General features: G+C 75.5%; 45 protein-coding genes (2 of these 45 running past the window's edge). 20 read left to right on the top strand and 25 right to left on the bottom strand.

All coding sequences use genetic code 11. The features are described from left to right. From HNR12_RS11335 to HNR12_RS11320, 4 genes are all read left to right on the top strand, one after another. Window positions 1–917: the 3' portion of a DUF3068 domain-containing protein gene (locus HNR12_RS11335; RefSeq protein ID WP_179767458.1), read on the top strand. 7 nt of this gene lie to the left of the window's left edge; the window shows 917 of its 924 coding nt (coding positions 8–924); its start codon lies beyond the left edge, outside the window; its stop codon occupies window positions 915–917. A gap of 22 nt (window positions 918–939) precedes the next feature. After that, on the top strand, window positions 940–1,902 hold the full coding sequence (locus HNR12_RS11330) for a decaprenyl-phosphate phosphoribosyltransferase (RefSeq protein WP_179770550.1): 963 nt from the start codon (window positions 940–942) through the stop codon (window positions 1,900–1,902). A gap of 47 nt (window positions 1,903–1,949) precedes the next feature. Then, window positions 1,950–3,347, top strand: a complete 1,398-nt coding sequence (locus HNR12_RS11325; protein ID WP_179767457.1) for an FAD-binding oxidoreductase — start codon at window positions 1,950–1,952, stop codon at window positions 3,345–3,347. A 124-nt stretch (window positions 3,348–3,471) separates the two neighbouring features. After that, on the top strand, window positions 3,472–4,242 hold the full coding sequence (locus HNR12_RS11320; protein ID WP_179767456.1) for a decaprenylphospho-beta-D-erythro-pentofuranosid-2-ulose 2-reductase: 771 nt from the start codon (window positions 3,472–3,474) through the stop codon (window positions 4,240–4,242). Window positions 4,243–4,273: 31 nt separating this feature from the next. Here HNR12_RS11320 and HNR12_RS11315 read toward each other — a convergent pair whose 3' ends face one another. The 4 genes from HNR12_RS11315 to HNR12_RS11300 are packed head-to-tail and all read right to left on the bottom strand — an operon-like array spanning window position 4,274 to window position 8,323. Then, window positions 4,274–4,861 carry a GTP-binding protein gene (locus HNR12_RS11315; protein WP_179767455.1) on the bottom strand — a complete coding sequence of 196 codons (588 nt, stop codon included), beginning with the start codon at window positions 4,859–4,861 and terminating at the stop codon, window positions 4,274–4,276. Next, on the bottom strand, window positions 4,842–5,213 hold the full coding sequence (locus tag HNR12_RS11310) for a DUF742 domain-containing protein (protein ID WP_179767454.1): 372 nt from the start codon (window positions 5,211–5,213) through the stop codon (window positions 4,842–4,844). The genes HNR12_RS11315 and HNR12_RS11310 overlap by 20 nt, the downstream gene beginning before the upstream one ends. Window positions 5,214–5,225: 12 nt before the next feature. After that, window positions 5,226–5,669 carry a roadblock/LC7 domain-containing protein gene (locus HNR12_RS11305; RefSeq protein ID WP_308118804.1) on the bottom strand — a complete coding sequence of 148 codons (444 nt, stop codon included), beginning with the start codon at window positions 5,667–5,669 and terminating at the stop codon, window positions 5,226–5,228. Then, window positions 5,666–8,323 carry a sensor histidine kinase gene (locus HNR12_RS11300; protein WP_179767453.1) on the bottom strand — a complete coding sequence of 886 codons (2,658 nt, stop codon included), beginning with the start codon at window positions 8,321–8,323 and terminating at the stop codon, window positions 5,666–5,668. Before HNR12_RS11300 ends, HNR12_RS11305 begins: the two co-directional genes overlap by 4 nt. Before the next feature lie 528 nt (window positions 8,324–8,851). Between HNR12_RS11300 and HNR12_RS11295 the strand changes: the two genes are divergently transcribed. Both HNR12_RS11295 and HNR12_RS11290 read left to right on the top strand, forming a co-directional pair. After that, window positions 8,852–10,411 (top strand): GMC family oxidoreductase, encoded by a 1,560-nt coding sequence (locus tag HNR12_RS11295; RefSeq protein WP_246425058.1) that lies wholly within the window; start codon window positions 8,852–8,854, stop codon window positions 10,409–10,411. Window positions 10,412–10,586: 175 nt separating this feature from the next. Next, window positions 10,587–11,684 carry a VanZ family protein gene (locus tag HNR12_RS11290; protein WP_179767451.1) on the top strand — a complete coding sequence of 366 codons (1,098 nt, stop codon included), beginning with the start codon at window positions 10,587–10,589 and terminating at the stop codon, window positions 11,682–11,684. A 19-nt stretch (window positions 11,685–11,703) separates the two neighbouring features. Here the strand turns inward: HNR12_RS11290 and HNR12_RS11285 are convergent, their stop codons facing one another. After that, window positions 11,704–12,096, bottom strand: coding sequence for a DUF3592 domain-containing protein (locus HNR12_RS11285; RefSeq protein WP_179767450.1), 393 nt, complete (start codon window positions 12,094–12,096; stop codon window positions 11,704–11,706). A 376-nt stretch (window positions 12,097–12,472) separates the two neighbouring features. After that, complete coding sequence (locus tag HNR12_RS11280; RefSeq protein WP_179767449.1) at window positions 12,473–13,912, bottom strand: GuaB1 family IMP dehydrogenase-related protein; 1,440 nt, start codon at window positions 13,910–13,912, stop codon at window positions 12,473–12,475. A 248-nt stretch (window positions 13,913–14,160) separates the two neighbouring features. Between HNR12_RS11280 and HNR12_RS11275 the strand changes: the two genes are divergently transcribed. Further along, window positions 14,161–15,162: a CDP-alcohol phosphatidyltransferase family protein gene (locus HNR12_RS11275; RefSeq protein ID WP_179767448.1), complete on the top strand. Its 1,002-nt coding sequence runs from the start codon at window positions 14,161–14,163 to the stop codon at window positions 15,160–15,162. 80 nt (window positions 15,163–15,242) lie between these two features. Here the strand turns inward: HNR12_RS11275 and HNR12_RS11270 are convergent, their stop codons facing one another. Beyond that, entirely contained in the window at window positions 15,243–16,397 is a 1,155-nt protein-coding gene (locus HNR12_RS11270) for an acyltransferase family protein (RefSeq protein ID WP_222601125.1), read from the bottom strand. 640 nt (window positions 16,398–17,037) lie between these two features. On the opposite strand from HNR12_RS11270, the gene HNR12_RS11265 reads away from it, so the two are divergent. The 3 genes from HNR12_RS11265 (at window position 17,038) to HNR12_RS11255 (ending at window position 21,052) form a co-directional block, all read left to right on the top strand. Next, window positions 17,038–19,032: an amidohydrolase gene (locus HNR12_RS11265; RefSeq protein WP_179767447.1), complete on the top strand. Its 1,995-nt coding sequence runs from the start codon at window positions 17,038–17,040 to the stop codon at window positions 19,030–19,032. A 48-nt stretch (window positions 19,033–19,080) separates the two neighbouring features. Further along, the gene (locus HNR12_RS11260) at window positions 19,081–19,926 is read left to right on the top strand and encodes a M48 family metallopeptidase (RefSeq protein ID WP_179767446.1); all 846 of its coding nucleotides are present in this window, start codon (window positions 19,081–19,083) and stop codon (window positions 19,924–19,926) included. 187 nt (window positions 19,927–20,113) lie between these two features. Next, window positions 20,114–21,052 carry a threonine ammonia-lyase gene (locus HNR12_RS11255; RefSeq protein ID WP_179767445.1) on the top strand — a complete coding sequence of 313 codons (939 nt, stop codon included), beginning with the start codon at window positions 20,114–20,116 and terminating at the stop codon, window positions 21,050–21,052. Window positions 21,053–21,197: 145 nt separating this feature from the next. Here the strand turns inward: HNR12_RS11255 and HNR12_RS11250 are convergent, their stop codons facing one another. Beyond that, on the bottom strand, window positions 21,198–23,357 hold the full coding sequence (locus HNR12_RS11250; RefSeq protein ID WP_179767444.1) for an elongation factor G-like protein EF-G2: 2,160 nt from the start codon (window positions 23,355–23,357) through the stop codon (window positions 21,198–21,200). Between the two features lie 338 nt (window positions 23,358–23,695). Between HNR12_RS11250 and HNR12_RS11245 the strand changes: the two genes are divergently transcribed. After that, window positions 23,696–24,472 carry a CPBP family intramembrane glutamic endopeptidase gene (locus tag HNR12_RS11245; RefSeq protein WP_308118956.1) on the top strand — a complete coding sequence of 259 codons (777 nt, stop codon included), beginning with the start codon at window positions 23,696–23,698 and terminating at the stop codon, window positions 24,470–24,472. 52 nt (window positions 24,473–24,524) lie between these two features. Here HNR12_RS11245 and HNR12_RS11240 read toward each other — a convergent pair whose 3' ends face one another. The 5 genes from HNR12_RS11240 to HNR12_RS11220 form a co-directional block, all read right to left on the bottom strand. Beyond that, entirely contained in the window at window positions 24,525–25,760 is a 1,236-nt protein-coding gene (locus HNR12_RS11240; RefSeq protein ID WP_246425057.1) for an MFS transporter, read from the bottom strand. A 58-nt stretch (window positions 25,761–25,818) separates the two neighbouring features. After that, the gene (locus HNR12_RS11235; RefSeq protein WP_179767441.1) at window positions 25,819–26,613 is read right to left on the bottom strand and encodes an alpha/beta hydrolase family protein; all 795 of its coding nucleotides are present in this window, start codon (window positions 26,611–26,613) and stop codon (window positions 25,819–25,821) included. Between the two features lie 133 nt (window positions 26,614–26,746). Continuing rightward, window positions 26,747–27,715: a coiled-coil domain-containing protein gene (locus tag HNR12_RS11230; RefSeq protein WP_179767440.1), complete on the bottom strand. Its 969-nt coding sequence runs from the start codon at window positions 27,713–27,715 to the stop codon at window positions 26,747–26,749. Window positions 27,716–27,920: 205 nt separating this feature from the next. After that, on the bottom strand, window positions 27,921–28,475 hold the full coding sequence (locus HNR12_RS11225) for a peptide deformylase (protein ID WP_179767439.1): 555 nt from the start codon (window positions 28,473–28,475) through the stop codon (window positions 27,921–27,923). A gap of 67 nt (window positions 28,476–28,542) precedes the next feature. Then, window positions 28,543–29,352 (bottom strand): nucleotidyltransferase domain-containing protein, encoded by an 810-nt coding sequence (locus HNR12_RS11220; protein WP_179767438.1) that lies wholly within the window; start codon window positions 29,350–29,352, stop codon window positions 28,543–28,545. 915 nt (window positions 29,353–30,267) lie between these two features. Between HNR12_RS11220 and HNR12_RS11215 the strand changes: the two genes are divergently transcribed. The 3 genes from HNR12_RS11215 to HNR12_RS11205 all read left to right on the top strand — a co-directional run bounded on the left by HNR12_RS11215 (window position 30,268) and on the right by HNR12_RS11205 (window position 33,854). Continuing rightward, window positions 30,268–30,948 (top strand): sirohydrochlorin chelatase, encoded by a 681-nt coding sequence (locus tag HNR12_RS11215; protein ID WP_179767437.1) that lies wholly within the window; start codon window positions 30,268–30,270, stop codon window positions 30,946–30,948. Window positions 30,949–31,549: 601 nt separating this feature from the next. After that, entirely contained in the window at window positions 31,550–32,470 is a 921-nt protein-coding gene (locus tag HNR12_RS11210) for an aminoglycoside phosphotransferase family protein (RefSeq protein ID WP_179767436.1), read from the top strand. A 277-nt stretch (window positions 32,471–32,747) separates the two neighbouring features. Then, window positions 32,748–33,854, top strand: coding sequence for a glycerophosphodiester phosphodiesterase family protein (locus HNR12_RS11205; RefSeq protein ID WP_179767435.1), 1,107 nt, complete (start codon window positions 32,748–32,750; stop codon window positions 33,852–33,854). Between the two features lie 89 nt (window positions 33,855–33,943). Here HNR12_RS11205 and HNR12_RS11200 read toward each other — a convergent pair whose 3' ends face one another. Both HNR12_RS11200 and HNR12_RS11195 read right to left on the bottom strand, forming a co-directional pair. Then, on the bottom strand, window positions 33,944–34,621 hold the full coding sequence (locus HNR12_RS11200) for a response regulator (protein ID WP_179767434.1): 678 nt from the start codon (window positions 34,619–34,621) through the stop codon (window positions 33,944–33,946). A 1-nt stretch (window position 34,622) separates the two neighbouring features. Continuing rightward, window positions 34,623–37,238, bottom strand: coding sequence for an ATP-binding protein (locus HNR12_RS11195; protein ID WP_179767433.1), 2,616 nt, complete (start codon window positions 37,236–37,238; stop codon window positions 34,623–34,625). Window positions 37,239–37,816: 578 nt separating this feature from the next. Here HNR12_RS11195 and HNR12_RS11190 point away from each other — a divergent pair. Further along, on the top strand, window positions 37,817–38,482 hold the full coding sequence (locus HNR12_RS11190; RefSeq protein ID WP_179767432.1) for a hypothetical protein: 666 nt from the start codon (window positions 37,817–37,819) through the stop codon (window positions 38,480–38,482). A 51-nt stretch (window positions 38,483–38,533) separates the two neighbouring features. Here HNR12_RS11190 and HNR12_RS11185 read toward each other — a convergent pair whose 3' ends face one another. Then, window positions 38,534–39,490 (bottom strand): quinone oxidoreductase family protein, encoded by a 957-nt coding sequence (locus HNR12_RS11185; RefSeq protein WP_179767431.1) that lies wholly within the window; start codon window positions 39,488–39,490, stop codon window positions 38,534–38,536. 94 nt (window positions 39,491–39,584) lie between these two features. Further along, the gene (locus tag HNR12_RS11180; protein ID WP_179767430.1) at window positions 39,585–40,460 is read right to left on the bottom strand and encodes an enoyl-CoA hydratase-related protein; all 876 of its coding nucleotides are present in this window, start codon (window positions 40,458–40,460) and stop codon (window positions 39,585–39,587) included. 178 nt (window positions 40,461–40,638) lie between these two features. On the opposite strand from HNR12_RS11180, the gene HNR12_RS11175 reads away from it, so the two are divergent. Further along, window positions 40,639–41,220 (top strand): hypothetical protein, encoded by a 582-nt coding sequence (locus tag HNR12_RS11175; RefSeq protein ID WP_179767429.1) that lies wholly within the window; start codon window positions 40,639–40,641, stop codon window positions 41,218–41,220. Here HNR12_RS11175 and HNR12_RS11170 read toward each other — a convergent pair. Both HNR12_RS11170 and HNR12_RS27820 read right to left on the bottom strand, forming a co-directional pair. Continuing rightward, complete coding sequence (locus HNR12_RS11170; RefSeq protein ID WP_179770548.1) at window positions 41,217–41,993, bottom strand: protein phosphatase 2C domain-containing protein; 777 nt, start codon at window positions 41,991–41,993, stop codon at window positions 41,217–41,219. The genes HNR12_RS11175 and HNR12_RS11170 overlap by 4 nt on opposite strands. A 151-nt stretch (window positions 41,994–42,144) precedes the next feature. Then, a complete protein-coding gene (locus tag HNR12_RS27820; RefSeq protein ID WP_308118643.1) occupies window positions 42,145–43,458 on the bottom strand; it encodes a peroxidase family protein in 1,314 nt (437 codons plus the stop codon). On the opposite strand from HNR12_RS27820, the gene HNR12_RS28425 reads away from it, so the two are divergent. Continuing rightward, a complete protein-coding gene (locus tag HNR12_RS28425; protein ID WP_246425056.1) occupies window positions 43,426–43,683 on the top strand; it encodes an acyl-CoA-like ligand-binding transcription factor in 258 nt (85 codons plus the stop codon). The two genes, HNR12_RS27820 and HNR12_RS28425, sit on opposite strands and share 33 nt — an antisense overlap. Before the next feature lie 1,584 nt (window positions 43,684–45,267). On the opposite strand, the gene HNR12_RS11155 is transcribed toward HNR12_RS28425, so the two are convergent. Then, window positions 45,268–46,155 (bottom strand): SCO6745 family protein, encoded by an 888-nt coding sequence (locus HNR12_RS11155; RefSeq protein WP_179767426.1) that lies wholly within the window; start codon window positions 46,153–46,155, stop codon window positions 45,268–45,270. 935 nt (window positions 46,156–47,090) lie between these two features. Between HNR12_RS11155 and HNR12_RS11150 the strand changes: the two genes are divergently transcribed. Further along, a complete protein-coding gene (locus HNR12_RS11150) occupies window positions 47,091–48,578 on the top strand; it encodes a carboxylesterase/lipase family protein (protein WP_179767425.1) in 1,488 nt (495 codons plus the stop codon). Window positions 48,579–48,634: 56 nt separating this feature from the next. Here the strand turns inward: HNR12_RS11150 and HNR12_RS11145 are convergent, their stop codons facing one another. Next, entirely contained in the window at window positions 48,635–49,180 is a 546-nt protein-coding gene (locus tag HNR12_RS11145) for an inorganic diphosphatase (protein ID WP_179767424.1), read from the bottom strand. 353 nt (window positions 49,181–49,533) lie between these two features. On the opposite strand from HNR12_RS11145, the gene HNR12_RS11140 reads away from it, so the two are divergent. Both HNR12_RS11140 and HNR12_RS11135 read left to right on the top strand, forming a co-directional pair. Next, window positions 49,534–49,830 carry a hypothetical protein gene (locus tag HNR12_RS11140; protein WP_179767423.1) on the top strand — a complete coding sequence of 99 codons (297 nt, stop codon included), beginning with the start codon at window positions 49,534–49,536 and terminating at the stop codon, window positions 49,828–49,830. Beyond that, window positions 49,827–51,341 carry a sodium:solute symporter family protein gene (locus HNR12_RS11135; protein WP_179767422.1) on the top strand — a complete coding sequence of 505 codons (1,515 nt, stop codon included), beginning with the start codon at window positions 49,827–49,829 and terminating at the stop codon, window positions 51,339–51,341. The genes HNR12_RS11140 and HNR12_RS11135 overlap by 4 nt, the downstream gene beginning before the upstream one ends. 58 nt (window positions 51,342–51,399) lie before the next feature. On the opposite strand, the gene HNR12_RS11130 is transcribed toward HNR12_RS11135, so the two are convergent. From HNR12_RS11130 to HNR12_RS11115, 4 genes are all read right to left on the bottom strand, one after another. Next, complete coding sequence (locus HNR12_RS11130) at window positions 51,400–53,196, bottom strand: gamma-glutamyltransferase family protein (protein ID WP_179767421.1); 1,797 nt, start codon at window positions 53,194–53,196, stop codon at window positions 51,400–51,402. A 357-nt stretch (window positions 53,197–53,553) separates the two neighbouring features. Then, window positions 53,554–54,477: a nitroreductase/quinone reductase family protein gene (locus HNR12_RS11125; RefSeq protein WP_179767420.1), complete on the bottom strand. Its 924-nt coding sequence runs from the start codon at window positions 54,475–54,477 to the stop codon at window positions 53,554–53,556. A 99-nt stretch (window positions 54,478–54,576) separates the two neighbouring features. Beyond that, complete coding sequence (locus HNR12_RS11120; RefSeq protein WP_179767419.1) at window positions 54,577–55,890, bottom strand: cryptochrome/photolyase family protein; 1,314 nt, start codon at window positions 55,888–55,890, stop codon at window positions 54,577–54,579. 155 nt (window positions 55,891–56,045) lie between these two features. After that, window positions 56,046–57,466, bottom strand: the 3' portion of a protein-coding gene (locus HNR12_RS11115) for a sulfatase-like hydrolase/transferase (protein ID WP_179767418.1). Its footprint extends 13 nt past the window's final position; only the last 1,421 of its 1,434 coding nucleotides appear in the window; its start codon lies beyond the right edge, outside the window; its stop codon occupies window positions 56,046–56,048.

Raw genomic sequence — 57,466 nt, 5'->3', positions numbered from 1 at the left:
GTACCGTAGCGGTCGTCTGCATCGCACTGGGGGTCTTCTGCCTGGCCCTGGCCCCCATGCTGCGGTACTGGATGGCCGAATCCCTCATGCGGGCACCGCTCGACCAGTACAGCCGGACCGTGAACCACGGCGAGGGCGTCACCTATTTCAACGCCGAGGAGATGGAGTCCATCGAGAACGCCACCGTGGAGGCCTATACCACGGTGCGCGGCGACGTGGCGGCCAGCTCCGACGACATCGCGGTGTGGGACCAGTTCACCTGGGTCGAGGACATCGAGCGCGACTTCGCTTTCCAGTCCACCTACCGCCGCGCCGGCCACGACCGGGTCACCGGCGAGGGCGTGGACTGCTGCGACGCCTCGGTCAACGACGACGCGGTCGAGCAGAGCGGCCAGATCTACAAGTTCCCCTTCCTCACCGAGCAGCGCGACTACGAGTTCTTCGACACCACCAGCCGGCTGACCCGCCCCATCACCTTCGAGGGGGTCGAGGAGGTCAACGGGGTCGAGACCTACCGGTTCGAGCAGGTCATCGAGGACGTCAAGATCGGCGAGCGCACCCTGCCGGCCGACCTGCTCGGCATGGACCAGGAGGGCGACGTCACCGGCGACGAGATGTACAGCATCACCCGCACCTACTGGATCGAGCCCACCACCGGCGCCCCCATCGGACTCAGCGAGGACCAGCACCGCGCGGTCGTGGTCGACGGCGAGGAGCGGCTGGTGCTCTTCGACGGCGAGATGGTCTGGGATGAGCAGACCATCGAGAACAACATCGAGAACGCCCGCCAGGGCATGACCGTCCTGCCGCTGCTGCGCACCACCCTGCCCATCGTGCTGCTCGTCGCCGGTGTGGCCCTGGTCGCGCTGGGCGGCGTGCTGATGATCGGCACCGGCGACCGGCGCGAGCGGTACTGACCGGGTGACCGACCCCGGCCGCATGGGCGAGGCGGAGCGCACCGCGCCGCAGGACCCGGCCGCCGCGGCGGCCGGGCCGGCGCCCGCTTTGGCCCCGGCCCCGCGGCCCCGCTCGGGGCGCCGCGCCCCCGCGCTGCTGCGCGCGGCCCGGCCCCGCCAGTGGCTGAAGAACCTGCTGGTCTTCGCGGCGCCGGGCACCGCGGGACTGCTCACCGACCCCGGCGCGCTGGCCTGGAGCGGTGCGGCGTTCGTCCTGTTCTGCGCGGCCTCCAGCGGCACCTACCTGCTCAACGACGCCCGCGACGCCGAGCGCGACCGGCTGCACGAGCACAAGCGCCGCCGCCCCGTGGCCGCCGGCGAGGTCTCGGTGCGCACCGCCGTCGCCGCGGGCGCGGTGCTGGTGGCGGCGGTCCCGGCGGCGGTCCTGGCCACCGGCAACTGGCCGCTGCTGGCCGTGCTCACCGGCTACCTGCTGCTGACCGGCGCCTACACGCTGGGGCTGAAGAACGTCACCGTGGTGGACCTGGTCGCGGTGGCCGGCTGCCACGTGCTGCGCGCCGTCGCCGGCGGCGCCGCCATCGGCGCGCCGCTGACGAGCTGGTTCCTCATCGTGGTGTCCCTGGGCGCGCTGCTGGTGGTCACCGGCAAGCGCGAGGCCGAGCTGCGCACCCCCGGCGGGGCCCGCACGCGCGACACCCTGGCCCGCTACAGTCTGAGCTACCTGGCGCAGGTGCGCACCATGGCCTCGGCCGCCATGATCGTCACCTACTGCCTGTGGGCGCTGGAGACCCCCACCGAGACCGCGCACCGCGTGGTCCACGGCCTGAGCATCGTGCCGTTCATCGCGGTGGTGCTGCGCTACCACCTGCTGGTGGACCGCGGGGTCGGCGAGGAGCCCGAGGAGATCGCGCTGCGCGACCGCCCGCTCCAGCTCTGCGCGGCGGCGCTGCTGGCGCTGATCGCGCTCGGCGTCTACTGGGGCTGACACCGCGCCGCCACCGCACCCCCACCGAGCCGCCCGAGGAGGACCGCATGGCCCAGCCGCCGCCCGCCGCGCGCGCGGGCACGCCCGCGCTGCTCACCGGATGGGGGCGCACCGCGCCCAGCGCGGCCACCGTGGTGCGCCCGCGCACGGCCGCCGAGGTCGCCGCGGCGCTGGAGGCGGCCGCGGCCCGGCCGGCCGAGCGCCGCCGCGGCGTCGTGGCGCGCGGCCTGGGCCGCTCCTACGGCGACGCCGCCCAGTGCGCCGGGGGAGTGGTGCTGGACTGCGCCCACCTGGCGCCCGGCCACCGGCTCGACCCCGCCGCCGGCACCGTCACCGCCTCGGCCGGCACCAGCCTCGCCGACCTCATCGCCGCCCTGCTGCCGCACGGGTACTTCCCGCCGGTGGTGCCCGGCACCCGGAACGTCACCGTGGGCGGCGCGATCGCCGCCGACATCCACGGCAAGAACCACCACGCCGACTCCTCCTTCGGCGCCCACGTGCGCTCCCTGCGCCTCGTCACCCCCGACGGCGCCGAGCGCGCCGTCTCGCCCGCCGAGGACCCCGACCTGTTCTGGGCCACGGTCGGCGGCATGGGCCTGACCGGGGTCGTCACCGAGGCCACCTTCGGCGTCCTGCCGGTGGAGACCTCGGCCATGCGGGTCGACACCGACCGCGTGCCCGACCTGGACTCCGCGCTGGCCGCCATGAGCGCCACCGACGACCGCTACCGCTACACCGTGTGCTGGATCGACCTGCTGGCGCGCGGCGCGGCCCTGGGCCGGGGCGTGCTCACCCGCGCCCACCACGCCCGCGCCGACGAGCTGCCGCCCGCCCGGCGGCGCGCGCCCCTGGCCTACGCGCCGCACGCGCTGGCCGCCGCGCCGCCCCTGGTGCCGCCCGGACTGCTCAACCCGCTGAGCGTGCGCGCCTTCAACACCGCCTACTACGCCCGCGCGCCCCGGCGCGAGCGCGGCCGCGTGCGGCCCCTGACCGGGTTCTTCCACCCGCTGGACGCCGTGCGCGGCTGGAACCGGCTCTACGGCCCGCGCGGGCTGGTGCAGTACCAGTTCGCCGTGCCCTTCGGCGCCGAGGACGAGCTGCGCCGGGTCGTGGCCGCCCTCGCGGCGGCGGGCGCGCCCTCGTTCCTCACCGTGCTCAAGCGGTTCGGCCCGGGCACCCCGGCGCCGCTGTCCTTCCCCGTGCCCGGGTGGACGCTGGCGCTGGACCTGCCCGCCGAGTTCCCCGGCCTGGCCCGGCTGCTGCGGCGGCTCGACGAGCGGGTGCTGGCCGCCGGAGGGCGGATCTACCTGGCCAAGGACAGCCGGGCCGACCCCGAGACGGTGCACGCCATGTACCCCGGGCTGGCCGCGTGGCGCGCGGTGCGCGCGCGGGTCGACCCCCGGGGCGTGCTCACCTCCGACCTCGCCCGCCGCCTGGAGCTGTGAGCGCTGCGATGAGGGCGGCGCGCGTGCGGGGGCGGTGAGAGGGCGCCGAGCGGGGCGGCCGCCCCGACACCAGGCCCGGACCGGCGGCGCGCCGGCCGGGCACCCGAGCGACACAGGAGGATTCATGCGCAACGCCGTCGGCGCGGTCGGCACCGTGCTGCTGCTGGGCGGACGCAGCGAGATCGGCGCGGCGGTGGCCGAGCGGCTGGTGCGCGACGGCGCCCGCCGGGTCGTGCTGGCCGCCCGCGAGGCCGCCGACTCCACCGAGGTGGCCGCCGTCGCCGAGCGGCTGCGCGCGGCCGGTGCCCGCGAGGTCCACCCCGTCGACTTCGACGCCGCCCGGCCCGACACCCACGCCGGAGTGGTGGCGGCGGCCGTGGCGCTGGCCGGCGACCTCGACGTCGTGGTCGACGCCTTCGGCGTGCTCGGCGAGCAGGCGGAGTTCGACGCCGACCCGGCCGCCGCCGCCGAGGCCGCCACCGCCACCTACACCGGCCACGTGTCGGCGGGCCTGGCCGTGGCCGCCCGGCTGCGCGAGCAGGGCCACGGCACCCTCGTGGTGGTGTCCTCGGTGGCGGGCGTGCGGGTGCGCCGCGCCAACTTCGTCTACGGGTCGGCCAAGGCCGGGCTCGACGGCTTCGCCCAGGGCCTGGCCGACTCCCTGCACGGCAGCGGCGCCCGCGTCATGATCGTGCGCCCTGGCTACGTGGCCACCCGGATGTCGGCCCACGTTTCGGCCGCGCCGTTCCCGGCGACGCCCGGCCAGGTCGCCGACGCGGTCGCCGACGGCCTGCGCACCGGCGCCCACGTGGTGTGGGTGCCCCGGGTGCTGCGCCTGGTGTTCGCCGGGATGCGGCTGCTGCCCCGCCCGCTGTGGCGCCGGCTGCCCCGCTGAGGGGCCGGCCCGCGGCCGCCGGGACCGCGGGCTAGACCGGGGTGGCCATGCGGTCGGCGACGTGCCGGACCAGGGCCTCCAGCACGGTCTTGCCCGACTGGCGCACGCGTGCGTCGCACAGCAGCACCGGCACGTCGGCGCCCAGGCTCAGGGCCTGCTGGACCTCGTCCTCGGTGTAGCGGTCGGCGCCGTCGAAGCAGTTGACCGCCACCACGAACGGCAGCTGGTGCCGCTCGAAGAAGTCCACCGCCGGGAAGCAGGTGTCCAGGCGGCGGGTGTCGGCCAGCACCACCGCGCCCAGGGCGCCCAGGGCCAGCTCCTCCCACATGAACCAGAACCGCTTCTGGCCCGGGGTGCCGAACAGGTACAGCACCAGGTCGTCGTTGATCGTGATGCGGCCGAAGTCCAGCGCCACCGTGGTGGTGGTCTTCGCCTCGACCCCGTCGAGGTCGTCGACGCCCATGCTGGCCTCGGTCATGACCTCCTCGGTGCTCAGCGGCGCGATCTCGCTGACCGAGCCGACGAGGGTGGTCTTGCCGGCCCCGAACCCGCCGGCGATGAGGATCTTGATCGCCGAGGGGATGCGCTGCCCGCCGTGCTCAGAGACGTTGGATTCCATCGAGTACCGCCTGGAGTATGTCCCGGCTCACCGGGCTCTGCTGGGTGTAGGGGGCGCGGGCCAGGGCGTAGCCCCGGCTGATGAGGTCGCCGAGCAGGACCTTGACGACCGCGACGGGGATGTCCAGGTGGGCCGAGATCTCCGCCACCGACTGGGGGCGGCGGCACAGTTCCAGGATCCGCACCTGCTCGGGCTCCAGCGCCATCTCGTCCACGTCGGCGCGCGCCGCGATGACCACGCTGATCATGTCGAGTTGGACGGCGTTGCCCCGTTCGCGCCCCTGGGCGATGACGTAGGGCCGGACCAGGGGGTCGTTGGCCTCCTCCAGCCCTGGTTCGTGCTGGTCAGCCATGCTCGCGTCTCCTTATCGGGAGGAGCTTCCGGGCACGGGCCCAGTGGAGGTGGCGGCGGCTCCCGGGTGGCGGGGCGACGCGTCGAGGAAGCGGCCGACCTGCTCCACGAGGACGTTCATCTCGTAGGCGATGAGGCCGACGTCGGAGGTCTCCTCGGCGATCACCGCCAGGCAGGCGCCGCTGCCCGATCCGGTGACGAAGAGGTAGGCGTGCTCCATCTCCACCACGGTCTGCAGCACCTTGCCGCCGTTGAACTGGCGGCCGGTGCCGCGCGCCAGGCTCTGGAAGGCCGAGGCCACGGCCGACAGGTGCTCGGCCTCGTCGGTGTCCAGGGAGTTGCAGCGGCCGATCAGCAGGCCGTCGGCGGAGAGGACGATGGCGTACCTGGCGCCGACGGCCCGTTCCACAAGCTCGTCCAGCAGCCAGTTCAGGTCCTTGGCGGCGTTGTTCGTCACGGTCGGGAGTCCTTATCCGAATCGTTCTGGCGCTGTTGCCCCTCAAGACGGCCGCGGCGCGTTCCCTGCTGGAACGCCGCCATGTTGCGGCGCAGCCGCTCGGAGCGGTCCTCCTCCTCCATCGCCGGGGCTGCGGGGGTGGAGTACGCCGACGGCGGTGTCTGGTGCAGTTGCGGGGCCAGGTGCGTCTGCGGATTGCGCTTGGGCAGCGGCGGGCGGGAGTCGCCGCGGGGGGCGCCGCCGCCCGATCCGTTCCCGCCGGCGGCCGGTCCGGCGGTGCCGGTCCCGGTACCGGTGCCGGTGTGCGCGCCGTTGGCGGCGGGAGCCGGCGCGGTGCGCCGCGCGTGGGCGCCGCGCCCGCCCGGGGCCGGCCCGCTCAGGACGTCGGCGCGGGCCCCGCCGCCGGCCTCGCCGCCCGGCGCCGCGCGGCGCGGCAGGCCGGTGGCGGTGTGGCCGGCCTCGGCGGGGGTCAGGCCGTCGCCCCGGCGCAGGGCACCGGTGGTCGGCGGGTCGGCGGCCTCGGCGGCGCCCGACGGCGCGGCGCCGCGGCCGGCGAGCATGTCGCCCGCGGGCGCGTCCTCGCGGGGGGCGGCGCCGGCGCGCGCGGCGCCCGACTCGGCGGTGCCCTCAGCGTGCTCAGCACCCTCGGCGCGCTCCCCGGCGCCGGGCAGGGCCCGCTCGCCGGTGTCGGAGGAGGCCGCGGCGGCGATCTCGTGCTCGGTCGCGATCAGCTCGGCGGGCAGCAGCACGATGGCCTGCACGCCGCCGTAGGGCGAGGAGCGCAGCCGCACCTTGATGTCGTGCCGCTTGGCCAGCCGCGAGACCACGAACAGGCCCAGCCGCATCTTCTCGTTGAGCCGCATGACGTCGAACTCGGGCGGGTTGGCCAGGATGTCGTTGGCCGCCTCGAACTCGTCCTCCTGCATGCCCAGGCCGCGGTCCTCGATCTCCACGACCACGCCGTTGGGCACCTGCTCGCTGCTGAGCCGGACCTGGCTGTGCGGCGGGGAGAACGTGGTGGCGTTGTCGACCAGCTCGGCCACCAGGTGGATGACGTCGGCGACCGCCGGGCCCTTCAGGGACACGCGGGCGATCTGCTGGCGGTCGACCCGGGTGTAGTCGCCCGACTCGGAGATGGCGCCGCGCAGCACGTCCACCAGCGGCATGGGCCGGTGCCAGGTGCGGCCCGGGTTCTCGCCGCCGAGGATGAGCAGGTTCTCGGCGTTGCGTCGGGAGCGGGTGGCCAGGTGGTCCAGCTTGAACAGCTCGGTGAGCTGCTCGGGGTCCTCCTGCTCGCGCTCCATGCGGTCCAGCAGGCGGAGCTGGCGGTGGATCAGCGTCTGGCTGCGGTGGGCGATGTTGAGGAACACCCGGTTGATGCCGTGCAGCAGTTCGGCCTGGCGCACGGCGGCGTCCACGGCGAAGCGCTGGGCCTTGTCGAACGCGGTGGCGACCTCGCCGATCTCGTCGTCGCTGGCGGTCAGCGGCGGGATCGCGGTGGAGTCGACCGGCTCGTTGCGGCGCAGCCGCTCGGCCAGCTCGGGCAGGAACTCGTTGGCGCGCTGGTCGGTCTCGTCGCGCAGCCGGCCCAGGCGGGTGACCACGCTGTTGGTGGTGCGCACGGCGATGGAGATGGCCGCGAAGCCCAGGAGCGCCACGCCCAGGGTGCCGCCCAGCGCCAGGGACAGCGCGAGCGTGGCCGCCCGGGTCTGCAGGTCGGCGGCGTGGTAGGACTCGCTGGCGCCGATGTCGGTCAGGGCGTCCTTGACCGGGACGTAGACCTCGCGCCACTCCCGCTCGCTGACGGGCACCGTGGTGTCGCGGGTCTCCTCGCCGGTGACCGGGTCGATGGAGACCGCGATCTCGCGGTCGACGATGCGCTGCTCGTACTCCACCAGCCGCTGGTAGTCCTCGCTCTCCATCAGCGTCTCCAGCTTGGCCGTCTGGGCGTCGCTCATGAACGGCCGGATGGAGTCGAGGATGGCGTGGTAGGAGCTGCTCAGCCGGGTGAACTCGTGCTGGTCCTCGTGGGTGAGGCTGCCGTTGGCGAAGCTGCGGGTGAGCTGGGCGTCGCTCTGGGCGAGCAGGTCGACCACGCGGAAGGTGTTGGTGGCGCTCAGGCCCGGGCCGATCGCGGTGGGCTCGGGGTGGCCGCGCGACTGCTCGTCGAACAGGTTGGCCGCCACCGTCATGACGCGGTTGTAGTCGCGCAGGACCTCCTCGCGGGAGGCGGTGCCCTCGTCCACCTCGGCGCGGATGTCGTCGATGCCGCGGTACTGGCTCTCGAAGTCGGCGATGCGCTGCCGGATCGCGTCGGAGGCGAGGTCGCGGAACGGCTCGAACCGGTCGAAGACCTCCTGGGTGAGCTTGTCGGACTCCCGCCGGGTCTCCTCCAGTTGGGCGCGGAACTCCTCGGGGTTCTCCAGGTAGGCGACCGTCTGCGAGCGCTCGTCCATGACCGACACCAGCGACACCGCGGCCGGGGTGGACAGCTCGTCCAGGGCCCGGGCGGCGCCCACCATCTGGAAGGCGTTGAGGACCAGGTAGCTGCTGACGGTGAGCCAGAGGGCGACGAACGCCGCCGCGGGCAGCAGGACCGCCCTGCGCGAGCGGCGGCGGATACTCGCCCTCCGCTTTCTCTTCGCTGACTCCACGGAACTCCTCGGGCGCATCAGGGGGCGGGCAGCGGAAACGGACGTCACGGATGCCGGGTGTGCGGGGGTGCGGCGCAATCCCACGGCGTCCGCGCTCCGCCGGGAGCGGGGCGGCACGGCCGTGGGGGGCAGGCACGGGCCGGCGGGTTCGCTCACGTGAGGCCGGACCGCGCCCCCGTAGGTCACAGCACGCGGTCACTGTACTGCTATGCGCACTCACTGGCGAAAAGCGGTAATTGCCCGCACACGATAGCGTGTCGGACGATCATAGGGCGATCCCCGGCACCGGTGTTCCGCTGCGCGGGACCCGGCCCGGCGCCGCCGGGCCGCGGGCGGGACGCCCGCGGTTTTCCGGCATTCGGATCCCGCTTTCACCTGCGAAGGAAGGCCCGTGTGCCCTATTGTGCGTTTTCCGGCCGTTTGTAGGGTTGCTCCGCTAATTTGGCGGTGCTCACACGCCCGCGGGCCCTCATTGCCCCCAGGGCCGCGGGCTCCTGTACTCGCCTCAACGCCACAATGGAGAATCGCTTGTACGACTTCGTGATCGTCGGAGCGGGCTCGGCGGGCTGCGTGCTCGCCTCCCGGCTCTCGGCGGATCCCGGCACCCGGGTGCTGCTCATCGAGGCCGGACCGGCCGACACCGCGCCCGAGCTGCGGGTGCCCATGGCCTGGCCCACCCTGTTCAAGACCCCGCTGGACTGGGACTACGCCACCGAGCCCGAGCCCGGGCTGGACGGCCGGCGGCGCAACCTGCCCCTCGGCCGGGTCCTCGGCGGGTCGTCGTCCATCAACGCCATGATCTACATGCGCGGCAACCCCGCCGACTACCGCGACTGGGAGAAGGCCGGGGCCGAGGGCTGGGACTGGGACGGCGTCCTGCCCTACTTCAAGCGCGCCGAGGACAACGAGCGCGGAGCCGACGACCACCACGGCGCGGGCGGCCCGCTCAAGGTCGGCGACCTGCGCACCCGCCACCCCCTCATGGAGGCGTTCATCGAGGCCGGCGAGCAGGCCGGCCACGTCCGCAACCCCGACTTCAACGGGGCCTCCCAGGACGGCTTCGGCTGGCTTCAGGTCACCCAGAGCAACGGCCTGCGCTTCAGCGCCGCCGACGCCTACCTGCGCGCCGCCGAGGAGCGCCCCAACCTCACTGTGATGACCGACACCCAGGTCAACCGCGTGGTGGTCGAGAACGGGCGCGCGGTCGGCGTCGAACTCGTCCAGGGCGCCGAGGTCCGCACGGTCCGCGCCGAGCGCGAGGTCATCGTCTCGGCCGGCGCCTACAACAGCCCCAAGCTGCTCCAGCTCTCGGGCATCGGGCGCGCCGCCGAGCTGGCGGCCTTCGGCATCGAGCCGGTGGCCGACCTCCCGGTGGGCGAGAACCTCCAGGACCACGTGTTCTTCGGGCTGGTCTACCGCACCGACGTGGAGAGCCTGTCCACCGCGGCCACGCCGGAGAACCAGGCGCTGCTGATGACCGAGGGGCGCGGCCCCCTCACCTCCAACATCGCCGAGGCCGCCGGCCTGGTGCGCACCCGGCCCGACCTGGAGGCGCCCGACATCCAAATCCACGCCGGCCCGATCATGCTGGTCGAGGAGGGCCTGGGCATCCCGGTGCACCACGCGTTCACCGTGGCGCCGACCCTGCTGCGGCCCACCAGCCGGGGCCGGGTGTTCCTGCGCTCGCCCAACCCGGCCGCCAAGCCGCGGATCCTGCACAACTACCTCACCACCGCCGAGGACCGCGAGACCGTCGTGCGGGCGGTGCGCGCCTCGCTGGAGGTCGCCGCCCAGCCCGCGCTGGCCGCTCACCGCGGCGAGCCGATCAGCGCGCCCGAGGGCGACGACGACGCCTCCATCCTGCGCTTCGCCCGCCACGTGCTGTCGAGCATCTTCCACCCGGTGGGCACCTGCGCCATCGGCTCGGTGGTGGACTCCCACCTGCGGGTCCAGGGGGTCGAGGGCCTGCGGGTCGTGGACGCCTCGGTGATGCCCAACACCGTGCGCGGCAACACCAACGCGCCGACGATCATGATCGCCGAGCGCGCGGCCGACCTGATCGCCGGCCGCACGCCCGAGCGCGCCTAGCGGCCCGCTGAAGGGCCCCGCCGCCGGGTGCGGCGGGGCCCCGCACGCGGGCCCCCGCCCGCCCCCCGTGCCCGGGGTGCCCCTCCTGCCGGGTGTCTTCACCTTTCGGCCGCCTGCCGCGAATCTCCCCGTTCGCCTGCGCTGAGCGTGGGCGTGTCGTTACCCTCTGGGACCTATGGGAGGGGATCTCACGGGGGGCTCCGCCGCCGCGCAGCTCGCGTTCGGGGGTGCGGCGCTCGCCGTCGCACTGTGCTCGGCCGGCTTCCTGCGCCGCCAGCACCGCCGCTACGGGCGGCTCGCCGGCTGGCCCGGGCAGGTGACCGCGGCCGTGCTGGCCACCGGGATCGGCCTGGCCGCCTTCGCGGTGTGGCCCCTGCCCACGGGCCTCGACGGCCTGTGCGCGCCCCACGGCGGCGCGCCCGCCCACCCGGACCCGCTGTCCCTGGCCGCGTCGGCCCCGCCGGAGCGCACCGCGCTGGCCGCCGGGGCGTTCGTGCCGCTCGGCCTGCTGCTGCGCTACCGCTACCGGCGCGGGGCCCCCACCGCCGTCCTGCTGTGCGCGGCCGCGGCCGCCGCGATCGAGGGGTTGCAGTACACCGCCCTGCTGGGCGCCTACCCCTGCGCCTACCGCACGGCCGCCGCCGACGACGTCCTGCTGGGCGCGGCCGGCGGCCTGGCCGGCTGGCTGCTGGGCCTGGCCGCCACCCGGCTGCTGCCGCGCGCGTGGCCGGGCGCGCTCGCCGACGTCCTGCCGCCCGCCCTGGGCCGCCGCCTGCTGGGCCACCTGCTGGACCTCGCGGTGTGCTGGTGCGGCGCCACCACCGCCGCCGCGCTGCCGGTCGCGCTGGGCCGCGTCGCCCCCGCCGCCGCCGACCCGCTGCGCGACGCGCTGTTCGCCGCGCTGGCGGCGGTGTTCGCGCTGGCGGTGCCGCTGCTGCGGCGCGACCGCGCCACTCCGGGCCGGGCCGCCCTCCACCTCGCGCTCGCCGAGGCGGCGGGGCCGCCGCTCGCGGCCCGGCGCCCGCGCGTGCTGGCGCGCGCCGCACTGCTGTGGGTCCCGGTGGCCGGACTGCTGGTGGCCGGCCAGCCCTGGTGGATCCTCGCGGTGGCGGCGCTGCACGGCAGCACGGCGGTGGTCCGCCGCGACGCAGCGGGCCTGTTCGACCTGGTGACCGGCACCCGCACGGTCACCCGCGCCACCGTGCTGGGCGGCCTGCCCGACCGGCTCATGCGCTACACCCGGCGCGCCCAGCCCGCGGCCGCCGCCACCTGAGCCCGCTCGGCCCGGGCCCCTACCAGGCGAAGTAGCCCAGCACCAGGCCGATGGCCACGAGCAGGACGCCCAGCACCCCCACCAGGCCGGGCACGAAACCGCTCAGCCACGGCGCCTTGACGATCCGGGCGCGCTCGGGGTTGGCGGGGTCGTAGCTGACCGTCACGGTGTCGCCGCTGCGCGAGGCGGTCCAGCCGGTGCTGTCGTGGCTGGCGTGCACCTCGCGGCCGTCGGGCGTGGTGAACCTTACGACCATCGCCGCGCTGGAGCGGGTCTCGGTGTAGCCCACGATCTCGCCCTCGACCCGCGCGCCGTGGCGCTGGAAGAACGCCGTGCGGCGCAGGTGCGCCAGCAGGTAGCCGACCATCGCCAGCCCGGCGGCGATCGGGATCAGGGGGTAGATCAACGCCACGGTCCGCTCCACCTCACGACGGGGCCCGGCCGCGCCGCGCGCGGCCTCGGCGCCACGCTATCCGACACCCGCCGGGGCCGACGCCCGCGCCGTCCGGCGTGTTCGGACCGGGCCCGCCGGGCGACGCGGGCTACGACCACAGGAGGACCCTGCGACCGCCCTTCGACGGATGCCGGAATACGTCAGCGGGCCGATGATGGCCGGGCGGCCGCGCGCCTAGGGTGGTGCCCATGGCCGGTGCGGCGCATTACGGGGACCGCGCCGGCCGGGCAGTGAGGTCGAGGGATCGGGCAGGGCGCGCTCCGGTCCCTCGGGCGGCCGGCGGATCCGGGCGGCGGGCACGCCCCCCGGCGGACCCGCCGGCCGCCCCTCGCCGCTACCAGCTGGTCGGGACCGGCTGGCCCTCGCTGTAGCCGGCGGCGCTCTGCACGCCCACGGTGGCGCGCTCGTGGAACTCCTCCAGCGAGGTCGCCCCGGCATACGTCATGGAGCTGCGCACGCCCGCCACGATCTCGTCCACCAGGTCCTCGACCCCGGGCCGCTCCTCGTCCAGGTACATCCGCGCGGTCGAGATGCCCTCCTCGAACAGCGCCTTGCGCGCGCGGTCGTAGGGGGAGTCCTCGGAGGTCCGCAGCCGCACCGCGCGGGCCGAGGCCATGCCGAAGCTCTCCTTGTACAGCCGGCCCTGCGCGTCGCGCAGCACGTCGCCGGGCGACTCGAAGGTGCCGGCGAACCACGACCCGATCATGACGTTGGACGCGCCGGCGGCCAGGGCCAGCGCGACGTCGCGGGGGTGGCGCACGCCGCCGTCGGCCCACACCGAGCGGCCCAGCTCGCGGGCCACGGCGGCGCACTCCAGCACGGCGGAGAACTGGGGGCGGCCCACGGCGGTCATCATGCGCGTGGTGCACATGGCGCCCGGGCCCACGCCCACCTTCACGATGTCGGCGCCGGCCTCGATCAGCTCGCGGGTGCCCTCGGCGGTGACGATGTTGCCCGCCACCACGGGCACGGCCGGGTCGAGCGCCCGCACCGTGCGCAGCGCGGCGAGCATCTTCTCCTGGTGGCCGTGGGCGGTGTCGATGACCAGCACGTCGGCGCCGGCCTCCAGCAGGCCCGCGGCCTTGCCCGCGACGTCGCCGTTGATGCCCACCGCGGCGCCCACGCGCAGCCGCCCCGAGGAGTCGACGGCGGGGTCGTAGAGGGTGGCGCGCAGCGCGCCGGTGCGGGTGAGCACGCCCACCAGCGCGCCGTCGGGACCCACCACCGGGGCCAGCCGGTGCCGGAAGTCGTGCAGTTGCCCGAACGCCTCCTTGGGGTCGGTGCCGGCCGCGACGGTCAGCAGGTCGCGCGACATCACGTCGCGCAGCTGGGCGAACCGGTCGACCCCGGTGCAGTCGGCCTCGGTGACCACGCCCACGGGCCGGCGCTTGGCGTCGACCACGATGACCGCGTTGTGCGCCCGCTTGGGCAGCAGGTTCAGCGCCTCGCCGACCGTGCTCTCGGGGGTCAGCGTGATGGCGGTGTCGTGCACGAGGTCGCGCTGCTTCACCCAGCCGATGACCTCGGAGACCACGTCGAGGGGGATGTCCTGGGGCAGGACCGCGATCCCGCCGCGCCGCGCGATGGTCTCGGCCATGCGGCGCCCGGCGACCGCGGTCATGTTCGCGACTACGATGGGGATGGTCGTCCCCGTGCCGTCGTGCGACCGCAGGTCCACGTCCAGCCGCGACTCCACGGCCGACCGCCGGGGAACCATGAACACGTCGCTGTAGGTCAGGTCGTGGGCCGGGACCTGGTCGTTCAGAAAGCGCACGCCTCTACCTCGCGGTCGGAGCCTGGCGGGGCGCCGGACGACACGGTGAAAACCGCCCGCAACCCCCCTTACTCGACAATTATGACCGCTGAGACCGCGCCGAGTCGCCGGGACACCTTCCGTTCTGGGAGGATCTGCTGTCCGGACCGGCCTCCCCTCCCGTCTGAGCGCGTGCGAACCACCCGCGCCGGCCGCGTCCCCCGCACGCGGGCCCGCGGCGCCGGCGGGAGCCCTGCAGGAGTTAAGAGATGACGAGCTTCACCCTCGCGGACGTCCGCGAGCGCACCTACAAGAGCCGCGACGCCTGGTGGACGGTGTTCCTGGTCGACCCCCTCGCCGCGCGGCTGGTGGTGTGGACCGCCAACCGCACCAGCATCACGCCCAACCAGATCACCTTCGGCGCCGGCGTGCTCGGCGCCGGCTCGGCGGTCTGCTTCGCGCTGGGCTCCTGGCCCTGGCTGGTCGCCGGTGCGCTGCTGTTCCACCTCAGCTTCGTCCTCGACTGCATGGACGGCAAGATCGCCCGGCTCAAGGGCACCGGCTCGGTGTTCGGCGCCTGGGTCGACTTCGTGTTCGACCGCATCCGCTTCTTCGGCTGCATGCTGGCGCTGCTCATCGGCCAGTGGGCGGCCACCGGCGAGGTCGTCTACCTCGTCCTGGCGCCGGTGGTGACCTTCCTGGACCTGCTGCGCTACCTCAACGGCGCCCAGGTTGCCAAGACCCGCCAGACCATGCGCCAGCAGCTGCGCGCCGCCGCCGAGGGCGGCGCCCCGGCGCCGGCCGCGGCCGACCCCGAGTCCACCGAGACCGAGCCCGGTGCGGCCGGCGAGCCCGAGGCGGGCGGCGAGGGCGGCGGCGTGGTCTTCGTCGAGGAGGTGCTGCGCGAGAACCCCGAACTGGACGCCGAGCAGGTGCACGCCCGCTCCGCCGAGACCGGCGCCCGGGTCATCGACGTCCACCAGGGCTTCACCCGCCGCTTCGGCTGGTACAGCGGGCTGCGCGCGGCGCTGCTGCGCAGCCGGGTGCGCCCCCACCTGTTCAGCGGCATCGAGTTCGAGATGTTCGTGTGCGTCGTCGCGCCGCTGACCGCGCTGCTGTCGCCGGCCGTGCCCGGCGCCACCCTGATCGTCCCGGTGGCGGTCCTGTCGTGTGCGGCCCTGGCCGCGTTCGAGGTGCTGATCGTCTACAAGCTCTGGCTGGCCACCCGCGACTTCGCGGTGGAGCTGCGGCGGCTCCAGCAGGCCGACTGAGCCCGGTTGGGCGAGCAGACGGCGACGGCCACGAGGCATGCCTCGTGGCCGTCGCCGTGAGCGGGGGAGGGCGGGTGCGCCTACCGGGCGGCGCGCTCGCCCGGGGCCGCCGCCGGGGTGCCGGCCCCGTCCCGCCGGGCCGAGCCGCGGTCGCGGCGCAGCAGCCAGTCCACGCGGGGCTCCACCGCCCAGGAGGTGGCGCGGCGCACCCACGGCGTGCACAGCAGGTAGGCCAGGCCCACGGACAGGACACCGGTCAGCGCCAGCGCGCCGTGGTCGCCGAGCAGGCCGGCGACGGCGTCGTAGTAGCCCAGCGCGTCGGCGCCGCGCACGAACAGGCCGTGCAGCAGGTAGACGTACATGGTCAGCGCGCCCAGCCGGGTGAAGTGGGTGGTGCGGCCCGGGGTGAGCGACAGCACGGCGGCGGTCAGCGCGAAGGCCAGCACCAGGAACAGCAGCCGCCCGGGGATCCCGACCGGCAGGAGGTCCATGTCGCGGTCGGCCAGGCTCTCGCGCCAGTACACCCACTCGCGGCTGAGCTGCTCCAGGTAGACGTAGCAGACCACGGCGGTGGCGGCCATGGTGATCGCCGCCCACACCCGCACCCAGGTCTGGCGCAGGAACGCGAAGTGGTGCGGCTCCAGGAGCAGGCCCGCCACGAAGAACGGCAGCAGGCTCATGATCCGCGACACGCTCAGCACCTCGCCGGTGCCGACCAGGCCGCCCAGCAGGGAGACGCCCACGGCCACGGCGAACGGCCAGCGCAGCCGCTGCCACACCGGGACCGTCAGCCGCCACACGAACAGGGCGGCCAGGAACCAGGTCAGCCACAGCGGGTCGAGCGGCCCGCCGGGCAGGTCGCGCCCCACCGCCAGGGACACCAGCGCGTAGACGCCCCAGAAGATGACGTAGGGCGCGGCGATCGTGGTCAGCAGCTTGTCGATGCGCCGCGGCGAGCCGTCGAAGGACTTCGACAGGTACCCGCTGATCAGCACGAACGCGGGCATGTGGAACAGGTAGATCCAGTAGTAGACCGCGTTGCCCAGCCGGGTGTCGGTGAGCGGCTCGATGGTGTGGCCGACGACGACCAGCACGATCAGCAGGAACTTCGCGTTGTCCAGCAGCGCGTCGCGGCGTTTGCCGGTCGGGCCGCCGGGCCGGGAGCGGTCGGTCCGCGCCGCTCCGGGCGGGGCGCGGTCAGGTCGGTCGTGGGGCAGTGTGGTGGTTGAGGCCACGTGGACTCCGAGTCGCCGGTTGCGCGCGTGTCGCGCTCGTGTGCGCTTGCCAGCAGGACGCGCGGGCGGGCTCCGCCGGGGCACGGCGGTCGGGGCCGGGCGGTCACGGGCCGCGGGCCCGCGCGTCGTGCTCGATCCTGTGAATTCGCTGAGAATCCTGAGAGCGCACACCCTACCCTCTGCGGTGCGCTCCAGTCATCCTGGTGGGTGGCGGAGCGGTCGTGCAGGGTGATGCGCGCCAGGTGGGCGCCCCGTTCCGCTGGGGTGCGGCGCGGGCGCCGGGCACCCTTCTGTCTCGAAACGGTAACACGCGCGGGGGGCGAACCTGGGAACCGGGGGTGCCTCCGGCGGCCGGAGGCGGCCGGGCGGGGGCGCGCGCCCGGGGGTGCCCAGAGCCCGCCCCGCACGGCTTCGCGGCCCCGGCCCGCGGCGCCGCCACCAGGGGCGCGGCCCTTTGCGCGGCACCGGCCGGGCCGCGCGGCGGCGCCCCGGCGCGCGTCCGGCACCCGGGTCGGGCGCGGGGGGAAGTTTGAGATTCGCCACCGCGAGCGGGACAATCGGCGCTGCGGTCGCCCGCCGGTAGCCAGACCGGGTGGTTGGCACTGCTCCCCGATCCAGGACACAAAGGCGGTGGAATCGCATGCCGCACGCGCTCGATCCCCAGCGTGCCGCTCAGCACGGCGGTGCCGTCATGCGGCTGGTCGACGAGATCTTCCCTCTGGTCGAGGGCTTCTACGTCGACCTGCACAAGAACCCCGAACTCTCCCACCAGGAGCACCGCACCGCGCGCGCCGTGGCCGAGTGGCTGTCCCGCGCCGGCTTCGAGGTCGCGACCGGGGTCGGCGGCACCGGTGTCGTCGGCGTCCTGCGCAACGGCGAGGGCCCCGCGGTGCTGCTGCGCGGCGACATGGACGCGCTGCCGGTCGAGGAGAAGACCGGGCTGCCCTACGCCAGCACCGCGCGCGGCGTGGACGAGGAGGGCCGCGACGTGCCGATCATGCACGCCTGCGGCCACGACGCCCACACCGCCTGCCTGGTGGGCGCCGCCGACCTGCTGGCCGGCGCCCGCGACCACTGGCGCGGCACGCTGATGGTGGTGGCCCAGCCCGGCGAGGAAACCCTGGACGGCGCCGAGGCCATGCTGCGCGACGGCCTCTACACCCGCTTCGGCCGCCCCGACGTCGTGCTCGGCCAGCACCTGGGCTCCCAGCCCGCCGGGATGGTCGCCCACCGGGGCGGCCCGCTGATGGCGGCCTCCACCCAGCTTCGGGTGCGGGTGTTCGGCTCGGGCGGCCACGCCGCGCGGCCCGACGCCGCCGTGGACCCCGTGGTGATCGCCGCCAGCATCGTGACGCGGCTGCAGACCATCGTCTCGCGCGAGATCAGCCCCAGCGAGATGGCGGTGGTGACGGTCGGCCGCATCAGCGCCGGCACCCGGGCCAACGTCATCCCCGACGAGGCGCTGCTGGAGATCGACACCCGTGCTTTGAACCCCGCCGTCACCGACCGCCTGCACACCGCCATCGACCGGATCGTGCGGGCCGAGGCCGCCGCCTCGGGCGCCCGCCGCGAGCCCGAGATCACCGTGGTCCGCGAGACCGACATCACCGCCAACAGCCCCGAGGCCACCGCGCAGGTGCTGGCCGCCCACCGCGCCTACTTCGGCGACGGCTACGTGGTGGAACTGCCCGAGCCGGTCACCGCCAGCGAGGACTTCGGCGCGCTCGGCCTGCCCGGCGACCCCGCGCCGGTGCCCTACGTCTACTGGTTCCTGGGCAGTACCCCGCACGAGGTGTGGGAGTCCGCGCCGGGCCGGACCCCCTACGAGAAGCTCCAGGCGGTCCCGGCCAACCACTCGCCGTTCTTCGCCCCCGACCGCGAGCCCACGCTGCGCGCCGGGCTGGCCGCGATGGCCGTGGGCGCCCTGGCCTACCTGGGCCGGCCCGAGGACCCGGTGCCCACCGGCGGGCAGGCCGCGTTCGGCGCCGCCGAGCCCGCCGCCGCGCCGGCCCCGCCCGAGCCCGAGCCGTTCGCGCCCGCGGGCGGCCAGGGCGCCTTCGCGGCCACCCCGGCGCACGGCGGGGCGCCCGCGCCGGTCGGCGGCCCGGCCGAACCCGCCATGGCGCGGCCCGGCGAGCCCGCGGCACCCTACGGCGACCCCTTCCCGGGCGGCCCCACGCCGCCGGGCCAGGTGCCGCCCACGTCGGCCTACCCCGACCCGCTGCCCGCGCCGGGCGCCCCGCTGCCGCCGCCCCCCGCCGCCGCGCCGCCCTCGGGCCCGCCGGTCGGGGCCGAGCCGCGCGGCGGCCACGCCCGCCTCGACGACGAGGACGAGGGCGAGCCCACCGCCGCCACCGACATGGCCGACCACCTCGGCGACGACGACCCCGCGCCGCCCCCGGTGCCCCCCGCTCCGGCCGCTGCGCCGCCGCAGGGCCCCCCGATCATGGCGCCGCCCCCGCAGGGCCCGCCGGTGGCCGCACCGCCGCCCCCGCCGGGCGCCGCACCCTACCCGCCGGGTGCCGACCGCGACGGCGACCGGGACCGCGACCGGGACGAACCGCCCTACTACGACCCGCCCGCGCGTTACGATTCCGGACAGGAACCCCCGCAGGACCCGCCCTACCGGCTGTAGGCCGGGCGCGCGGGAGCGGGGCCGGCGGCTGGGGCGGAGCGGTGCCGTATGGATGTCTCGCCGGACAGGCGGACGGGTCGGCCTCGGGGGCGGTGGCCGTGGCTGGGCCGGTGGGGCGATCCCCGGCGGGCGCGCGCCCTGCGCCACCCCGGCGAGAACGGCGCGCTGGCGGTCTGCGTGGCCATCACCGCCCTGGCGGTGGTGGGCGCGGTCAACCGCGCGCTTGACGGCGACACCGGGCAGCCGCTGGTGCTGCTGACCATCCCGGCGCTGGTGTTCTTCGCCCGCGGCCAGCTCTACGCCCGCCAGCGGGTCAACGGCGTGCGGATCTCCGAGACCCAGTTCCCCGAGGCCCACCGGATGGTGGTCGACGCCGCCCGCGCCTTCGACCTGCCGCGGGTGCCCGACGCCTACGTGGTGCCGGGCAACGGCCAGATCAACGCCTTCGCCTCCGGCCACGGGTTCCGCCGGTTCGTGGCGGTGCACAGCGACCTGTTCGAGGTGGGCGGCCGGCTGGGCGACCCCGACGCGCTGCGGTTCGTCATCGGCCACGAGGTCGGCCACATCGCGGCCGGGCACGCGTCGTTCTGGCGGCAGTTCGGGGTGTCGGTCGCCAACATCATCCCCGGCATCGGCGCCACCCTGAACCGGGCCCAGGAGTACACCGCCGACAACCACGCCTACGCGTTCTGCCCCGAGGGCAAGGAGGGGATGCGGGTCCTGGCCGCCGGAAAGTACCTCTACCGCGAGGTCGACTTCGCCGAGATCGCCGCGCGCGCCCACACCGACCAGGGCCTGTTCGTGATGCTGGTCAACCTGCTCTCCAGCCACCCCGTCAACACGTGGCGGTTCCAGGCGCTGACCGACCGGTCGCGTCCGGGCCGCCTGATCTGAAGGCGGGGGCGGGCGCCGCGCGCTTCGGACGGGCGGATCGGCCGGCCCCAACCGGGACACCCGGATGTGCGGCCGAGAGGCGCCGAAATGGCCGAAAACGGACGCCTACCAGAATCCGACGTGCTTTTATGCGGCATTCGCGAGAGTAGGTCGCATGAGCGCAACCTGGCGCTTCTACGATGCGCACATGTCGATCGATACCCTTCGTTTGGAACGAATCGAAACGGCGTCCCACCTGATCGACCCGATCTTCCGGGACACCCCGCAGATCTTCGACGACTCCTTCTCCCGCCTGCTGGAGCGCGAGACCCTGCTGAAAATCGAAACCCTCAATCCGATCCGCTCCTTCAAAGGCCGGGGCGCGGATTTCCTGCTGCGCGACACCGGCGAGAACCGTGCGATCGTGTGCGCCTCGGCGGGAAACTTCGGGCAGGCCATGGCCTATGCCGCCCGCCACCGCGGGCTGCCGGTGCACGTCTTCGTCCCCGCCGACGCCAACCCGCAGAAGATCGCCCGCATGCGCGAACTGGGCGCCCGCGTGGTGGTCGGCGGCGCCGACTTCGACGCCGCCAAGGACGACGCGGTGGCCCACGCCGCCGGCCGCCAGGACTGCGTCTTCGTCGAGGACGGCGCCGTGCCGCACATCGCCGAGGGCGCCGGGACCATCGGCGTCGAACTCGCGCCGCTGCACCTGGACACCGTCGTCGTGCCGGTGGGCAACGGCGCCCTGATCTCGGGCATCGGCCGCTGGCTCAAGGAGTACTCCCGCCGCACCAGGGTGATCGGGGTGTGCGCGGCCGGCGCGCCCGCCATGGCGCACAGCTGGCGCACGGGCCGCCCGGTGTCCACCGCCGAGGCGCGCACGGCCGCCGACGGCCTGGCGGTGCGCGTGGCCGTGCCCGAGGCGGTGGAGTGGATGCGCGGCGTCGTGGACGACATGGTCCTGGTGGACGACGACGAGATCTACGCCGCGCTGCGCCTGCTGCGCGACAGCCTCGGGCTCATCGTGGAGCCCTCGGCGGCCGTGGGGATCGCCGCCATCGCCAACCGCGACATCCCCGGCACCCGCGTGGGCACCGTGCTCACCGGCAGCAACTTCGCCCCCGACCTCACCAAGTCCCTGTAGGGCCCCTGTAGGCGTCGCACGGCCCCGCGTGCCCCCGCGGGACCCGGCGGAGCGCCCCTGGCGTCCGCCCTCGCTCCCACACGACCCCGCCGGGCCCGGCCGGGCGCCCACGCGCGCCCCGCCGGGCCCGGTCTCGTGCGCGGGCTCAGGCGTCCGACAGCACCGCGCCGTGGCGCTCGGCCAGGTGGGCGGGCAGCGGCTCGTGCCGCAGGTAGGAGCGGCTGAAGGTGCCCGTGCCGTGGGCCAGGGAGCGCAGGTCGATCGCGTAGCGGGTGATCTCCAGCTGCGGGACCTCCGCGCGGATCAGGGTGCGGCCGTCGCCGGCCATCTCGGTGGCCACCACCCGGCCGCGCCGCGCCGACAGGTCGCTCATGACCGCGCCCATGTACTCCTCGTCCACGATCACGCTCAGCTCGTCCACCGGCTCCAGCATCGCGATCCGGCAGTTGTCGGCGGCGTCCTTGAGCGCCAGCCGGCCCGCCTTCTGGAAGGCCATGTCGGAGGAGTCCACAGAGTGGGCCTTGCCGTCGTAGAGGGTCACCCGGATGTCCACCAGCGGGTAGCCCGTGCGCACGCCGCTCTCCATCTGCGCGCGGACGCCCTTCTCGACCGACGGGATGAACTGGCGGGGCACCACGCCGCCGACGATCCGGTCCACGAACTCCAGGCCCGAGCCCGAGGGCAGCGGCTCCACCTGGATGCGGCAGACGCCGTACTCGCCGTGGCCGCCGCTCTGCTTGACGTTGCGGCCCATGCCCTCGGCGGGCGCCGCGAACGTCTCGCGCAGGGGCACCCGCACGTCCTCGGTCTCGACCTCCACCCCGTAGCGGGTGCCCAGCCGGTGCAGGGCGACGTCGAGATGGGCCTCGCCCATGCACCACAGCACCAGCTGGTGGGTCTCGGGGTTGACCTCGACCCGCAGCGTGACGTCCTCGGCGGCCAGCCGCGCCACGGCCTGGGCCAGCTTGTCCTCGTCGGAGCGGGCGGCGGCGCGCAGCGCCACCGGCAGCAGCGGGTCGGGGAACGTCCACGGCGGCATGCGCAGCGGGCGCTCCCGGTCGGAGAGCGTGTCGCCGGTCTCGGCGCGGGTCAGCTTGGCCACCGCGCACACGTCGCCGGCGACGGCCTCGCCCACCGGCTCGCCGTGCCTGCCCAGCGGGGCCAGCAGCGCGCCGACGCGCTCGTCCACGTCGTGGTCGGCGTGCCCGCGCTCGGCCAGGCCGTGCCCGCACACGTGCACCACGGTGTCGGGGCGCAGGGTGCCGCTGAACACGCGCACCAGGCTGATCCGGCCGACGTAGGGGTCGCTGACGGTCTTGACGACCTCGGCCAGCAGCGGGCCGTCGGGGTCGCAGGCCGGCTCGCGGCCCACGGGCCGGTCGTTGACGGTGGTGACCTCGGGCAGCGGCCGCTCGGCGGGCGAGGGCGTGGCGCGCGGCAGCTCCTCCAGCAGTTCGGGCACCCCCACCCCGCGCGTCGCCGACACCGCGAGCACCGGGTGGAACCCGCCGCGCGCGACGGCGGCCTCCAGGTCGGCGATCAGCATCGCGGGGTCGAGTTCGGCGCCCTCCATGTAGCGGTCCATGAGGGTCTCGTCCTCGCTCTCCTCGATCACCCCCTCGATGAGCGCCTCGCGCAGCGGGGCCGCGCGCTCCAGGACGCCCTCGGGCGGCGCCGCATCGGTCCGCTCGGGGCCGGTGTAGTCGTGGTAGCGGCGGGAGATCAGGCCCATCAGCCCCGCCACGGTGCGGCCGTCGCCGTCGCCGGTGAACACCGGGAAGTAGGCGGGCAGGACGCCGTCGCCGAAGGCGGCGCGGCACTGCTCCACCACGCCGTCGAAGTCGGCGCGGTGGTGGTCGATCTTGGTCACGGCCACCGCGCGCGGAATCCCGATCGCCGCGCACTCCTGCCACAGCAGCCGGGTGCGGCCGTCGATCCCGTCGACCGCCGAGACCACGAACAGCGCGGCGTCGGCGGCGCGCAGCCCGGCGCGCAGGTCGCCGACGAAGTCGGCGTAGCCGGGGGTGTCGAGCAGGTTGACCTTGACGTCGCCCACCCGCACCGGTGCGACGGCCAGGTTCACCGAGCGCTTCTGGCGGACCTCGACGTCGTCGTGGTCGCTGACGGTGGTGCCCTCCTCGACGCGCCCCATGCGGGCCGTGGTGCCCGAGGCGTGCAGAAGGGCCTCGACCAGGGTGGTCTTTCCCGCGCCGGAGGGGCCGACCAGCACCACGTTGCGGATCATCGCCGGGTGGTCGGCCCTGGGAGCCCTGCCGGCGGTCGCCGGATGGGATCTGTCCGCCATGCTCTGCCACCTTCCATGTTCGGCCGGGCCGCGCGCGGCCCGGGACCGCGGGGCGGTGCCGTCCGGGCGGCTCGCGCGCCGGGCGGGCCCGCCGCGCGGACGGACGCCGACGCTCCGCGCCGTTGTGACGCGGAACACTTTCTACGGTCGCCCGTTGCGGCCGATATCACAAGGGGGACATGTGCCGACACGCCGGGGTGGTCGCGCAGGTCCGCGGTGCCGCACGCGCGCGCAACGCGGTGTCCGCGGGCAAGGGCGCGGCTTGCGCGCGATGCGCGGTCACCGGCGGACCGTCCCGAATGTGCGGAGAGGGCGTCCGGATCTCTTAGGGTGTGGCCGTGCTGTGGTCGGAGAACATCCCTGAGTTCGGCGCGGCCGCCATGGTCCCGGCGGTCGTGCTCGTGGTCTACGCCGCGGTGGGCGAGCCGCTCCTGGGCCGCCTGGCCTTCGCCTGGCTGCGCCGCCGCCGCGACTCCGACCCCCGCGCCCTCATCCGCTTCTACCAGCTCACCATCGGCGCCCAGGCGGCCTGGACCGCGCTCATCGCGGTCTCGGTGCTCCTGGCGGCCGACGTCGCGCCGGTCCACCTGGGGCTGGCCCTTCCCCGCGCGTGGGGGCCGCTGGTGGCGGCCGCGCTGGGGTTCTGCCTGGCGATGCTGGTGGTGTGGCTGATCACCCGCGACCGCGGGCGGTCGCGGTCGCACCGGGGCGGCGCGCCCGGCGCCCCGCCGCTGCCGCCGCCGCCCGACCCCGGGCAGGTCCTGGCCGTGCTCAGCCCGCGCACGCGCGCCGAGCGCCGCTGGGCGGGCGCGCTGGCCGTCACCGCCGGGGTGTCCGAGGAACTGCTCTACCGGGCCTTCCTCGTGGCCTTCGGCACCGCGCTGGGGCTGCCGGTGTGGCTGGCCGCGATCGCCTCGTGCGTGCTGTTCGCCGTGGCCCACGTCTACCAGGGCTGGTGGGGCCTGGTGGGCCCGGGCCTGCTCGGGGCGCTGTTCATGGTGCTGTTCCTGGGCACCGGCAGCATCCTGCTGCCCGTGCTCCTGCACATCCTGGTCGACCTGCGCTCGCTGCTGCTCAGCGGCAGCGGACGCCGCCACCGCGCCCGAGCGCTGTAGCGGCCGGGCACGCACCCGGCACACGGGCGGCCCACCCGGCCGCGCGCACCGCCTAGTGCGGTCGGCGCACCAGCACCGCCGCCACCGGCAGGCACAGCGCCACGGCCGTGGCGGTGAGCGCGAACGCCGGGCCGTAGCCGGCCGCCTGCACCGCCAGGCCCACCACGACCGCGCCCAGCCCGGCGCCGCCGTCGTAGCCGATGTTCCACACCGCGCTGGCGGTGCCGTAGCCGCGCGGACCGGCCCGGCGGAACATCACCACCAGGGTGTCGTTCTGCACCGCGCCGAAGCCCGCGCCGAACAGCGCCGCGCCCGCCACGGCCGCCGCCGCGCCCAGCGCGCCCGGCCCCGTCCAGCCGGGTTCCACCGGCCACAGCGCCGCCGCGGCCAGACCCATGCCGACCGCCGCCGCGACCGTGGCGGGCACCAGCACCACGATGCGGCGCCGGCGGTCGCTCAGCGCGCCCGCCGCCCACCGGCCCGCCACCGACAGCAGCCCGTAGGCCAGGAGGGCGGCGAACACGACCGCGGCGGCCTCCTCCAGCGGGATCGCCAGGAACGTCACCACGGCGCTGGAGGACAGCGCGCACACCAGCATCAGCAGCAGGGGCGCGGCCAGGCGGGCGTAGGTCCGCGGGCCGCGCCCCGCCGGGGCGGCGGCCGGGCCGGCGGGAGGCCCGGCCGCGCCGGCGGCCCCCGACCCCGCCAGCAGCCAGATGCCCGCGGCGGCGAGCGCGCCGGCCACCGGCGCGGCGCCGGCCGCCCAGAACACCGCCTCGAACCCGAGGTTGAGCGCCGCCCACACCCCGCCTGACAGCAGCAGCACGTGCGGCAGCCCCACGGCCATGCCGTAGTAGCCGGCGGCGCGGCCGATCTGCTCGGGCGGCACCAGCCGCGCCGCCAGCGCCGAGCCCACCACGGTCACCATGCCGAACCCCACGCCGCGCAGCGCCGAGACGGCCAGCAGCGGCCCCAGGTCGGTCGCCGCCGCCAGCAGCGGCGCGGGCGCGCCCAGCAGCAGCGCGCCCACCGCGAACGTCCAGCGGTACCCGCCGTGGTCCAGCAGCCAGGGCATCGCCAGCTGGGTGAGCACGGTGGTCCCCATGAACACCGCGGTGGTCGCGCCCGCGCCCAGCTCGCCGGCGCCCCCGCGCGCCGCCCACAGCGGCACCACCGGAAGCAGCAGGACGTAGCCGGAGAAGCTGAGCACGCTGGCCAGTACGAGCAGCCGGAAGCCCCACCCGCGCAGGCCCTGGTGCGGCAGGTCGGGCCGCTCGGCTGGGGTCATCCGGACATCGGAGGTCTGCGGCATCGTGTCTTTCCGGTCGAAACGGGGGAGGGGGAGGTCAGGAGGCGGGGTCGGGCGCCAGGTGGGGCTGGAGCCACCGGGCGACCCGCCGGGCCCGCTCGGGGGTCATGGCGCGCTCGGCGTGGCCCATGCCCGGCTCGATCCACAGCTCCTTGGGCTCGCGGGCGGCCCCGTGCAGACGGTGGGCGTGCTCGACCGGGAAGTAGGCGTCGGCGTCGCCGTGGACCACCAGCAGCGGTGCCGGGGCCACCCGCGGCGCGAGTTCGGTGGGGTCGGGCGGTACCGGGTCCCAGTCGGTGTCGATGACGCGCACCTTGCGCGCCACCCGCAGGAACCAGCGGCCCAGGGGGCGCTCCACGCCGAAGTGCAGCAGTCTCATCCGGCGGCTTCCCCGGTAGTACCACATGCTCGGGCCGCTGACCGCGACGACCGCGCTCACACCCCCGAACAGGGCGGCGTGGCGCACCACCACGGCCGCGCCCATGGAGAACCCCACGGTGGCCACGCGGGTGTAGCCGCGTTCGCGCAGGTGGGCCACCACGGCCTCGACGTCGTGGACCTCCAGGTTGCCCACCGTGCACAGCCCGCCGGACTCGTGGTGGCCGCGGAAGTCGAAGGTCATGACGTCGGCGAGGGGCAGCAGGTGCCGGGCGACCCGCCGCGTCCCGGGGCTGCGCCAGGTGCCGGTGAACCCGTTGGCCAGCACCACGGCGGTGGTGCCCGCCGACCCGCCGCGCAGCAGCGCGGTGTCGAGGTCGACGCCGTCGGAGGTGGTCAGCCGCCGCCGCTCGGGCTCGGACTGCGGCGCGGGGCGGTGCAGCGCATCGGTCATGACCACCATCGTGCCCGACGGCCGCGGCCGGGGGCAGGGCGGGAGGCACGACCACCCGCGGGCGGGCGCGCACCACGTCCGGTCCGGGGGCGGGCACCCCCGGGCCCCGCCGCGGGCGCCCGCAACCGCCGACTCAGTAGGACGAGATGTGCACGTGGTCGTAGTGGTTGGCGGTGATGCTGCCGCGGTCGTTCATCATCTCCCAGCCGGCCCCGGGGTTGGCCGAGTGCCAGATGCGCTGCTCCCAGATGATGTACATCACGCCGAGGCGGTCGGCGTTGGCCTGGGCGTACTCGGCGATCTGCTGGCCCAGCTGCCGGTTGGCCTCGGAGGGCGCGGCGCCGCCCGCGCTCATCATGAAGTCGCAGGCGCGGCCCGAGCCGTGCTCGCCGGGGTCGCCGGGGCGCAGGCAGCCCACCGGGTAGGGGGCGCCGAAGTTGCTGACGATGTCGTCGCGGATGGCGGCCATGCGCGGGGTGGCGCCGTCCCAGCCGGGACCGATGGCGCTCTCGGGCACCGAGCCCGTGCCGGGGGTCTCGGGGACCTGCTCCTCCTCGTAGCGCTCGATCTTGGCCAGGACCTCCTCGCGCTGGGACTCCAGGTCCTCGACCAGCTCCTCGGCCTCCTCCAGCTTGGCGTCGGCCTTCTCGGCGGCCTCCTCGCGCTCGGCGCGGAGGTCGCTGAGCGAGGCCACGCGCTCGCCGTGGCTGACGGTGACGCGGTTGGCCATGGCGGCGTCGTCGAGCATGTCCTGGGGGTCGCTGCTGAGCGCGACCTCGATGCCGGGGTCGAGGCCGGACCCCATGTACTGGCCGGCCGCCAGCACGGCGACCTCCTCGCGGTTGAGGGCGAGTTCGTCCTCGACCTCCTTGAGGCGGCGCCGCGCCTCCTCGACGTCGTCCTTGGCGTCGTGGTAGGTGATCAGCTCGGTGTCGTACTCCTCCTCCAGCGCCTCGGCCCGGGCGGTGAGCTCGTCGATGTCGGGCTCGTCGTCCTGGGGGTCGGCGTAGGAGGTGGCGGGCAGCAGCAGGGCGGCGCCGATGGCCAGCGCGGGCAGCAGGACCGCGCGCCGGCGCGATCGTGCGGGTGCTGAAGTGTGCATGAGGGTCACCTGGTGTCGGGGGCGGACCGGTCGGAGGGGCGACACGTGGGGCGCGGGGTGCGCGCGGTCCGCGCGGTGCTGGAGCAGACGATACGAGATCCGACCGTGACCTCGCCAGCCGCGCGCGGTGACGGGCCGGGTCCGGCCGCGCGCGGCGGCGCGGGCGCGCCCCGGCGCAAGCCCCCGGTAACCGGGCCCCGGGTTCTCAGGAGCCGCCGCCGAACCCGCTGGGCAGGCGCTGGGCGGCGGGCGGCGCGGTGCCGCGGTTGAGGAACCACGGTGCCTGGCGGACGGCGCGCATGGCGGTGCGGCGGGTGTCGCGGTCGAGGCGGTCCAGGTACAGCATGCCGTCGAGGTGGTCGACCTCGTGCTGCAGGCAGCGGGCCATCAGGCCCTCGCCGCTCACGGTGACCGGCTCGTTGCGGAGGTCGACCCCGGTGACGGTGGCGCGCAGCGCCCGCCGGGTGGGGAATCCGAGGTCGGGCACTGACAGGCAGCCTTCGTCGCCGTCCTGGACGTCGTCGGAGAGTTCGACGATCTCGGGGTTGATGACGTAGCCGATCCGGCCCTCGACGTTGTAGCTGAACGCCCGCAGCCCCACCCCGATCTGGTTGGCCGCGACCCCGGCGTGGCCGGGGTCGTCGACGGTGTCGAGGAGGTCGCGGATGAGCGCCTCGGTGTGGCGGCCGAACGAGGTGATGGGGGCAGTGGGGGTCACCAGAACGGGGTCGCCGAAGTAGACGATGGGGCGCTTGCTCATGGCTGACAGCCTAGCCGCCGCGGCCCCGCCGGGCGGCCGCCGTCCACAGCCGCCCGGGGCCGGGGCCTCATGCGGGGCGGGGGCTCAGCGCGTCGTCCAGCACCATCTCGATGTAGTCCAGCGCCGCCCTGCGGCGGGCGGGCCCGCTGCGGTAGAGCGAGGGCTGCGCGGTGCCCCGGCGGACCCGCAGGCACTCGTTGACGATGCGCTGCCAGCGCTCGGGGAAGGTGTGCAGCGCGTACATGCCCGCGCGGGTCTTGGAGGTGATCTCGCCGGTGCGCAGCGTGAAGTGCAGCCGGCTGACGCTGAGCACGCTCCACGACGGCGCCAGCGAGCCCAGGGCGGCCAGGCCGCGCGGGGTGACCAGCCGGCCGGCCCTGGCGCGCCAGCGGCGCCAGTGCTCGTCGAGGTTGCCGAAGGACCACGCGCGCAGGCTGGCGGGGTTGTCCCACACGTCCAGCTCGACCGGCAGCGGGCCGCGGACGGTGACACCGCGTTCGGCGAGCACGTGCCAGGTGACGGGGTTGACGTCGGCGGTCGAGCGCTCCCGGAACCGGCCGCCCGCGACCGCCGCCACGGGGCCGCACACCCCGGGGTCGTCGGCCAGGTCCTCCCAGGTGACGTGGATGCCGTTGAACTGGGGGTGGGGAATCTGCGCACGGGTGCGGGCGTGCGCCCGCCGCAGCGCGTCCCGGTCGGAGTCGGTGGCGCGCCGGGCGGTGACGACCACGAAGTCGACGTCGCTGGCGTGGGGGCGGAAGTCGCCCAGCGCCACCGAGCCGGTCAGGTAGAGCCCCTGCACCAGGCCGGGAGCCGCGTCGTCCACATTGTGCAGGAACGCCTCGGTCAGGGTCCGCACGCGCGGGTGGATCGCCATGTGGTGGTCTCCAGTGGTGGTCGGCTGCGGGATCGCGATCCGCCGGTATCCGCGGCCGGGGCCGGCGGCGGTCGGCGAGACCGGCCGCCCGGCGTCGCGGGGGCGCCGAGGCGGTCGGGAAGCGGTCCGGCGGCGTTCCGGCAGGTCGCGTCCCTGTGTCCTTCAGTCTGGAAGCCCCTACCCCGACAAGGCAAGCCATCACGCCGGATCCGCACCCAGCCTCCCACACGGGGGTGGTGGCAGGCTGTCGGCCGATGGGGGTGCGCACACCCTTGAGTTTCCGTGCGGTCTGTGGTATGTACTCTTGCTGCCCCGGGGGTCGGCCCCGTATTGGCGCGGGAATGGCGTTCCGTTCGCGTCGGTGCCGTTATGAGCGGCTGGACTCCGCAGGAGAATGCGCTGGATCGTCCCTGGTTGCGGCCTTGTGGAAGCCTTGGGGTTTGTTTGCAATTGCGTTTGCACGGGCATAGTGGGAATAAAACGTCCTACAACGGGTAGTCATCCCAATGTGTTTCCGCGGTATTCAATTGGTGCGTCCGCATTGACCATTCTGCGGTCCGCGCTCCTCTATAGAGAACTCGGCCATTGGCCGTTCCCGCCTGCGCCGCCGCGCGTCCCCCGACCGTGCGGCGGATCCCGAAGTGACGCGCGCGACTCCCAGCGCTGTGGAAAAGCGCGCCCCCAGCGGTTAGCATCCTTCTTGAGCCTGCCAACGGTCAGTATCCGCGAACCCGCCACCTGGGAACACGCGTCCCGCCAGGCGAAGTTCGGGAACTTAACCCCCTATCCAGTGTGCTCTTTCCCTTCCTGTGCTCTGTTTTCGCGTGCGTAACACGAGGTCATTCAGGCGAAACCGCCGCTCCTTAGCCTGTCTCGTGAGGATCGGCGTTCTCGGCGATTTCTAAGGAGATTCTTATGGTGCCGACCATGGTGCTCGTAGCGGACGACTCGCAGGACACCGACCGCACGGAGGCGCTCCGCGGACTGGCCGACGCCGTCGCGCGCCGCGGCGAGGCCCCGGTCGTCCCCGCCTTCGGCTCCGACCGCGAGGTCCAGCGTGCCGTCCACTCCGTCGAGGGCCCGATGGTCGTCGTGCCGGCCTACGTCGCCGGCGGCGACCTCGCCAGCTCCCAGGTCCTCGCCGGCCTCGACCTCGGCGGCCGGTTCGACGCCCTGCACACCGCCCCCCTGGGCGCCGTGCCCTCGATCGTCGGCGACCTCGCCGCCCGCCTGCTCGCCACGGGCTGGACCTCGGGCGACGGCGTCGTCCTCGCCGCCGACGGCAGCACCGGCCAGGACGAGCGCCAGGCGGTCACCGACGTCGCCCGGATGCTCAGCCGCCGCCTGGGCTCGCCGGTGCAGGTCGGCTACCTCAACTCCTGGGCGCCCTCGGTGGGCGACGCCGTGGAGCGGCTGCGCCGCAACGGCCGCGACCGCGTGGCCGTGGCCACCTGGCGGCTGGTCGAGGACCGCGACTACGAGCGGCTGCACGACCTCGGCGCCACCACCGTCACCGCCCCGCTGTGGCCGTCGGAGATCGTGGTGGACTCCCTGCTGGCCCAGCACCGCGCCGCCAAGGCCCGCCTGGCGGCCTGACGCCCCCGCACCGCCCGGCGCGCCGGCCGGGCGCCCCGGCCGCGAGCGCTCCCCTCAGCGGGCGAACGCGGATCCCGGTCGAGCCGACCGGCGTCCGCGCCCGCCCGGTGGGACCTCCCCCACCCGCGCGGCCGCCCGGCCCACTCAAGCTCAGGCCCACTGCGGCGACACCGCACGACCGCCCGCGGCCCGGCCCTCCGCACGGGGGGCCGGGCCGCACCGCGCGTACGCGGCCACCGCCGCGCCGCGCCCCACCGCCCCGCGCGGGCCCAGACCCGATGCGATAGCGTCACAACCCCGCCGCTGACCGTGGTCGCCCCGGACCGGCAGCGAGCGGATCCGCTCGCTCGCGCGAGCGCCCCCCAGGAGGTGACCAGGCCCCATGCGCGGCACGCCCGCTCGTCCGCGGTGCCCGCGCCCGCCGCACCGGCGCGGCGAACCCGGCCGCGTCCCCCTCAACGGCGATGGGACGCGCTCCCGGCGGATGGGTATGCCCGTCACCGCGGCCCGCCTCGCAGCCGCACATCGATTTCTCGGGGCGGTACCAGCTCGGAAACCCAGGACCCGGCTCCGGGGACGGGCCGATTCGTAAGGTGGTCACATGAGCGAAGTCACAGCGCGGTACGTCGACGACAAGCAGAGGCGGCGCCTCATCCGCCGCTTCGGCCGCGGCGCGGCCGACTGGCTGGACGGCCTGCCCGCCCGCGTCGACGAACTCGCCGCCGAGTGGAAGCTCAGCGTCGAGGGCCCGGCGCCCCACGGGCGCACCTCGGTGGTCCTGTTCTGCCGGCGGCTCGACGGCGGCCCGGCGATCCTGAAGATCTCGCCCGACCCCGGTCTGGGCACCTTCGAGGCGCGCCTGCTGCGCCTGTGGGAGGAGAGCGGGCGCGTCCCGGCGGTGTGGGAGGTCGACACCGACCGCGGCGCCGTGCTGCTGGAGCGCATCGGCGAGGGGCGCACCGTGGCCCTGGAGGGCGAGGTACCGCCGATGCACGACGTCGCCGACCTCATCGCCGAACTGCACGCGGTCGACGTCCCCCACGACGAGATGGGCGAACTCCACCCCCTGCACAGCCGGATGAACTTCCTCTACGACATGTGGGAGCACGAGCGCCAGGACGGCCCGGCCGCCGAGCTCGTGCCCACCTCCGTGCTGCACCGGGGCCACGCCCGCGCCCGCGACCTCGCCCACGGCGAGGACGACGTCGTGCCGCTGCACGGCGACCTCCACCCCGGAAACGTCCTGCTCGGCGGGCCCGAGCGCGGCCTGGTCGCGGTGGACCCCCGCGCCTGCGTGGGCGACGCCGCCGTCGACGCCGTCGACTGGGCGATCTGGCAGGCCGACTCCCTGGAGGAGGTCGAGCGGCGGGTCGCGCTGCTGTCCTCGCGCCTGGAGGTGCCCGGCGACCGGCTGCTCGCCTGGTGCCGCGCCTGCGCGCCCCTGTTCGCCGTGGCCGCCGCCAACCGCGGGCGCGCCGACACCCCCCACTTCGCCATGCTGATGGCCCTCGCCGACAGCTGATTCCCGGACACCGCCGCTTTCGGCGGGCGGCGGGCCCCGCGCGGCCCGCCGCCCGCCGAGAGCCGCCCATCGAGCGGCTTGGGCCCCGCGCCGCGCAGGGCCGGGCCGGTGCAGGTCAGCGGGTCTTGGGCCCGGGTGTTCGCCCGGCGGTGGGGCGGCGTTCAACGGCGGTGCAGCGCCGCGTCGCATCCGGCCGGAAGGGTTCTGCCCCGGCCCTGCCGGCGCCCCCGACACCCGCGCACCCCCGGCCGCCCGCGCCCACCCCAGGAGTCCCCCGATGCGACGAACCGCCCCCCTCCGCCGCCGGCCGGCCCTCGCCGCCGCCCTGCTCCTGCTCGCGCTGCTGGTGCCCGCGGCCCCGGCCGCGGCCGACGACCGCCACCCCGGCCGCGGCGGCGAGGAGTCCCTGGTCGAGACCCCCTGGGTCATCGCGCACCGCGGCGCCTCGGCCTACCGGCCCGAGCACACCCTGGCCGCCTACCGGCTGGCCGTCCGCCAGCGCGCCGACGTCATCGAGCCCGACCTGGTGCCCACCAGCGACGGCCACCTGATCGCCCGCCACGAGAACGAGCTGGGCGGCACGACCGACGTGGACGAGCGCCCCGAGTTCGCCGACCGCCGCACCACCAAGGTGATCGACGGGGTCCGCGTCACCGGCTGGTTCGCCGAGGACTTCACGCTGGCCGAGATCAAGACGCTGCGCGCCGAGGAGCGCATCCCCGACATCCGCCCGCGCAACACCCGCTACGACGGCCGCTACGAAATCCCCACCTTCGAGGAGGTGCTGGAGGTCTGGGAGCAGGGCCGCCGCCGCAACCGGGACCTGCTGCTGATCCCCGAGCTCAAGCACGGCGGCTACTTCGACTCCATCGGGCTGGACACCGAGGCGATGCTGGCCGCGACCCTGCGCGAACGCGGCCTCGACGGCCGCCGCTCCCCGGTGATCGTGCAGTCCTTCGAGCCCGGCAGCGCCCGCGAGGTGGACCGGCTCGTGGACGTCCGCGTCGTGCAGCTGATCAGCGGTGCGCAGCGGGAGCTGACGACCCCCGGAGCGCTGGACGAGGTGGCCGAGTACGCCGACGCGATCGGCCCCGACCTGCGCTGGGTGCTGCCGATCGGCGCCGACGGCCGGGCCGACGAGCCCACCCCGCTGGTGGCCGACGCCCACGACCGGGGCCTGCTGGTGACGCCCTACACGCTGCGCAGCGAGAACGCCCACCTGCCCGACGGCTACGACATCGGCGCGGACCCCACGCGCTACGGCGACTACCTCGACTACTACGTGGCGGTCTACGCCACCGGGGTCGACGGCGTGTTCAGCGACAACCCCGACCACCTGTACCGGGCGCGCGAGGCCTACGAGCGCGCCCAGCGGCGGCCCTAGCGGTCGCGTGCCGCCCGGTGCGGCCGGCGCCCCCCTCCGGCGGCCGGCCCGCCGGGGCGCCCCCGGCCCCGACGGGCCCGCGGCCCCGCTCAGCCGTCCTTCTCGAACCGGTAGCCCATGCCCGCCTCGGTGATCAGGTAGCGCGGGTGGGCGGGGTCGGGTTCGAGCTTGCGGCGCAGCTGGGCCATGTAGACCCGCAGGTAGTTGGTCTCGCTCTGGTAGTTGGGGCCCCACACGTCGTGCAGCAGCCGGCGCTGGCTGACCAGCCGCCCGGCGTTGCGCGCCAGCACCTCCAGGATGTGCCACTCGGTGGGGGTCAGCCGGACCTCGGAGTCGCCGCGGGTGACCCGCTTGGCCCCCAGGTCCACGGTGAACGCGGCGGTGGCCACCACCGGGGCCTCCTCGACGTGCACCGAGCGGCGCTGCGCCGCGCGGATGCGGGCCAGCAGCTCGTCCATGCCGAAGGGCTTGGTGACGTAGTCGTCGGCGCCGGCGTCCAGGGAGCGGACCTTCTCGCTGGAGGAGTGCCGCGCCGACAGCACGATGATCGGCACCGAGGTCCATCCGCGCAGGCCCTCGATGACCTCGCCGCCCTCCATGTCGGGCAGGCCCAGGTCCAGCAGCACGACGTCGGGCGGCTGCTTGGCGGCGGCCTGGAGCGCCGACGCGCCGTCGGTGGCGGTGTCGACGTCGTAGCCCCGCGCCCGCAGGTTGATCCGCATGGCGCGGATGATCTGCGCGTCGTCGTCCACGACCAGGGTCCGCATCTCACACCTCGGTGTCAGGGGCGCCCAGGGGCCCGTGGTGGGTGTCGGCACCGCCGCCCGGTGCCTGCGCCGCCTCGGCGCCGGCGGGCGCGGCCCCGCCCGGCGCGGGGTCGGTGGGGCTGGTGTGCAGGGTGAACACCATGGTCAACCCGCCGCCCGGGGTGTCCTCGGCGATCAGGGTACCGTCCATGGCCTCGGTGAACCCGCGCGCCACCGCCAGTCCCAGGCCGATCCCGGTGCCGCGCGGGGCGTCGCCCAGCCGCTGGAACGCCTCGAAGATGCGGTCCTTGTGCTCGTCGGGCACGCCGGGGCCGTGGTCGGCCACCCGCAGCTCCACGGTGTCGCCCAGGGCGCTGGCCGCCAGCAGGATCGGCGGGCTGTCGGGCGGGTTGTGCCGGGCGGCGTTCTGCACCACGTTGGCCACGGCCCGCTCCAGCAGCCCGGCGTCGGCGCGCACCCGCGGCAGGTGGTCGGGGACGTCCACGCACACGGTGTGCGGCGGGATGCCGATGAGGGTGGCCGGCACGACCTCCTCCAGTCCCACCGCGCGGATCTTGGGCTGGACGGTGTCGGTCTGCAGCCGGCTCATGTCCAGGAGGTTGCCCACCAGGCCGTTGAGCCGGTCGGTGGACTCCTCGATGTTCTCCAGCAGTTCGGCGCGGTCGGCCTCGTCGAGTTCGATGTCGACCGAGCGCAGGCTGGACACGCTGGCCTTGATGGAGGTCAGCGGGGTGCGCAGGTCGTGGGAGACCGCGGCCAGCAGCGCGGTGCGGATCTTGTTGCGCGCGGCCTGGCGCTTGGCCTCGGCGGCGTCGTGGGCCAGGCGCTGGCGCTCCAGGGCGATCCCGATGTGGGTGGCGAACGCCCCGAGGATGCGCCGGTCGGCGGCGGGCAGCACGTGGCCGCGCAGCGCCAGCGCCAGGGAGTCGCTGACCGACACCAGGGCGTCGGCCTGGTCGGGCGAGGCGCAGGGCCCCTCGCCGACGCTCTCGACCCGGGTCCAGGCGCCGTCGTCCTCCTGGCGCAGCAGCGCCACCGAGCGCTGGCCGAAGGTCTCGCGGATGCGGCGCAGCAGCGCGGGCAGCGGCTCCTGGCCGTCGATGACGCTGCTGGCCAAGAGGCTCAGCGTGCTCGCCTCGGCCTTGGACCGGCTGGCCTGCAGCGCGCGGCGCTTGGCGAGGTCGACCACGAACGCCACCAGCACGCCCACCAGGATGAACGCGGCCAGCGCGACGGTGTTGTCGGTGCTGTGGACCGACAGCCCGTACAGCGGCGGGGCGAACAGCAGGTCCAGCAGCAGGGTGCTCCACACCGCGCCCACCAGCGCCGGCCACAGCCCGCCGACCATGGCGGCGGCGATGGTCGCGACGAAGAACACCGGGACGTGGGCGGCGAGCCCGATGCCGTCGGCGGGCGGCAGCCGCATGGCCGCCGCCAGCAGCACCGGCCCGAGCAGGCCGATGGCCCAGCCCGAGACGTGGCGGGCGCGGCTGAGGCTGCCGGCCAGCGGCGGCAGCAGGTTGCGGCCCCGGCCGACCTCCTCGTGGGTCACGATGTGCACGTCGATGTCGCCGGACTCGCGCGCCACCGTGGCCCCCACGCCCGGCCCGAAGGCGTACTGCCAGCTGCGCCGCCGGGAGGAGCCCAGCACGATCTGGGTGGCGTTGACGCCCCGGGCGAACTCCAGCAGCGCGGTGGGGATGTCCTTGCCGATCACCTGGTGGTAGGTGCCGCCGAGTTCGGCGAGCAGGCGGCGCTGCTCGGCCATCACGTCGGGCAGCGGGTGGGCGAGGTTGTCGCCGGAGACCACGTGCACGGCCATGAGGTGGCTGGGCTGGGGGCGGCCCCCGCGCGAGCGGGCGGCCACGCGGGCGGCGCGGCGGATCAGGGTCTCGCCCTCGGGGCCGCCGGTCAGCGCGACGACGACGCGTTCGCGGGCCTCCCAGGTCTGGCGGATCTTGTGCTCGCCCCGGTAGTGGGCCAGGCCCTCGTCCACGCGGTCGGCCACCCACAGCAGGGCGAGTTCGCGCAGCGCGGTGAGGTTGCCCTCGCGGAAGTAGCTGGAGAGGGCGGCGTCGATCTTCTCGGCGGGGTAGATGTTGCCGTGGGACATCCGCCGGCGCAGCGCGTGCGGCGACATGTCGCACAGCTCGATCTGGTCGGCGCGGCGCACGATCTGGTCGGGGATGGTCTCGCGCTGGCGCACGCCGGTGATGCGCTCGACCACGTCGTTCAGCGACTCCACGTGCTGGATGTTGAGCGTGGTGATGACGTCGATGCCGGCGTTGAGCAGCTCCTCGACGTCCTGCCAGCGCTTGGCGTTGCGGGTGCCGGGGGCGTTGGTGTGGGCGAAGTCGTCCACGACGGCCACGCGGGGCGCGCGCGCCAGGAGGGCGTCGAGGTCGAGCTCGCCGGGCGCGCCGTCGACCCGCGCGCGCGGCAGGACCTCCAGGCCCTCCAGGAGTTCGGCCGTGCGCGGGCGGTCGCGGGTCTCGGCCAGGCCCACGACGACGTCGGTTCCGCGCTCCCGCCGGCGCCGCGCCTCGCTCAGCGCGGAGTAGGTCTTGCCCACGCCGGGGGCGGCGCCCAGGTAGATGCGGAGCTTGCTACGTGCCACGCACCCATTCTTAGCCGACGCGGCAAGTGGCGCAGGTCATGCGGGGGTCACGCGGGGGCGGAAGACGGTGCGCGCGCCGGGGGAGGGGGCGGCGGAGGGCCGCGGCGCGCGGCGGCGGGGCGCTCGCCCGGGGGCGTCGCGGGTGTGCCGCCCGGGTGGGCCGTCCGGTTCCCCTGTGTTCGTGTAGGCGACACGTCGGGGTGGCATAACTACGACGACCACGCCGCCCGCTACGACGCCCACCACGACGCCCCGCCCGGGCCTCCGGCCGCCAGCTCGCGCCCGGTCCGCCCGGCCGCGCGGACCCGACCCGCCCCCCGGTTATCGCCCTTCGCCCCACGCGCCCACGAGGAGCCGCCATGGCCGGCCAGCCGCCGTATCCGCCGCAGGGTCCAGGTCCGTCCCCCGAGCCGGGGGAGCGCGGCGCCCCGGGCGGCGCGGACTTCCCCGGAGCGCCCGGCGGGCCGGTGCCCCCGGGGTGGGGCGGGCCGGGCGCGCCCGGGCCCGCGGGCGGCGGGCGGCCCGGCCGGGCGCCTGGGCCGCTGGCGCCGGCCGCCCGGTGGTGGCTCGTCGGCGGCGTGGGGATCGGCGGGGCGGTGGCGCTGGCGGTGGTCGGCGGCATCCTGTGGAGCCTGACCGCGCCGGGGCCGCCCTACACCGTCCTGGCCGACTGCCGCGGCCTGCTGCCGCCCGAGGCCATCACCGAGATACCGGAGCTGGCCGGGGGCAGCGTCGAGGGCGAGGCGCTGGGCGCGGGCGAGACCGCCGAGGCGGCCGTGCTCCAGCAGGTGGAGTGCTGGTCGGTCAACGACGACGAGGACGCATCGGGGCTGATGACCGTCAGCCTGCGCCGCTACGGCCCCCAGACCCGGGAGTCGGAGTACGTCACCCTCCAGCGCGCGCTCGACCGGGAGCGGCGGGAGCTGACCGGCGGCCTGGCCGAGGAGGAGGCGTCGGCGCGGCACGTCGAGATCGCCGACGGCGTGGTGGCCGACATCCGGCTGCGCTCGCTGGGCCTGGGCCAGGACGGCTACGCCGCGGTGTTCTCCAACGCCGAGGACGACTACGGCACCTACGACGACATGGACAGCTGGGCCGTGGCGCACTTCTACGACCGCAACGTGATGGTGCAGATCATGTACCAGGGCGCGGCCGACATGCCGCCGGAGGCCAAGCTGGACACCGCCACGGCGATCGCGGAGCTGGTCGACCGCCGCCTGGGGGAGACCGCGCAGACGGCGTGAGCGCCGGGCGGCGGGGCCATGGCCCCGCCGCCCGGGCGCGCGGGGGCGCCGCTAGCGGGTGGGGTCCAGGGCGAGCTTGCCGACCGTGGCGCGCGAGCGCAGGTCCTCGTGGGCGCGGCGGGCCTGCTCCAGCGGGTACTCGCCGCCCTTCACCACACGCAGCCGGCCCGCGCGCACCAGGTCGAACAGCTCCGCCATGGCCCGGCGCACCACGTCGGCGGGCAGGGCGAAGGCGTGGCTGAGCCACATGCCGCTGACCGTGGTGGAGTGGCGCAGCAGCGCGGGCAGGTCCACCGGCGAGGGCGCCTCGCGCGAGGCCATGCCGTAGAAGGCGAGGCGGCCGAAGGGCGCCAGGGCGCGCAGGCTCTGGTCGGTGATCCGCCCGCCGGTCATGTCCAGCACGGCGTCGACCCGGCGGCCGCCGTTGGCCTCGCGCAGCGCCGCCGTCATGTCCTCGGCGCGGGAGTCCACGGCCGCGTCGGCGCCCAGCTCCAGCGCCAGCCGGCGCTTGTCCTCGGTGCCGGCGGTGGCGATGACCCGGCCCGCGCCGAAGGCCTTGGCCAGCTGCACCGCGAGGGAGCCCACCCCGCCGGCGGCGGCGTGCACCACCACGGACTCGCCCTCGGCCAGGTGCACGTTGCGGCGCAGCAGCACCCAGGCGGTGGCGCCCTGGACGAGCATGGCCAGGGCCGTGACGGCGTCGACATCGTCGGGGACGTCGTAGACCATGGCGCGGGCGGCGGCGGCGCGCTCGGCGTAGCCCCCGCCGTCGAGCATGGCCGCCACCCGCCGGCCCTCGGGCGTGCGCCCGACCACCTCGCTGCCCGGGACCAGCGGCAGCGAGGTGGCGGCCACGTAGCTGTCCTCGGTGCGGTGGGTGTCGGCGTAGTTGACCCCGGCGCGCTCGACCTCGATCAGCACCTCGTCGGGGCCGGGCCGGGGGTCGGGCACCTCGGCGAGGCGCAGCACCTCCGGGCCGCCGAACTCGGTGATCTGGATCGCTCGCACTTGGCTGCCTCCCGTGGTCGCGCTGAGGGCGGACCGACCGCCCGGTATGTCGCGTCGAGCCTAGTCGCCGCCTCCGCGCCGGTCCACGGTGGGGTCAGCCGCGTGGCGGCAGGCCGGGGAAGCGGGGCGGCCGCTTGTCGAGGTAGCTGCCCACGCCCTCGGCGAAGTCGGGTCCGGCGAAGGACTCCGCCATGAGGTCGGCGGCCTCGTCGGCGGCGGTGGCGAAGTCGCTCTGGGCGGCGCGCAGCACCTGGCGCTTGATGACGGCCATGGACCACGGCGAGCAGGAGGCGGCCAGCGTGCGGGCGTAGTCGAGGGCGTCGACCACCACGTCCTCGCGCGGGCACGCGAAGTCGACCAGCCCGATCCGCGCGGCCTCCTCGCCCAGTACCACGCGCGAGGACAGCAGCAGGTCCAGGGCGCGGCCCCGGCCGACCAGGCGGGGCAGCAGCCAGGCCGCGCCGTACTCGGCGGACAGTCCGCGCATGCTGAAGGACGTGGTGAGCTTGGCGTCGGCGGCGGCGAACCGGACGTCGGCGAACAGGGCCAGTACCAGGCCCACCCCGGCGGCCGGGCCGTTGAGGGCGGCGATGACGGGCTTGCGCAGTTCGGCGGGCAGCGCCAGCGCGCGGCCGTCGACCCGGACCTCCCGGCCGCTGATGGCGCTGAGCGCGGCCATGTCGGCGCCCGCGCAGAAGGCGCGGCCGGCGCCGGTGATCAGCACGGCGCGCACCTGGGGGTCGTGGTCGGCCGCGCGCAGCAGCGCGCTCAGCCGGTCGGCCATGGCCGGGGTCCAGGCGTTGAGCCGGTCGGGGCGGTTCAGGGTGAGCCGCAGCACCCCGGAGTTGAGGTCGCTGAGCACGGGGTCCTCGGCGGTGCCCTCGGCGCCTTCGACGGCCTCGTTGTCCTCGCCGTCCTTGACGTCCTCGGCGCCGCGAGCGGTGCCGGCGGGGTCGGGTGCCTCGGTCATGTCGCCTCCTGGGTCGCGGTGGGATCGCGGTGGAAAAGGGCGGTCGGCCGCGGGACGGAAGGCGCGTGGCGTACAACCAACGGCGGTCTCCCACATCTCGGACAAGTCGGGTAGATTCCCCCTGGGCGTCGTTTATTTCGGCATCGTGGTCCCGCGCACGGTGAGAGGGAGCCTTCCCGTGTCAACTGTACGAACACGGATTTACACCGACGATACGCACCAGTTCTGGTCGCAACTGGGCAAGGTGGCTCTCCTCGGTCTCACCCTCTTCGCCGGTTGCGCTCTGTTCGGGGTCCGCGACGCCATACTGTGGATCAGTTCCGGGCTCTCGGTGTGCTTCCTGGCCGCACTGGTCCTGCTGCTGTGGCGCAGCCGCGTCCGCCACGGCCAGACCAGCTTCGTGTTCGACGGCTCCGTGCTGCTGTACCGGCGCTGCCGCAGGCGCCTCCTGGAGTCCAAGTCCTTCGACCTCAAGGACCTGGTGGCCGTGCAGCTGCGGATGCGCGCCGACAGCATCCAGGCGCTGGACTTCGGGTTCGAGGACCGCATGCCGCCGGAGCTGGTGATCCGCACCGTCAACGGCGAGCCCGAGAGCTTCCGGGTGCTCGCGCTGGACATCGAGGGCCGCACCGAGCTGGCGGGGTTCTTCGCCGAGGTGTGCCGCAGCGCGGGCATGGAGCGCAAGGGCGTGGAGGAGCAGGGCCTCACCACAACCCTGCGCTGGCGCCACCCCGCCCGGCACGACTACGCCCGCTTCTAGGCGGGGCGGGCGCCCTCACCGGCCGGAGGGGCGAACTCCCCGAGGAGCGCGGTGGCGTCGTCGTGCGCCTTGCCGCGCACCACTCCCCGGCGGCGCTCCTCCGCGCGCACCCAGGCGACCAGCGCCTCGGGGCCGTCGTCGGCCAGTCGGCGCCACACGTGCGTCCAGGGGTGGCCGAAGTACTCCGCCAGCCGCGCGCAGCCGTCGGTGAGCAGGGCGAAGCGCCGGCCCGGCGCCAGCCCGACGAGCGCGCGGTGGGCGGCCTCGGGCACCGCGCCGGCCACCCAGAACCCGCCCTCGGCGTTGCGGTGCGCGCGCACGAGGGCGCGGGTGTAGGGGCGGCCGCCGGGCAGGCGCTCCACGCGGTCGTCGGTGACGGCGCGGACCCCGCCGCCGGGCTCGGGCAGCAGCACCGTGCAGTCGGCCAGGACCAGGTACTCCAGCCGGGCGGAGCCGTCGCGGGCGGGGCGCGCCACCGCCGCCGTGGCCGAGGGGCTGTCGGGGTTGCCCAGGTCGCAGCCGCCGCCGTGGGCGCCGCGGGTGCGCTCGATCGCGGCCGCCAGGCAGTCGGGCAGGGACGCGGGGCGCTCGGCCGCCAGTTCGGCGGCCAGCGCCGCCGCCAGCCGGTCCACCAGCCACGCCACGCCGTGGCGGCACCCGGTGTCGACGTCCGGCGGGGCCGTGGCGCCGTCGAGGACGAACGCCCAGTCGGTGCCCGCCGCCGCGCGGTCCTCGTTCACGGCGCCCTGGCCCTGCTCACTGGCGATGCGCATCAGCACGCGGCGAGCCTACCGGCAGCCGGGCGCGCGGCGGGGGTCGGCGGGTGTGCCGGGGAGAGGTGGGGGTGCCGCGGGGGTCGGCGGGTGTGCGGAGGAGAGGTGGGCGCGCGGCCGGCCGGGGAGAGGGCGGCCGGCCGCGCGCGGGTCAGACCTCGGCGAGGCCGAACCCGGTGAAGCGGATCAGGTCGGACATGGTGAACTCGCCCGGCCGCGCGGAGGGCAGCGTGGGGGTCCAGCCGGGGTCGGTGCTCAGGTAGGACGACGGGTCGGCGGCGAGCAGGCCGAGGAACACCTCGGCCACGATCCGGCCGCCCACCGGGCCCAGGTGCCGGCCGCCCGCCAGCACCTCGGCCTCGCGCAGCACGTAGTACCACAGCGGCGCCCCTCCGCGCCGGGGCAGGCCCAGGTCGGCGTGGGAGAGCGGCTCCAGGCCCATCGCGCCCGCCACCGCCTGGCCCGAGGGCAGTCCCAGCTGGACACCCCGGGTGAGGTTGCGCTCGACCAGGGAGGCCACACCCGCGGCCGCCTCCGGCGGCAGCTCCAGCAGCGGCGGCACGATGCGGGTGTCCACGGCGCGCACGGGCACGGGCGCCCGGCCCTCCTCCAGCGGGAAGAACCGCGGCCACTCGATCTGCCAGACCGGCGGCAGGATGCGGAACCCGCCCAGGTGCGACAGCGGGTCGCTCTGGCTGATGGGCTCGGGCGTGAAGATCGGCAGCGCCGGGACCGTGGTGTTGAACTTGTAGCGCGCCCGCACCAGCGAGTGGCCGAAGCGGTAGGCGGCCCCGGAGAACTCCACCGGGATGAACGGCGCGCGCCGCCAGTGGAAGAACGCGGGCACCGCCTTCTCGACGCGGCGGCCGCCGGGGACGCGCGGTTCGCGGCGCAGCACGGCGTTCAGCGTCTCCTCGCCCACGATCCGGCGCAGGAAGTCGTGCACCACGACCCACTGGTAATGCCAGCGCACGATCCGCTGCGCGAGCGTGAAGTCGTCGGGTTCGGGCACCGGCTCGGCCGCGCGCAGCTCCTCGATCCGGTCCAGCACGCTGTTGTGGAACAGCAGCATGGTGAGCTGGAGTTGGCTGACGATGATGTTCTCGTCGTTGCGCGGGTCGCCGATGAGCGCGGTCTGCTGCTCGTTGCGCGGCAGGTCCAGTTCGTCGTCGTGGCGGCCGATGAGGAAGCGGCCGGGGCGCTCGGCGTCGTAGAGGTAGGGCTGGTCGGCGGGGCCGCGCCCGTAGAGGCAGTCGAGGTCGAAGCGCGGCGTGCGGTCGCCGAGCGGATCGCCGCGTCGCCGCCGGGGGAGCCGCTGGTCCGCCGCATCGGCGGCGCGCTGGTCGAGGCCGCGGCCGCCCTGGCGGGCGGGGGCGAGGACGACCCCGAGCGGGACCGCGACCGCGACCTTCTGCTGGCCCGGCTGCGGCTGATGATCTCCACGCCCGCCCTGCGCGCCCGGCACCTGGACAGCAACGTCGCGCTGCAGCAGGCCATCGTGGACGCCCTCGGCGCCGAGGCCGAGGGCCCTGAGGCGGCGTTCCGCGCCCACGCCGCGGCCGGCGCCTGCCTGGCCGCCCTGCACACGGCCCTGGTCCGCTGGGCGGAGGAGGACGGACGCCCGCACCTGCCCGAGTTGATAGGCCAAGCCCTCGCCGCCGCATTCGGCGACGGTGCGGTGGGTCGATAAGGCGGCGGGGAGACGAGGGGCCGCGGCGGCGCCCACCGGGCTCCGAGATGTGGGCGGGGGTAGGGGACGGAGCACCAAAGGCCACCGGACGAACGGGCAGGCGACGCCTTCCGCACCTGGGGGGAGGGGGCCGAGGCAAGTGACGGAGCGCCAAGGGCGGCGGGTGGCCGGGGTGGGCGACCACTGGTCCGGGCTCAGGGGTGCGGGGGCGACGAGGCGCCGAGGGTGGCGGGTGGCTGGGGGAGGCGGCCGCCGAGTCCGTGGGCGGAGGGCTGAGGTGGTGACGAGGGCAGGGGGCAAGCAGGGTCCAGGCCCGCGCCCACCGCCGATCGGGGCGGATGGCCGGGGCGGCGGCGAGGGCGGCGAGGGCGGCCGGTGGCCAGGGCGGCGGCCACCGGCCCGGGGGTCAGGGGTGGGGGAGGCGACGGGGCGGGGAGGGCGGCCGGAGATGCGGGTCAGCGTCTTCCGTGATGCGGGCGGGCGGGTGGCTGCGGTGAGCGATGCGGCACCAAGGCAACCGGACGGCCCGGCGGGCGCGCCCGGCCCCGGAAGGCGGCGGCCCTTCGCGGCTCCAGTGGCGGGGGCAGCGGCAGGGCCAGGTCCTGCGCCCGCCGGTACCGCCACGAGTGCGCGGCGGCGTGCCCGCCGGAGCCCCGAACCGGACATAAGGGAGCACGAACCCCCTGCGATCTCACAGGGCGAGACGAAAACCGGGCCTTTCGCGACGATCTGGCATCCCCGGTCGCCCCTGCGACCGCCAGTGCGAGATCGCCGCCCCAAGAAACGGGCATCGCGGGCATATGGCCACGGCGCCGCACCCTGCCGTCTCACCATGTGGTCACCCTGGCGTTCACGGCGCCCCTCAGTGGCCCCCTCCACCTCCTTTCGGGGGGACGAAACGGGCATTCCGTCATGAAACTCCGCGATAGATGCGGACGATCTACGGTTTTCCGCTGCCCGCACTCCACCACACCGCACAGCGGGCACCCGGGGCCTCCACCCCATTGCGCCCGGGCGCCTGATCATCCCATCCGCGCCGATCCATGGACCGCCCCGCCCTCACCACAACCGGTGAGGAGCGGCCCGGGTGACGCCGCCCCGTCCCACCTGGCTCGTCGCTGCCTTGGGCACCCGTCCCGACGTTCGGTCGCCGCTGCCTCGGACCCGCGCCGCGACCCGGTGGCCCGTCGCCACCCCGACCGCACGCCCCGATCGCGGGTGAGTGCGGGCCGAGCCGCCGCCTGCCGTTGCCGCCCCGTCGCCACGCTGACCACGTGCCCGGATGGTCGACTCCCGCGGGCCCGGACCGGCGCTTCACCTCGCTGCCCGTTGCCGCCTTGGCCGTCCGCCCCGAGGAACGGTGGTCGAGGGCCTGGACCCGCCGCGGCCTTGGCGCCTCGTCGCTGCCTTGGCCATCCGCTCTGATGGCCGTTGATCGCCGCCCCGGACACGCGCCCCCGCTTCGTCGCCCCGACCGCCCTCGGCCCCGGCCGCCGGTCGGTGCCGGCTGTGCCGACCGGTGACAAGGCGCGGGGCGGGCGACGCGTTCGCGCGTCGCCCGCCCCGTCCGGGGTGCGGTGTGTCCTAGCTGCGGCGAGGGCGGGTGCCCGGCAGGATGCCCTCGGCGCGGATCGTCGTGACCAGGGGCGCGGTCAGTTCGGCCAGGCGGCGGCAGCCGTCCTCACCGATGGCGGCGAAGGCCGGGACCGACAGCGTGTCGGTGCGGCCCTCCAGTTCGCTGCGCAGGGTGCGCCCGGCGTCGGTGAGCACCGGGGCGCCGTCCTCGCCCGTCGCCACCCAGCCCTGCTCGACCGCGCTCGCCACCCCGGCCTCCCACTCCTCGTCGGACCAGCCGCGCGTGCGGCGCAGCGTGGAGGCCCGCGCCCCGCCGGCCGCCGCGTAGGTCACCAGCGCCTCCAGCGGTCCGACGCCGGAGGTGAGGAGCGTGGCCACGTGGCCGTCGCCGCGGAACTCCCGCAGCAGCGTGGCCGCGTGCCACAGCACGTTGTGCGGCTCCTCTGGCCAGTCGAGGGCTGCGTGGGCCGCGAACAGCGGGCGGCCCTGGGGGTGCTCGGCCGCCGCCAGCGCGGCCGTGCGGGCGAGGTCGGCGGCCTCGCGGAGGCCGGCGGAGCCGACCGTCTCGACACCCAGGATGCGGCGCAGCGCGGTGTCGGCGACCGCGTGCCGGGCCTTCAGCACCGACTCGGGCGCGGCGACCGACCAGGCGTGCGGGATGACCGAGGAGACCAGCGCGGGGCTGAAGTTGTAGAAGGTCGCGGCCACGGTCTGCGGCCCGGCCGGGCCCAGCGGGGCTGAGCGCGAGGCGAAGTAGCCCATGCCCACCGGCTCCAGGCCGATGCCGGTGTACTGCTCGGCCGCCTCGGGGGCGAAGTAGACGACGAGGTGGATCGGCTCCACCGCAGCCCACGCCGCACGGGCGAGGTCGGGGGAGAGGGCTGTTGCGCGGGTCATGTCGGCCGCCTTTCGTTCGGTCGGACCGCCGTGGCGCACGGCAGGGGGTGCGGCGCGGGAACGCCGTCCGCACCGCAAGGCTAGACAACGGCGCCCCGGAGTCCGGGCGGCCCCTGCCCGATGGGTGCGGCCGGTGACGCGCGGGCGGACTCCGGTATGGGCGGGCGGACGGGGTGCCTGGGGCCGGGGCCGAGCGCCCTTGCCCCACCGCAGGGCAGCCGGCGCCCAGCCGTCGTGTGTCGGCGGCCCAGCAGGAGGGCGGCCGACGCTCCCGGCGCGGTTGGTCCGGGGACGGTGGCCCCGATCGGCGGGCGGTCCGCCACCTGGGATCAGGGTCCGGGCGGCCGAAGGCGGCCGGTGCTCCACGGAAGCGGCCCCCAGCGGACCGGCTCCGGTTCGGCGCCGGTTGGAGCGCATGGAGACCGGGGCCGGGCCCTTTTGCCCGGCCGCAGGCGGCTCCCCGCGTCCCCGCCGGTGGCCCCGCCTGGCCGCTGGGCGGTGTCCTCCCCACGGAGGGGCGCATCGCCACCGTCCTCTCCGCTGACGGGGAGGCGGGCGCCTCGCATTACCAAAGGTCCGGCTGCGGTCGGGCGCCGCGGGACGGCCTGCGCTGCGCCGGTTGGCGCCGGGCGGCTCCCACGCTCCCGAGGCGGACGGCGCCGTCGGCTTCCGGCCGCCGGCGGATGGTCCCGGCCCCGGTCGGTGGGCGGTGTCCGCCCCATGGGCGGGCGGCACGGTCCTCCTCGCCGACGGAGGGTGGTACGCAGCGCACCGCCGGAGGACGGGCGGTCGGCCCGCCCTGGGGGCCGGGAGCGGCCCTCAGCGGTTGGTTACCCATCGGTATTGACACCGACCGGTCGGTTTGCGTAGGAACGGACGGAGGCCGGTGCGCGGTGGTCGCACATCCCCCACACCCCCGACGTAGGGAGCGCGTTATGCAGGCAGAGGCCACGACCGTCCACGGCCGGGTGCGCGGAGCCGTGGAGGGTGGGATCGCCGTCTTCCGCGGTATCCCCTACGCCGCCGCGCCGCGCGGGGTCGACCGGTTCGGCGCTCCCCGCCCGGTCGAGCCGTGGACGGGCGTGCGCGAGGCGGTGGAGTACGGCCCCACCGCGCCGCACCCGCCCTATCTCGGTGCCATAGCCGACGCCCTTCCCGAGCGCCGCATCCCCGGCTCCGACTACCTCAACCTCAACGTGTGGACGCCCGGCACCGGCGAGCGCGGGCTTCCGGTGATGGTCTACGTCCACGGCGGCGCCTTCACCAACGGCTCGGGCGCCGAACCCGGGTACGACGCCGCCGCGTTCGCCCGCGACAGGGTCGTCGCCGTCACCTTCAACTACCGGCTGGGCGCCGAGGGCTTCGCCCACCTGGCGGGCGCGCCCGCCAACCGCGGCCTGCTCGACCAGATCGCGGCGCTGGAGTGGGTGCGCGACAACATCGCCGCGTTCGGCGGCGACCCCGGCCGCGTCACCGTCTTCGGGGAGTCGGCGGGCGCCATGAGCGTCGTCACGCTGATGGCGGTGCCGCGCGCCCGCGCGCTGTTCCACCGGGCGATCGCCCAGTCCGGCGCCGGGCACACCGTGCAGCACCCCGAGGACGCTGCCCAGGTCGCCCGCGTGCTCGCCGAGCGCCTGGGCGTGCCGCCCACGCCCGACAGCCTGGCCGAGGTTCCGGTCAAGGCCCTGCTGGAGGAGCAGGTGGGGATCGACATCGAGATCCGGGGCCGCGCCGCCCGCGGCACCTGGGGCCCGCGGCTGCGGCGCACCGGCGCGCTGCCGTTCGCGCCCGTGGTCGACGGCGTACTGCTCACGCGCCGCCCGATCGAGGCGCTGCGCGCGGGCGAGGGCGCGGACGTCGACCTGCTGATCGGCACCACCAGCGAGGAGTACCGCCTCTTCCTGGTGCCGCCGGGCATCCTGCCCGCCATCGGCGCCGACCGCCTCGCCGCCGAGGCGCGCCGCCTGGGCCTGCCCGAGGAGGCCGCCGCCGTCTACGCCGAGGAGTGCGGCGGCACGCCCGGCGACGCCTACTCCGCGCTGTGCACCGACGCGGTCTTCCGGATCCCCGCCTACCGCGCGCTGGAGGCCCGCGCCGCCGCCGGCGGACGCAGCCACGCCTACGAGTTCGCGTGGCGCTCACCGCGCTTCGACGGCGCGCTGGGCGCCTGCCACGCGCTGGAGATCCCGTTCGTGTTCGACAACCTCGGCGACGGACGAACGCTGGCCGGGCCCGATGCGCCGCAGGAGTTGGCCGACGCCATGCACCGCGCCTGGATCGACTTCGCGGTGAGCGGCGACCCCGGTTGGCCGCGGTGGAACCCCACCGACCGCGTGTTCATGCGCTTCGACCACCCCGAGACGGGGCAGGTGCGCGACCCCGGCACCCGCACCCGGCTGCTGTGGGAGGGGCTGGCCGGCTGACGGGGCGCCGGCCGCGGTCGTCGGTGTCGCCGGCGCGGCCCCGGCGCCGTGGGGCCCTACCGGGGCACCGCCGGCGGCGGCACGTGGCCGGGGGAGCCGGGCCACACCACGGGGCGGTCGGGGTTCTCGGCGGCGCGGCGCTGGGCGTCCAGCACGGTCGCCTCGGCCGCCGCGCGGTCCTGCCAGCCGCGGACCTCCGAACTCTTGCCCGGCTCCAGCCGCTTGTAGATGTCGAAGAAGTGCTTGATCTGGTTGATCTGGAGTTCGGGGATGTCGCGCAGGTCGCGCACGTGCTCCAGCCGGGGGTCGCCCGCCGGCATGCACAGCACCTTGGCGTCGGGGCCGCCCTCGTCGCGCATCCAGAACACCGCCACCGGCCGCACGCGCACCACACAGCCGGGGAAGGAGCGCCGCTCCAGCGGGACCATGGCGTCCAGCGGGTCGCCGTCCTCGGCCAGGGTGCCGGGGAAGTAGCCGTAGTCGGCCGGGTACTGCGTCGAGGTGAACAGGTGGCGGTCCAGCCGGATGCGGCCGACCGAGTGGTCCATCTCGTACTTGTTCTGCGATCCCTGCGGGATCTCGACCACCATGTCGAGTTCCATGCCTGCCCTCCTCGTCACCGGCCTCGGGACGGCGCCGCGCCGGTCCCGGTCGCGCATACACCCGCACGCTACCCCGGCGCGCGCCGCCGCGCCCGCGCGGGGCGGCCCGCCGCGCCCGACCCCCGCCCCGGCGTGCGCGGGGAGTGAGAGCGCGGCGACGGAGCGCCGACCCCGCCCTCCGCCACAGGGAGTGACGCACGTAACATCCTGCGGCGGGGCCACGTCACCCGCGCCCGCGCCCGTACCCGCGGGCACGCGGCGCGCGGGCGGCGGTGCGGCCCCGGCCACCCGCCGCGGCGGCGCCCCGCCCGCCGCCGCGGCACGGGACGCGGCGGGGTGGAACGGAGGTCGCTGTGGCCCCATCATCGGACAAACCGGTCCGGGAGCCCATACGCAAGCCGTGGATCTGGATCGTCCTCGCCCTCCTCCTGCTGGCGGGCGTGCCGCTGTACTGGCCGCCGGGCACCGTCGAGCCGATCGTGCTGGGCCTGCCGCTGTGGGCGCTGGTCACCGTGGGCTCCTCGGTCGTGCTCAGCGCCTACCTGAGCTGGCTGTGCCTCACGCAGTGGTCGATGGTCGAGGAGCAGGAGGAGCGCGAGGAGCGGGAGAGGCGCGCGGAGCGCGGAGGCCACGGGGAGGGCGGCGCATGAACGACCTCGCGTTCGCGGGCGCGCCGGGGATCGCGGTTTTGGTGGCCTACGCCGTGATCATGCTGGCCATCGGGTTCTGGGTGAGCCGCAGCCGCCCCGGGGTTCGCGACACCCTGGACAACTACTACCTGGCCGGCCGCCACCTCGGCGTCATGGTGCTGTTCTTCACCCTCTACGCCAGCCAGTACAGCGGCAACAACGTGGTGGGCTACGCGCCGGCCGCCTACCGCATGGGCTTCACCTGGTGGCAGTCGGTGACCTTCATGACCGCCATCATCGGCGGCTACCTCCTCTTCGCGCCGCGCCTGTACGCGGTGGCCAAGCGCGAGGGCTTCCTCACCCCCACCGACTGGCTGCTGCACCGCTTCGGCGGCCGGCGCGTGGGCCTGCTGGCGGCGCTGCTGATGCTGTGGGCCCTGGCCAACTACCTGCTGGAGCAGTTGGTGGCGATGGGCCACGGCATCGCCGGCCTCACCGGCGGCACCGTGCCCTACCAGGTGGGCGTGGTCGGGTTCGTGGTGGTGATGCTGGCCTACTCCTGGATGGGCGGCATGCGCGCGGTCGCGTTCACCGACGTCATGCAGGGTGTGGCGCTGCTGGTCGGCGTCGCCGTGATGCTGGCCGGCGGGCTGTATCTGGCCGGGGGGTCGCTGGGCGACACGGTCGCCCACGTGGTGGCCGAGGAGCCGGAGAAGGCGGCGGTGCCGCCGGTGCGGGACTCCGTCAACTGGCTGTCGATGGTGGTGATGGTGGGCATCGGCGCGGCGGTCTACCCGCACGCCATCCAGCGAATCTACGCCTCCCGCAGCGAGCGCACCCTCAAGCGGTCGCTGGCGGCCATGGCGTGGATGCCCCTCATCACCACCGGCGTGGTGTTCCTCGTCGGCTTCCTGTGCATCCGGCTGTTCCCCGGGCTGGGCGACACCGAGTCCGAGCAGCTGGTGGGCATGCTCGCCAACGAGGTCGCCGGGATCAACGTGTTCTTCGCGGCGATGATGGTGCTGCTGTTCGGCGGTGTGATCGCGGCCATCGTCTCCACCGCCGACTCCGTGCTGCTCAGCTTCTCCTCGATCGTCTCCAACGACATCTACCGCAAGGGGTTCGCGCGGGGCGGCGACGAGGGCCGGGCGCTGCTGGTCGGCAAGGCGGCCGGGATCGCCGCGGTCGCGGTGCTGCTCGCGCTGGCGTGGAACCCGCCGACGCTGCTGGTCAACATCTTCGTGCTCAAGTTCGAGCTGCTGATCCAGATCGTGCCGGCGTTCATCGTGGGCCTGTACTGGAAAGGGCTGCGCGAGGCTCCGGTGTTCTACGGCATGGCCGCCGGCGCGCTGCTCGCGGGCGGGCTGAGTCTGGCCGGGGTCGAGGACGTCTACGGGGTGCACGGCGGCCTGGTCGGGCTGGCGCTGAACGCGCTGGTGTGCGTGGCGGGGTCGCTGCTGCCGGCGCGCACGCCCGCCGCGCCCGGCGGCCGGACCGAAACCGACACCGCCGAGGCGCCCGCCGGGGGCTGAGGCGCGCCGGTGCCCGGGGCCGGACCCGCTGGAGGTCCGGCCCCGGCACCCGGCGGCGTCAGCGCCCGGCCGCGTAGCCCTGGGCGCCGCGCGGGTTGGCCGCCGCGCGCAGGACGCCCGTCTCGGGGTCGCGCGCCACCGCCGACAGGCGGCCCAGCGACCACGGGTCCGAGACCACCACGTCGTGGCCGCGCCGGCGCAGCTCGGCGATGGCGTCCTCGCCCAGGCGGGACTCCACCACGAGCTGGCCGGGCGAGATCTCGCGCGGGTAGAACGAGCTGGGCAGCCCGTTGGTGTGGAACATCGGGGCGTCGATCGCCTCCTGCAGGCCCATGCCGCCGTGCACCAGCCGCAGGAAGTAGGTCAGCGACCACTGGTCCTGCTGGTCGCCGCCGGGGGTGCCGAACGCCATCACGGCCTCGCCGTCGCGGGTGACGAGGGTGGGGGTCAGGGTGGTTCGGGGGCGCTTGCCCGGCGCGATCACGCTGGGAGAGCGCGGGTCCAGCCAGAACATCTGGCCGCGCGTGCCCAGCGGGAACCCCAGAGCCGGGATCACCGGAGAACTGGCCAGCCACCCGCCGCTGGGGGTGGCCGCGACCATGTTGCCGTGCCGGTCCACGACGTCGAGGTGGCAGGTGTCGCCGCGCTGCTCCCCGGCGCGGTCCACCGTGGGCTCGCCGCTGGTGCCCAGCGGCAACGGGGTGGTGCCGGTGAGCCGCTGCTCGGTGAGGTGGGGCGCGCGCCCGCCGGGGGAGCCGGGGCGCAGCTCCAGCGACGCCTCGGCGCCCACCAGGGCCGCGCGCTCGGCGGCGTAGCCGGGCGAGAGCAGGTCGGCCAGCGGCACGTCGGCGAACGCCGGGTCGGCGTACCACGCCTCGCGGTCGGCGAAGGCGAGCTTGGCCGCCTCGGCGACCCGGTGCACGAACTCCGCGGAGAGCACGCCGGCCCGGCCCGCCTCGGCGTCGGCGCCGGTGCCCAGGGCCTCGTGCAGGCGGAGCTGCTGGAGGAACACCGGCCCCTGCCCCCACGGGCCGGTCTTGTGCACGGTGCGGCCCGCGTAGGTGAGGCTGACGGGCTCCTCGTAGGTGGCGCTCCAGCCGGCGAGGTCGTCGGCGCTCAGCAGGGCCCGGCGCGGGACGCCCGCGCCGTCGGGGCGCGGCTGCGCGCAGAACTCCGCGATGGCCTCGGCGACGAATCCCTCGCGCCAGATCCGCCGCGCCGCGTCGATGCGCTGCTCGCGGGTGCTCCCCGCCGCCTCGGCCTCGGTGAGGACGCGCTCGTAGGTGTCGGCGAGCGCCGGGTTGGTGTGGAGGGAGTCGGCGGCGGGCGGCGCGCCGCCGGACAGCCACAGCGCGGCCGAGGAGGGCCAGTGCCGGGTGAAGACCTGCTCGACGGCGGTGACGTGGCCGACGATGTGCGGGGTGAGGGGGTAGCCGCGGCGGGCGTAGCCGATGGCCGGCTCCAGCAGGTCGCGCAGCGGCAGGGTGCCGTGGTCGCGCGCCAGCAGCAGCCAGGCGTCGAACGCGCCCGGCACGCAGGCCGGCAGCACGCCGCTGCCGGGGATCCGGTCCAGGCCGGCGAAGGCGTCGGGCGTGGCGGCGGCGGGCGCCGGCCCCTGGCCGCAGACCACGGTCGGGGTGCCTCCGGCGGCCTGGAAGATGATGGGGACCTCGCCCGCGGGCCCGTTGAGGTGCGGCTCGACCACCTGGAGGGTGAACCCGGCCGCGACGGCGGCGTCGAAGGCGTTGCCGCCGCGCTCCAGGACCGACATGGCGACACCGGTGGCCAGCCAGTGGGTCGAGGCGGCCATGCCGAACGACCCGCGCAGCTCGGGCCGGGTGGTGAACATTGGCATGGGGCTGGTTCCTCCTTGCGGAACGGACGGGGGCGGAGGGGCGGTTGCCGGGCTCGCCGGGCGGCGCGATCCGGCCCGGCTACCGTATACATCCCACGTCGCGGCGCCGACGGCCGGGGCGGGGTGGACCCGGCGGGCGGGACGGCCGGCCCTTCGCCTACCACCGCGTGGCCTTCGTCGGCGGGCGCGTCGAACTGGTCGGCACCGCCCGGCAGGCGGGGTTCCCGGCGGCCTGGCATCCCGTCGGCGGCCCCATGCCGCCGATCGAGCGGCCGCCGGAGCCCTGACCCGGACCGCGGCCGGCGCCGACCGCCGCCCCGGCGGCGGTCCCCGCCCCGCCCGCGCCGGAGGCATCGGCTACCGGCCGGCCGCCTCCAGCGGCGGCAGCAGGGCCTGCTCCTCGTAGGCGAAGTGCCGCTCCAGTTCGGCGCCGATCCGGTCGAGGTCGGTGCGCAGCGCGGCCCAGTCGGCGGTCTCGGCCGCGCCCTCCGACAGCTCCCGCAGGTCGGCGAGGAGGGCCGCCACCGCGCGGTGCTCTGCGCGCAGCCGCGCCACCGCCGGGCGGAGTGCGGGGTAGGCCGCCTTGAACGCGGTGAACGCCCCGTCCTCGCGGATGTGGTGCAGCCCCAGCGCGTCGCAGAAGGACAGGCAGTTCCCCAGCAGGTCGGCGCCGCCGTCCAGGCCGTCCGCCCGGCCGCCGGCGTCCCCGGCCGCGTCCTCCCCGGCCAGGCGCCAATCGACGGCGGCCCGCGCCCGGGCCAGCCGCGCGCGCAGGTCGTCGTGGTGGCGTGTGAGCTGCGCGGCGATGGCCCGGCCCCGCTCGGGGTCGCCGGTGAGGTCGAGCGGGTGCAGGGCGACGACCGGGATGGTGCGCGCCGTCCCGGCCTGGTAGGCGGCGAACGCGGGATCGCGCTCGGCCTGGAGCGCGTACTGCCGGTCGCGCTCGCGCCCGTCGAGCGGCTCGGCCCGGGCCGCGTGCACCGCCACCCCGCCGCGGCCGTCGGCGATCTCCACCGTGACCTGGGGGTGGGCCAGCAGGTTGTGGTACCACGCGGGGTTGCGCGGCCCTCCGGCGTTGGAGGCGAACACCAGCAGCCGCTCCCCGTCGCGGGCGTACACGGCGGGGTTGGTGTGCGGCCGGCCGGTCCGCGCCCCGGCCGTGGTGAGCAGCACCAGCGGTGCCCCCGCGAACACGCCGCCGACGACGCCCCCGTTGGCCCGGAACTCGGCGATGACCTGCCGGTTGAAGGCGGCGGGGCCCGGCTCGTCCGCCTCGGTCATGTTGCCTCCTAAAATTATTTTGTTTACAAAGCTATTAGGCTAGGAAAGGTAAGCGGGCGGAAGGCGAGGTGTCAATTGAGGCGGCGCTCGGCGGCGCCGTCACACGTCGAACAGCGGCTCGGGGTAGTCGGCGGCGCGCCGGGGCGACCGCCACGGTTCGTGGATCCGCTCGGCCGGCATGTCGGCGAGTTCCGGCACGTAGCGCCGGATGTAGTCGCCCCGGGGGTCGAAGCGGCGCGACTGCCGCAGGACATTGAACGACCGGTTGGGCCGGGTGTCGTTGCCCGTGCCCGCGACCCACTGCCAGTTGCCGTAGTTGTCGGCGATGTCGCCGTCGGTCAGCAGCGCGTGGAAGTGGTCGCCGCCGCGCCGCCAGTGCACGCGCAGCTCCCGGGTCAGGAACGCGGCGGTGATGAGGCGGGCGCGGTTGTGCATGAAGCCCTCCTCCAGCAGCTGGCGCATGCCCGCGTCCACGATCGGCACCCCGGTGCGGCCCGCGCACCAGGCGGCGAACGCGCTGTCGTCGTCGCGCCAGCGGACCTCGCGCGGCCGGTAGTCGCTCCGGTTCAGCAGGGGGTAGGCCGCGCACACCTGGTGGTGGAAGTCGCGCCAGGCCAGCTGGCGCACGAAGGGGTCGCAGGCGCCGTGCCCGCGCGCCGAGCGGGCCAGCTCCAGCGGCGACAGGCAGCCGAACCGCAGGTCGGCGCTGAGGCGTGAGGTGGCGTCGGCCGCGAGGTCGTCGTGGGCCTCGCCGTAGCCGGCGCAGCCGCCCGCCAGCCAGCCGCGCATCCGCTCGCGCGCGGCGCGCTCGCCGCCGCCCACCCGGCGCGGCGACAGCCGGCCCGTTCCCGCGACCGCGCACTCCTCGCCGGGCAGCGGCCCCGCGGCCGCCCCCGCGGGCAGGCGCAGCCCGTGGGGCGGCGGCTCGGGGGCGCGCCACGCGTGGGCCTGCCACGCCCGCCAATAGGGCGTGAACACCCGGTAGTGGTCGCCGCCCGCGGGCAGCAGCGCACCGGGCGGCACCACGGTGACACCGGGGAACTCCGCCACCGCGAACCCCTCCGCCCGCCCGGCGGCGCGCAGGCGCCCGGCGCGGTCGGCGGCGAAGGCGCTGACGTCGGCGCTGAGGTGGACCCGGTCGGCGCCGGCGGACCGCGCGGCCCGCACGGTCTCGGCGACGGTGTCGCCGGAGCGCACCACGAGGTCGGCGCCGGCCGCGCGCAGGCCGCCGCGCAGGTCGGCCAGGGCCTCGCGCAGGTAGGCGATCCGGTTGCGCGCGGAGCGGGCGAGCACGGCGGGGTCGAGCACGAAGAGCGGCACCACCTCCCGGCCGCGCGCCGCGGCGGCGGCCAGCGCGGGGTGGTCGTGCGTGCGCAGGTCGCGGGTGAACAGCACGATGGTCGGCCGCACCAAGGCGCCTCCCTGGGCCGGAGACGGGCGTGGTCGCCACACTACCGTCCGTGGCGTCGGTGTTCGAGCAGGCCAGGACCGGTCCGGGGCGTCGGCGCAAGTACCGCGGCCGCGCGGCGCCGCCGCCGTCCTCCGGCGGCGCCGCGCGGCCCGCGCCCTCACCGGGCCGGGCGGATCACCGGGCGCTCGCCGGTCTCGGCGAGGCGGGCCAAAAGGCGGTCGCGGAGCGGGGCGATGACCTCCTGGGCGCCGGGGGCGGTGACGAGGTTGTCCAGTTCGTGGGGGTCGGATTCGAGGTCGTAGAGGTAGGCGTCCACGTACTCGTCGGCGGCCGGGTCGTCCCACCCGTCGGCGTCCGGCGCCACCACGCCGTACTTCCAGCGCGGCGTGCGCAGCGCCCGCCCCACCTGGGACTCGCTGATCTGCACCAGGACGTCGTCGGGCCGGTCGTCGGCGCCGCCGCGGACCAGGGGCAGCAGCGAGCGGCCGTGCATGTCCGGCGGGACGGGCAGGCCGGCCGCGTCCAGCAGGGTCGGGGGCAGGTCGACGTGGCTGACCAGCCGGGTGATCGGCCGCCCGGTGGCCAGCCCGGGGCCGCGCAGGGCCGTGGGCACCCGGATCGAGGCGTCGTGGCAGCTGCGCTTGTACTCGCTGTTGCGGGTCTTGAAGTGGCAGCCGTGGTCGGAGGTGTAGAGCACCACGGTGTCCTCGGCCAGTCCGTGCTCCTCCAGCGCCGCCAGGACGCGGCCCAGGCACTCGTCCAGCCGCCGGACCATGCCGTAGTAGCCGCCCAGGTGCTCGGCGGCGTTGCCGCCGAGGGCGGCGAGGTCGCCGGGCGTCCAGCCGCCCGCGTAGCGCTCGCCGTAGCCCTGGGGCGCCGGGTAGTCGTCGCGCTGGTTCTGGTGGTGGGGCTCCAGGTAGGACAGGAACAGGAAGAACGGGTTGGCGCGCTCGCGGGTGATGTAGTCGATCGCGGCGTCGGTGAGCGCGTCGGCGCGGTAGCCCGCGAGTTCGTGCGGTCGGCCGTCGCCGTCGTAGAGGGTGGTCTCGTAGGCGTCGGAGGTGAACTCCAGCAGGTTGGCCGCGAGCCAGTCGCGGTAGCCGCCGCGCTGGGCGGGCCGCACCGGTCCGGCGACGTCGGTGTCGGCCAGGTGCCACTTGCCGATGTAGCCGGTGTCGTAGCCGGCCCGGGCGAAGTGGTGGGCCAGGGTCGGGGCGTCCTCGGGCAGCGGGATGTTGTTGCGGTACACGCCGGTCTGCGCCGGGTAGCGCCCGGTCTGCAGCGCGGCGCGCGAGGGTGCGCACACCGGCTGGCAGGTGAAGGAGTTCGCCACGTGGACGCCCTCGGCGGCCATCCGGTCGAAGGCCGGGGTCAGGCCCAGCGGGTTGCCGTGCACGCCGGTGGTGTCCCAGCGCTGCTGGTCGGTGAGGAGCACGAGCACGTTGGCGGGGCCGCCGCGCCGGCTCCCGGGGGCGCCGGGGGGAGCGCCGCCCGGCGCGCGCGCCGCGTCCTCATCGGAGCGGCCGGTGCGGCCCCCGCCGCCCGCGCTCCCCGTGCCGTCCGCGCCCCGCGCGTTGA

It is taken from the genome of Streptomonospora nanhaiensis (assembly GCF_013410565.1).
Classification (GTDB): domain Bacteria; phylum Actinomycetota; class Actinomycetes; order Streptosporangiales; family Streptosporangiaceae; genus Streptomonospora; species Streptomonospora nanhaiensis.
Note: the sequence above shows the minus strand (reverse complement) of the source record. Positions and strands in the feature narration are given on the sequence as shown.

Bases quoted from the DNA above. Each gene is read 5' to 3' on its own strand.
- HNR12_RS11330 (WP_179770550.1), top strand. From the start codon at position 940: ATGGGCGAGGCGGAGCGCACCGCGCCGCAGGACCCGGCCGCCGCGGCG.
- HNR12_RS11325 (WP_179767457.1), top strand. From the start codon at position 1,950: ATGGCCCAGCCGCCGCCCGCCGCGCGCGCGGGCACGCCCGCGCTGCTC.
- HNR12_RS11320 (WP_179767456.1), top strand. From the start codon at position 3,472: ATGCGCAACGCCGTCGGCGCGGTCGGCACCGTGCTGCTGCTGGGCGGA.
- HNR12_RS11315 (WP_179767455.1), bottom strand. From the start codon at position 4,861: ATGGAATCCAACGTCTCTGAGCACGGCGGGCAGCGCATCCCCTCGGCG.
- HNR12_RS11310 (WP_179767454.1), bottom strand. From the start codon at position 5,213: ATGGCTGACCAGCACGAACCAGGGCTGGAGGAGGCCAACGACCCCCTG.
- HNR12_RS11290 (WP_179767451.1), top strand. From the start codon at position 10,587: ATGGGAGGGGATCTCACGGGGGGCTCCGCCGCCGCGCAGCTCGCGTTC.
- HNR12_RS11275 (WP_179767448.1), top strand. From the start codon at position 14,161: ATGACGAGCTTCACCCTCGCGGACGTCCGCGAGCGCACCTACAAGAGC.
- HNR12_RS11265 (WP_179767447.1), top strand. From the start codon at position 17,038: ATGCCGCACGCGCTCGATCCCCAGCGTGCCGCTCAGCACGGCGGTGCC.
- HNR12_RS11260 (WP_179767446.1), top strand. From the start codon at position 19,081: ATGGATGTCTCGCCGGACAGGCGGACGGGTCGGCCTCGGGGGCGGTGG.
- HNR12_RS11255 (WP_179767445.1), top strand. From the start codon at position 20,114: ATGTCGATCGATACCCTTCGTTTGGAACGAATCGAAACGGCGTCCCAC.
- HNR12_RS11250 (WP_179767444.1), bottom strand. From the start codon at position 23,357: ATGGCGGACAGATCCCATCCGGCGACCGCCGGCAGGGCTCCCAGGGCC.
- HNR12_RS11240 (WP_246425057.1), bottom strand. From the start codon at position 25,760: ATGACCCCAGCCGAGCGGCCCGACCTGCCGCACCAGGGCCTGCGCGGG.
- HNR12_RS11235 (WP_179767441.1), bottom strand. From the start codon at position 26,613: ATGACCGATGCGCTGCACCGCCCCGCGCCGCAGTCCGAGCCCGAGCGG.
- HNR12_RS11230 (WP_179767440.1), bottom strand. From the start codon at position 27,715: ATGCACACTTCAGCACCCGCACGATCGCGCCGGCGCGCGGTCCTGCTG.
- HNR12_RS11225 (WP_179767439.1), bottom strand. From the start codon at position 28,475: ATGAGCAAGCGCCCCATCGTCTACTTCGGCGACCCCGTTCTGGTGACC.
- HNR12_RS11220 (WP_179767438.1), bottom strand. From the start codon at position 29,352: ATGGCGATCCACCCGCGCGTGCGGACCCTGACCGAGGCGTTCCTGCAC.
- HNR12_RS11215 (WP_179767437.1), top strand. From the start codon at position 30,268: ATGGTGCCGACCATGGTGCTCGTAGCGGACGACTCGCAGGACACCGAC.
- HNR12_RS11210 (WP_179767436.1), top strand. From the start codon at position 31,550: ATGAGCGAAGTCACAGCGCGGTACGTCGACGACAAGCAGAGGCGGCGC.
- HNR12_RS11205 (WP_179767435.1), top strand. From the start codon at position 32,748: ATGCGACGAACCGCCCCCCTCCGCCGCCGGCCGGCCCTCGCCGCCGCC.
- HNR12_RS11200 (WP_179767434.1), bottom strand. From the start codon at position 34,621: ATGCGGACCCTGGTCGTGGACGACGACGCGCAGATCATCCGCGCCATG.
- HNR12_RS11180 (WP_179767430.1), bottom strand. From the start codon at position 40,460: ATGACCGAGGCACCCGACCCCGCCGGCACCGCTCGCGGCGCCGAGGAC.
- HNR12_RS11170 (WP_179770548.1), bottom strand. From the start codon at position 41,993: ATGCGCATCGCCAGTGAGCAGGGCCAGGGCGCCGTGAACGAGGACCGC.
- HNR12_RS28425 (WP_246425056.1), top strand. From the start codon at position 43,426: ATGATCTCCACGCCCGCCCTGCGCGCCCGGCACCTGGACAGCAACGTC.
- HNR12_RS11155 (WP_179767426.1), bottom strand. From the start codon at position 46,155: ATGACCCGCGCAACAGCCCTCTCCCCCGACCTCGCCCGTGCGGCGTGG.
- HNR12_RS11150 (WP_179767425.1), top strand. From the start codon at position 47,091: ATGCAGGCAGAGGCCACGACCGTCCACGGCCGGGTGCGCGGAGCCGTG.
- HNR12_RS11145 (WP_179767424.1), bottom strand. From the start codon at position 49,180: ATGGAACTCGACATGGTGGTCGAGATCCCGCAGGGATCGCAGAACAAG.
- HNR12_RS11135 (WP_179767422.1), top strand. From the start codon at position 49,827: ATGAACGACCTCGCGTTCGCGGGCGCGCCGGGGATCGCGGTTTTGGTG.
- HNR12_RS11130 (WP_179767421.1), bottom strand. From the start codon at position 53,196: ATGCCAATGTTCACCACCCGGCCCGAGCTGCGCGGGTCGTTCGGCATG.
- HNR12_RS11125 (WP_179767420.1), bottom strand. From the start codon at position 54,477: ATGACCGAGGCGGACGAGCCGGGCCCCGCCGCCTTCAACCGGCAGGTC.